The 57671-nt window shown below is 59.4% G+C and carries 50 protein-coding genes and 1 riboswitch; of the genes, 25 read left to right on the top strand and 25 right to left on the bottom strand.

Going from position 1 to position 57671, the window contains the following annotated elements:
- Positions 1-59 precede the first annotated feature (59 nt).
- The 3 genes from EKL29_RS17565 to hldE all read left to right on the top strand — a co-directional run bounded on the left by EKL29_RS17565 (position 60) and on the right by hldE (position 5739).
- On the top strand, positions 60-1370 hold the full coding sequence (locus tag EKL29_RS17565) for an inorganic triphosphatase (protein ID WP_126690329.1): 1311 nt from the start codon (positions 60-62) through the stop codon (positions 1368-1370).
- Positions 1371-1392: 22 nt separating this feature from the next.
- Positions 1393-4239: a bifunctional [glutamate--ammonia ligase]-adenylyl-L-tyrosine phosphorylase/[glutamate--ammonia-ligase] adenylyltransferase gene (gene glnE, locus EKL29_RS17560; RefSeq protein WP_126690328.1), complete on the top strand. Its 2847-nt coding sequence runs from the start codon at positions 1393-1395 to the stop codon at positions 4237-4239.
- A 75-nt stretch (positions 4240-4314) separates the two neighbouring features.
- Positions 4315-5739: a bifunctional D-glycero-beta-D-manno-heptose-7-phosphate kinase/D-glycero-beta-D-manno-heptose 1-phosphate adenylyltransferase HldE gene (hldE, locus tag EKL29_RS17555; RefSeq protein WP_120454799.1), complete on the top strand. Its 1425-nt coding sequence runs from the start codon at positions 4315-4317 to the stop codon at positions 5737-5739.
- A 37-nt stretch (positions 5740-5776) separates the two neighbouring features.
- Here the strand turns inward: hldE and ubiK are convergent, their stop codons facing one another.
- Positions 5777-6082 carry a ubiquinone biosynthesis accessory factor UbiK gene (gene ubiK / locus EKL29_RS17550; protein WP_033752486.1) on the bottom strand — a complete coding sequence of 102 codons (306 nt, stop codon included), beginning with the start codon at positions 6080-6082 and terminating at the stop codon, positions 5777-5779.
- Between the two features lie 331 nt (positions 6083-6413).
- A riboswitch (FMN riboswitch) is annotated at positions 6414-6561 on the top strand.
- A gap of 108 nt (positions 6562-6669) precedes the next feature.
- Here ubiK and ribB point away from each other — a divergent pair.
- Positions 6670-7326 carry a 3,4-dihydroxy-2-butanone-4-phosphate synthase gene (ribB, locus tag EKL29_RS17545; protein WP_120454797.1) on the top strand — a complete coding sequence of 219 codons (657 nt, stop codon included), beginning with the start codon at positions 6670-6672 and terminating at the stop codon, positions 7324-7326.
- Between the two features lie 62 nt (positions 7327-7388).
- On the opposite strand, the gene zupT is transcribed toward ribB, so the two are convergent.
- Positions 7389-8156 (bottom strand): zinc transporter ZupT, encoded by a 768-nt coding sequence (gene zupT / locus EKL29_RS17540; protein ID WP_126690327.1) that lies wholly within the window; start codon positions 8154-8156, stop codon positions 7389-7391.
- A gap of 188 nt (positions 8157-8344) precedes the next feature.
- Between zupT and ygiD the strand changes: the two genes are divergently transcribed.
- Positions 8345-9130, top strand: coding sequence for a 4,5-DOPA dioxygenase extradiol (gene ygiD / locus EKL29_RS17535; RefSeq protein ID WP_126690326.1), 786 nt, complete (start codon positions 8345-8347; stop codon positions 9128-9130).
- Between the two features lie 31 nt (positions 9131-9161).
- Here the strand turns inward: ygiD and EKL29_RS17530 are convergent, their stop codons facing one another.
- From EKL29_RS17530 to tolC, 3 genes are all read right to left on the bottom strand, one after another.
- On the bottom strand, positions 9162-10322 hold the full coding sequence (locus tag EKL29_RS17530) for a glutathionylspermidine synthase family protein (RefSeq protein ID WP_126690325.1): 1161 nt from the start codon (positions 10320-10322) through the stop codon (positions 9162-9164).
- Between the two features lie 7 nt (positions 10323-10329).
- Positions 10330-11001, bottom strand: a complete 672-nt coding sequence (locus EKL29_RS17525) for a DUF1190 family protein (RefSeq protein ID WP_120454789.1) — start codon at positions 10999-11001, stop codon at positions 10330-10332.
- 141 nt (positions 11002-11142) lie between these two features.
- Positions 11143-12609, bottom strand: coding sequence for an outer membrane channel protein TolC (tolC, locus tag EKL29_RS17520; RefSeq protein WP_120454787.1), 1467 nt, complete (start codon positions 12607-12609; stop codon positions 11143-11145).
- A 214-nt stretch (positions 12610-12823) separates the two neighbouring features.
- On the opposite strand from tolC, the gene nudF reads away from it, so the two are divergent.
- The 6 genes from nudF to EKL29_RS17485 all read left to right on the top strand — a co-directional run bounded on the left by nudF (position 12824) and on the right by EKL29_RS17485 (position 18258).
- Entirely contained in the window at positions 12824-13459 is a 636-nt protein-coding gene (gene nudF, locus EKL29_RS17510; RefSeq protein WP_120454785.1) for an ADP-ribose diphosphatase, read from the top strand.
- Positions 13456-13881, top strand: a complete 426-nt coding sequence (locus tag EKL29_RS17505) for a DUF1249 family protein (protein ID WP_126690324.1) — start codon at positions 13456-13458, stop codon at positions 13879-13881. Before nudF ends, EKL29_RS17505 begins: the two co-directional genes overlap by 4 nt.
- A 45-nt stretch (positions 13882-13926) precedes the next feature.
- Positions 13927-14754, top strand: coding sequence for a 3',5'-cyclic-AMP phosphodiesterase (gene cpdA, locus EKL29_RS17500; protein ID WP_120454781.1), 828 nt, complete (start codon positions 13927-13929; stop codon positions 14752-14754).
- 3 nt (positions 14755-14757) lie between these two features.
- A complete protein-coding gene (gene yqiA / locus EKL29_RS17495) occupies positions 14758-15339 on the top strand; it encodes an esterase YqiA (protein ID WP_126690323.1) in 582 nt (193 codons plus the stop codon).
- 47 nt (positions 15340-15386) lie between these two features.
- Entirely contained in the window at positions 15387-17282 is a 1896-nt protein-coding gene (gene parE, locus EKL29_RS17490; protein WP_120454778.1) for a DNA topoisomerase IV subunit B, read from the top strand.
- Between the two features lie 76 nt (positions 17283-17358).
- Positions 17359-18258, top strand: a complete 900-nt coding sequence (locus tag EKL29_RS17485) for a LysR substrate-binding domain-containing protein (RefSeq protein WP_126690334.1) — start codon at positions 17359-17361, stop codon at positions 18256-18258.
- 51 nt (positions 18259-18309) lie between these two features.
- Here the strand turns inward: EKL29_RS17485 and EKL29_RS17480 are convergent, their stop codons facing one another.
- The gene (locus EKL29_RS17480; protein WP_120454774.1) at positions 18310-18618 is read right to left on the bottom strand and encodes a putative quinol monooxygenase; all 309 of its coding nucleotides are present in this window, start codon (positions 18616-18618) and stop codon (positions 18310-18312) included.
- Positions 18619-18649: 31 nt separating this feature from the next.
- Positions 18650-19231, bottom strand: coding sequence for an NAD(P)H-dependent oxidoreductase (locus tag EKL29_RS17475; RefSeq protein WP_120454772.1), 582 nt, complete (start codon positions 19229-19231; stop codon positions 18650-18652).
- Positions 19232-19389: 158 nt separating this feature from the next.
- Between EKL29_RS17475 and EKL29_RS17470 the strand changes: the two genes are divergently transcribed.
- Positions 19390-20154 carry a transporter substrate-binding domain-containing protein gene (locus EKL29_RS17470; protein ID WP_126690322.1) on the top strand — a complete coding sequence of 255 codons (765 nt, stop codon included), beginning with the start codon at positions 19390-19392 and terminating at the stop codon, positions 20152-20154.
- A 75-nt stretch (positions 20155-20229) separates the two neighbouring features.
- Here EKL29_RS17470 and EKL29_RS17465 read toward each other — a convergent pair whose 3' ends face one another.
- The 6 genes from EKL29_RS17465 to EKL29_RS17440 form a co-directional block, all read right to left on the bottom strand.
- Positions 20230-21093 (bottom strand): ketose-bisphosphate aldolase, encoded by an 864-nt coding sequence (locus EKL29_RS17465; protein WP_120454770.1) that lies wholly within the window; start codon positions 21091-21093, stop codon positions 20230-20232.
- Positions 21094-21223: 130 nt separating this feature from the next.
- Positions 21224-22075: a class II fructose-bisphosphate aldolase gene (locus EKL29_RS17460; protein WP_126690321.1), complete on the bottom strand. Its 852-nt coding sequence runs from the start codon at positions 22073-22075 to the stop codon at positions 21224-21226.
- 9 nt (positions 22076-22084) lie between these two features.
- The gene (locus EKL29_RS17455) at positions 22085-23176 is read right to left on the bottom strand and encodes a PTS fructose transporter subunit IIC (RefSeq protein WP_126690320.1); all 1092 of its coding nucleotides are present in this window, start codon (positions 23174-23176) and stop codon (positions 22085-22087) included.
- An 11-nt stretch (positions 23177-23187) separates the two neighbouring features.
- Complete coding sequence (locus EKL29_RS17450) at positions 23188-23502, bottom strand: PTS fructose transporter subunit IIB (protein ID WP_120454767.1); 315 nt, start codon at positions 23500-23502, stop codon at positions 23188-23190.
- Between the two features lie 24 nt (positions 23503-23526).
- Complete coding sequence (locus EKL29_RS17445) at positions 23527-23997, bottom strand: PTS sugar transporter subunit IIA (RefSeq protein WP_120454766.1); 471 nt, start codon at positions 23995-23997, stop codon at positions 23527-23529.
- A 17-nt stretch (positions 23998-24014) separates the two neighbouring features.
- Positions 24015-25577 (bottom strand): transcription antiterminator, encoded by a 1563-nt coding sequence (locus EKL29_RS17440; RefSeq protein ID WP_126690319.1) that lies wholly within the window; start codon positions 25575-25577, stop codon positions 24015-24017.
- Between the two features lie 409 nt (positions 25578-25986).
- Here EKL29_RS17440 and parC point away from each other — a divergent pair, with 409 nt between their 5' ends.
- From parC to ftsP, 3 genes are all read left to right on the top strand, one after another.
- Positions 25987-28260, top strand: coding sequence for a DNA topoisomerase IV subunit A (gene parC, locus EKL29_RS17435; RefSeq protein ID WP_120454764.1), 2274 nt, complete (start codon positions 25987-25989; stop codon positions 28258-28260).
- A gap of 46 nt (positions 28261-28306) precedes the next feature.
- A complete protein-coding gene (locus EKL29_RS17430; RefSeq protein WP_120454763.1) occupies positions 28307-29044 on the top strand; it encodes a 1-acylglycerol-3-phosphate O-acyltransferase in 738 nt (245 codons plus the stop codon).
- A gap of 132 nt (positions 29045-29176) precedes the next feature.
- Positions 29177-30607 (top strand): cell division protein FtsP, encoded by a 1431-nt coding sequence (gene ftsP, locus EKL29_RS17425; RefSeq protein WP_126690318.1) that lies wholly within the window; start codon positions 29177-29179, stop codon positions 30605-30607.
- Between the two features lie 50 nt (positions 30608-30657).
- On the opposite strand, the gene dkgA is transcribed toward ftsP, so the two are convergent.
- Positions 30658-31485, bottom strand: a complete 828-nt coding sequence (gene dkgA / locus EKL29_RS17420) for a 2,5-didehydrogluconate reductase DkgA (RefSeq protein WP_120454761.1) — start codon at positions 31483-31485, stop codon at positions 30658-30660.
- 194 nt (positions 31486-31679) lie between these two features.
- Here dkgA and EKL29_RS17415 point away from each other — a divergent pair, with 194 nt between their 5' ends.
- Positions 31680-32588, top strand: a complete 909-nt coding sequence (locus EKL29_RS17415; RefSeq protein ID WP_120454758.1) for an AraC family transcriptional regulator — start codon at positions 31680-31682, stop codon at positions 32586-32588.
- 10 nt (positions 32589-32598) lie between these two features.
- Here the strand turns inward: EKL29_RS17415 and EKL29_RS17410 are convergent, their stop codons facing one another.
- The 5 genes from EKL29_RS17410 to EKL29_RS17390 form a co-directional block, all read right to left on the bottom strand.
- Positions 32599-33261 (bottom strand): DedA family protein, encoded by a 663-nt coding sequence (locus tag EKL29_RS17410; protein ID WP_120454756.1) that lies wholly within the window; start codon positions 33259-33261, stop codon positions 32599-32601.
- Between the two features lie 105 nt (positions 33262-33366).
- Positions 33367-34557, bottom strand: a complete 1191-nt coding sequence (metC, locus tag EKL29_RS17405; protein WP_120454754.1) for a cystathionine beta-lyase — start codon at positions 34555-34557, stop codon at positions 33367-33369.
- A 157-nt stretch (positions 34558-34714) separates the two neighbouring features.
- Positions 34715-36001 carry a TRAP transporter large permease gene (locus EKL29_RS17400; protein WP_120454753.1) on the bottom strand — a complete coding sequence of 429 codons (1287 nt, stop codon included), beginning with the start codon at positions 35999-36001 and terminating at the stop codon, positions 34715-34717.
- 9 nt (positions 36002-36010) lie between these two features.
- A complete protein-coding gene (locus tag EKL29_RS17395) occupies positions 36011-36517 on the bottom strand; it encodes a TRAP transporter small permease (RefSeq protein ID WP_126690317.1) in 507 nt (168 codons plus the stop codon).
- A gap of 46 nt (positions 36518-36563) precedes the next feature.
- A complete protein-coding gene (locus EKL29_RS17390) occupies positions 36564-37541 on the bottom strand; it encodes a TRAP transporter substrate-binding protein (protein WP_126690316.1) in 978 nt (325 codons plus the stop codon).
- Between the two features lie 350 nt (positions 37542-37891).
- Between EKL29_RS17390 and exbB the strand changes: the two genes are divergently transcribed.
- The 4 genes from exbB to EKL29_RS17375 all read left to right on the top strand — a co-directional run bounded on the left by exbB (position 37892) and on the right by EKL29_RS17375 (position 40658).
- Positions 37892-38617, top strand: a complete 726-nt coding sequence (gene exbB, locus EKL29_RS17385) for a tol-pal system-associated acyl-CoA thioesterase (protein WP_179256417.1) — start codon at positions 37892-37894, stop codon at positions 38615-38617.
- A 3-nt stretch (positions 38618-38620) separates the two neighbouring features.
- Positions 38621-39043, top strand: coding sequence for a TonB system transport protein ExbD (gene exbD, locus EKL29_RS17380; protein ID WP_126690315.1), 423 nt, complete (start codon positions 38621-38623; stop codon positions 39041-39043).
- 12 nt (positions 39044-39055) lie between these two features.
- Positions 39056-39217, top strand: a complete 162-nt coding sequence (locus EKL29_RS23135; RefSeq protein ID WP_158618939.1) for a hypothetical protein — start codon at positions 39056-39058, stop codon at positions 39215-39217.
- 118 nt (positions 39218-39335) lie between these two features.
- Positions 39336-40658 carry an MFS transporter gene (locus EKL29_RS17375; RefSeq protein ID WP_126690314.1) on the top strand — a complete coding sequence of 441 codons (1323 nt, stop codon included), beginning with the start codon at positions 39336-39338 and terminating at the stop codon, positions 40656-40658.
- Here the strand turns inward: EKL29_RS17375 and EKL29_RS17370 are convergent.
- The 5 genes from EKL29_RS17370 to EKL29_RS17350 are packed head-to-tail and all read right to left on the bottom strand — an operon-like array spanning position 40655 to position 45898.
- Positions 40655-41629, bottom strand: a complete 975-nt coding sequence (locus EKL29_RS17370; protein WP_126690313.1) for a spore coat U domain-containing protein — start codon at positions 41627-41629, stop codon at positions 40655-40657. The genes EKL29_RS17375 and EKL29_RS17370 overlap by 4 nt on opposite strands.
- Positions 41626-44076 carry a fimbria/pilus outer membrane usher protein gene (locus EKL29_RS17365; RefSeq protein ID WP_126690312.1) on the bottom strand — a complete coding sequence of 817 codons (2451 nt, stop codon included), beginning with the start codon at positions 44074-44076 and terminating at the stop codon, positions 41626-41628. Before EKL29_RS17365 ends, EKL29_RS17370 begins: the two co-directional genes overlap by 4 nt.
- A complete protein-coding gene (locus EKL29_RS17360) occupies positions 44077-44769 on the bottom strand; it encodes a molecular chaperone (protein WP_120454737.1) in 693 nt (230 codons plus the stop codon). It lies immediately after the preceding gene.
- A 21-nt stretch (positions 44770-44790) separates the two neighbouring features.
- Positions 44791-45279: a spore coat U domain-containing protein gene (locus tag EKL29_RS17355; RefSeq protein ID WP_240629459.1), complete on the bottom strand. Its 489-nt coding sequence runs from the start codon at positions 45277-45279 to the stop codon at positions 44791-44793.
- A 49-nt stretch (positions 45280-45328) separates the two neighbouring features.
- A complete protein-coding gene (locus EKL29_RS17350; protein WP_120454733.1) occupies positions 45329-45898 on the bottom strand; it encodes a spore coat protein U domain-containing protein in 570 nt (189 codons plus the stop codon).
- A 534-nt stretch (positions 45899-46432) separates the two neighbouring features.
- Between EKL29_RS17350 and EKL29_RS17345 the strand changes: the two genes are divergently transcribed.
- The 5 genes from EKL29_RS17345 to EKL29_RS17325 all read left to right on the top strand — a co-directional run bounded on the left by EKL29_RS17345 (position 46433) and on the right by EKL29_RS17325 (position 56522).
- Entirely contained in the window at positions 46433-48478 is a 2046-nt protein-coding gene (locus EKL29_RS17345) for a bifunctional diguanylate cyclase/phosphodiesterase (protein ID WP_126690311.1), read from the top strand.
- Between the two features lie 155 nt (positions 48479-48633).
- Positions 48634-50757, top strand: coding sequence for a bifunctional diguanylate cyclase/phosphodiesterase (locus tag EKL29_RS17340; protein ID WP_120454729.1), 2124 nt, complete (start codon positions 48634-48636; stop codon positions 50755-50757).
- A 148-nt stretch (positions 50758-50905) separates the two neighbouring features.
- The gene (locus EKL29_RS17335; protein ID WP_120454727.1) at positions 50906-51547 is read left to right on the top strand and encodes a cupin domain-containing protein; all 642 of its coding nucleotides are present in this window, start codon (positions 50906-50908) and stop codon (positions 51545-51547) included.
- Between the two features lie 73 nt (positions 51548-51620).
- Complete coding sequence (locus tag EKL29_RS17330; RefSeq protein WP_126690310.1) at positions 51621-53345, top strand: lysophospholipid acyltransferase family protein; 1725 nt, start codon at positions 51621-51623, stop codon at positions 53343-53345.
- A gap of 315 nt (positions 53346-53660) precedes the next feature.
- Positions 53661-56522, top strand: coding sequence for an EAL domain-containing protein (locus EKL29_RS17325; protein WP_126690309.1), 2862 nt, complete (start codon positions 53661-53663; stop codon positions 56520-56522).
- Here the strand turns inward: EKL29_RS17325 and EKL29_RS17320 are convergent.
- On the bottom strand, positions 56519-57583 hold the full coding sequence (locus EKL29_RS17320; RefSeq protein ID WP_120454721.1) for a LacI family DNA-binding transcriptional regulator: 1065 nt from the start codon (positions 57581-57583) through the stop codon (positions 56519-56521). The two genes, EKL29_RS17325 and EKL29_RS17320, sit on opposite strands and share 4 nt — an antisense overlap.
- Between the last annotated feature and the right edge of the window lie 88 nt (positions 57584-57671).

Raw genomic sequence — 57671 nt, 5'->3', positions numbered from 1 at the left:
TGCATTAATCTTCGCCAGATAACCCTCGTAAGTGCCAGCAGCGTATTGAATAAAAAATTATGACCATCGAAATCGAGCTAAAGTTCATTGCCACACCTGACGCCGCCAGCAAGCTGGCGCAAACCCTCGCCGGTTTTCCCCACCAGCATCAGGCCGCGCGCGCGTTAAGCAACGTCTATTTTGAGACGGATGACAACCAGCTGCGTCGCTGGGATATGGGCCTGCGTATTCGCGGCGTTGACGGTCATCACGAGATGACGCTGAAAACCGCCGGAAAAACCCTCGGCGGCCTGCATCAGCGCGCGGAATATAATATCGACCTGCCTGAAGCGAAACTGGATATCGCGCGACTGCCCGCCGAGGTCTGGCCGCAGGGCACCGACATCGCCGCGCTGCAGCAGCGGCTGCAGCCGCTCTTCAGCACCCATTTCCAGCGTGAAACCTGGCTGGTTCAGGTGGGCGAAAGCGAAGTGGAAGTGGCGTTCGATCGCGGCGCCGTCGCCACAGAGACGCTGAGCGAAGATCTCTTTGAGGTCGAGCTGGAGTTGAAAAGCGGTCAGCGCAACGACATGATGACCTTCGCCCGGCAGCTTATCGCAAACGGCGGCCTGCGTCTGGGGAGCCTGAGCAAGGCGGCGCGCGGCTATCAGCTGGCGCAGGGCAATCCGCCGCGTCCGCTGCGTCCGTTCCCGCTGTTAAAGGCCGCGCCGAAAGCGACGGTGGAAGAGGGGATGGTCACCGCCATGTCCAGCGCCCTCAGTCACTGGCAGTATCATGAAGAGGTCTGGCTGCGCGGTAATCCCGAGGCGCAGCACAGCGTCGTCGAGGCGCTGGAAGCGCTGCGTCAGGCCTTTTCTCTGTTCGGCGCGCTGGTGCCGCGTAAGGCGAGCAGCGAGCTGCGCCAGAAACTCACCACGCTGGAAGAGATCCTCGCCGAACCGGTAAAAGATGCGCAGGCGTTGAGCTTTTCAGCGCTCTCCGTCGAAACCCAGTTAGCGCTTACTCACTGGCTGGTTGAGTCGCAGTGGCAGCCCTGGATCGATGCAAAGAACCAGGCGAAGCTCGACGGCTCCTTTAAACGCTTCAGTGACATTATGCTGAGCCGTATCGCGGCCGATCTGAAAGAGACCTTCAGCGATGTGCAGCAGGCGAACGAATATCACGACAAAGCGACGCGTCTGACGCGCCAGCTGCTGGCGGTGCATTTGCTGGCGGGCGCCTACGCGCCGGAAGCCGTTGCCGTCTGGCTGTCGCCGTGGCAGCAACTGCAGCAGTCTATTGCGCAAAATCAGGATCGCTGGCTGAAATCACTGGCGGCTCAGGCGATTCGCCAGCCCGCCTTTTGGCTGAACAGCAGCGCGCCACGATGATCTAATCCATCAGGGAGAGAAGATGTTGCCGCAGTTACCCGCAGAGTTACAGGCGCAGGCGGCCAGCATGGCTGAGCGCCTCGGCCTCGCCGCTGATGCCCTGACCGACGCGCAGCGCGCCGCGCTGGCCTTTAGTGATTTCATTGCTGAAAACCTGCAGCGTCAGCCGGAGTGGTGGCTGGCGCTCCAGCAGCAACCGCCGCAGCCGGATGAATGGCAGCACTACGCGCGCTGGCTGGATGACGACATCGCCGCGGTCGACAGCGAGGCAGCGCTGATGCGCGCGCTGCGACTGTTCCGCCGCCGCATGCTGGTGCGCATCGCCTGGATGCAGTGCCTGCACGACGCGAGCACCGAACAGAGCCTGAAACAGCTTAGCGTGCTGGCGGAAGTGCTGATCGGCCGCGCGCGCGACTGGGTGTATCAGGCGTGCTGCCAGGATTTCGGCACGCCCTGCAACAGCGCGGGGGAGCCGCAGCCAATGCTTATCCTCGGCATGGGCAAGCTGGGCGGCGGCGAGCTTAACTTCTCTTCCGATATCGACCTCATCTTCGCCTGGCCGGAAAACGGCGCGACGCGTGGCGGCCGACGTGAGCTGGATAATGCGCAGTTTTTTACGCGCATGGGACAGCGGCTTATCAAGGTACTGGATCAGCCCACCATGGACGGCTTTGTCTACCGCGTCGATATGCGGCTGCGCCCTTTTGGCGACAGCGGCCCGCTGGTGCTGAGCTTCGCCGCGCTGGAGGATTATTATCAGGAGCAGGGCCGCGACTGGGAGCGTTATGCGATGGTTAAGGCGCGCCTGATGGGCGACGATCAGGATCGCTGGAGCCAGGAGCTGCAGCAGATGCTGCGCCCGTTTATCTATCGCCGCTATATCGACTTCAGCGTGATTCAGTCGCTGCGCAATATGAAGAGCATGATCACGCGGGAAGTGCGGCGGCGCGGTCTGACCAACAATATTAAGCTGGGCGCGGGCGGCATCCGCGAAACGGAATTTATCGTGCAGGTGTTTCAGCTGATACGTGGCGGACGTGAGCGCTCGCTACAGCTGCGCTCCCTGTTGCCGACGCTCTCAGCCATTGGCGAGCTGGCGCTGCTGACGGCAGAGCAGGTCGCCACGCTGCGCGAGGCTTATCTTTTTTTGCGTCGTCTGGAGAACCTGCTGCAAAGCATTGCCGACGAACAGACCCAGACGCTGCCGACCGCTTCGCTCGATCGCGCGCGGCTCGCCTGGGCGATGGGCGCAGAGAGCTGGCCCGCCCTGACGGCGCAGCTTGAAACCCATATGGCGGCGGTGCGCGCTATCTTCGACGAACTGATCGGCGAAGATATTCCGGAAATCAGCGATCAGCCTGAGCTGCAGGAGTTCAGCAGCATGTGGCAGGATTCGCTGGAGGATGCGGAGCTGGCGCCGCTGGTACCGCAGTTAGGCGATGACCAGCGACGTTCGCTGCATCGTGCACTGGAGGATTTTCGTCAGGACATTAGCCGTCGCACTATCGGTCCACGCGGGCGGCTGGCGATCGACCAGCTTATGCCGCGCCTGTTGAGCGAAGTGTGCCCGCGCGACGACGCCGCAGTAACCTTCAGCCGCCTTGTTCCGCTGCTGCTGGGCGTGCTGACGCGCAGCACCTATCTTGAACTCCTTACCGAATATCACGGCGCCCTGCGGCATCTGATCCGCCTTTGCGCGGCGTCGCCGATGATCGCCAGCCAGCTGGCGCGCTATCCGCTGCTGCTGGATGAGCTGCTCGATCCCGCTACGCTCTATCAGCCGACCGCTACCGACGCCTACCGCGACGAACTGCGCCAGTATCTGATGCGTATTCCCGTTGATGATGAAGAGCAGCAGCTTGAGGCGGTGCGCCAGTTTAAACAGGCGCAGCTGCTGCGCATTGCGGCGGCAGATATCGCAGGAACGCTGCCGGTGATGAAAGTGAGCGATCACTTAACATGGCTGGCGGAAGCGATTATCGAATCGGTGGTGCAACAGGCGTGGCTGATGATGGTGCAGCGCTACGGGCGGCCGGGACATCTGAAAAGCGAGAGCGAGCGCGGCTTCGCGGTGCTGGGCTACGGCAAGCTGGGCGGCTGGGAGCTGGGCTATAGCTCCGATCTCGATCTGGTGTTCCTCCATGACTGTCCGGCGGAGACGGTCACGGACGGGGAACGCAGCATTGATGGCCGCCAGTTCTATCTGCGTCTGGCGCAGCGCATTATGCATCTCTTTAGCACGCGCACCGCCTCGGGCATTCTCTACGAGGTGGACGCGCGGCTGCGGCCTTCCGGCGCCGCGGGCATGCTGGTCAGCACTTTTGACGCCTTTGACGACTATCAACGTCATGAGGCCTGGACCTGGGAGCATCAGGCGCTGGTGCGCGCCCGCGTGGTATTTGGCGATGACGCGCTGGCCGGACGCTTTAATGCGATTCGCCGCGCTATTCTCTGCCTGCCGCGCGCGCCTGAGGCGCTGCAAAAAGAGGTGCGGGAAATGCGTGAGAAAATGCGCGCTCACCTCAGCAACAAGCATAAAGGACGCTGGGAGATTAAAACCGATCAGGGCGGTATTACCGACATTGAATTCATCGCGCAATATCTGGTCTTAGCCTGGGCTGCCGAACAGCCCGAACTGACGCGCTGGTCCGACAATGTGCGTATCTTCGAGCTGGCGGCGCGCTATGACAAAATGCCGGAAGAGGAAGCGCAGGCGCTGACGCGTGCCTATGTCACGCTGCGCGACGCGCTGCATCATCTGGCGTTGCAGGAGCTGCCCGCCCATGTCGAGCCGGAAGCCTTCGCCGCCGAGCGGCAAACCGTAATGGCGAGCTGGCAGCGCTGGCTGGCGTCGTCGCTAACACCTTAAGCGCCTGTTGATAGCGCGGATCGCATCTGTGCTATCATCCGCGCACTATTTTTACTGCAGTCTGGAGTGTCTGGAATGAAAGTTACTTTGCCCGCGTTCGACCGTGCTTCGGTGCTGGTCGTAGGCGATGTGATGTTGGATCGCTACTGGTATGGCCCAACCAGCCGTATCTCTCCTGAAGCGCCGGTGCCGGTGGTGAAAGTGGACGCTATTGAAGAGCGTCCCGGCGGCGCGGCAAACGTGGCGATGAACATTGCAGCGCTGGGCGCCGCTTCGCAGCTGATCGGCTTAACTGGCGAAGATGATGCGGCGCGCGTGCTGAGCGAAACGCTGAAAAACGTCAATGTTCGCTGTGACTTCGTTGCGGTCAAAACCCATCCCACTATCACCAAACTGCGCGTATTGTCGCGCAATCAGCAGCTGCTCCGTCTCGATTTCGAAGAGGGTTTTGAGCAGGTCGATCCGGAACCTATCCATCAGCGGCTGCGTCAGTCGCTGGCGGCCGCTGGCGCGCTGGTGCTCTCCGACTATGCGAAAGGTGCGCTCTCCAGCGTGCAGACCATGATCCGGCTGGCGCGCGAAGCAAATGTGCCGGTGCTGATCGATCCTAAAGGCACCGACTTCGAGCGCTATCGCGGTGCGACGCTGCTTACGCCGAACCTGTCGGAGTTTGAAGCGGTGGTCGGCAAATGCAAAAACGAAGAAGAGATTGTCAGCCGTGGTATGCAGCTGGTGGCGGATTATGAACTCTCTGCGCTGCTGGTGACGCGCTCTGAAAACGGCATGACGCTGCTGCAGCCTGGCAAAGCGCCGCTGCATCTGCCGACGCAGGCGCAGGAAGTCTTTGACGTAACCGGCGCGGGCGATACCGTTATCGGCGTGCTGGCTGCGACGCTGGCGGCGGGCGATTCCCTTGAAGAGGCGTGCTTTATGGCGAACGCGGCGGCGGGCGTCGTGGTCGGCAAGCTGGGTACCTCTACGGTCAGCCCGGTCGAGCTGGAAAACGCCATTCATGCGCGTCCGGACGAAGGCTTCGGCATCATGAACGAAGCGCAGCTTAAAGTCGCGGTAGAGCAGGCGCGCAAGCGCGGCGAGAAAGTGGTGATGACTAACGGCGTGTTCGATATTCTGCACGCGGGCCACGTCTCTTATCTGGCCAATGCGCGCAAGCTGGGCGATCGCCTGATCGTGGCGGTCAACAGCGATGCCTCGACGAAACGTCTGAAAGGCGACAGCCGTCCGGTGAATCCGCTGGTCAATCGTATGATTGTGCTCGGCGCGCTGGAAGCGGTGGACTGGGTAGTGGCGTTTGAAGAAGATACGCCGCAGCGTCTGATCGCAGGCGTTTTGCCCGACCTGCTGGTAAAAGGCGGTGATTACAAACCTGAAGATATCGCAGGCAGCAAAGAGGTGTGGGCGAACGGCGGCGACGTGCGCGTGCTTAACTTCGAGGACGGCATCTCTACAACTAACATCATCAAAACCATTCGCGGCGAGTAATGATGCGGGCGGGCGCGTCGCGCCCGCCGTAACATGCTTACTGCGGCGTGTCGATTTTACCTGCCGGATCGGGCGTAACGACTGCCGGGGCTGGCGCGGAAGGCTGATGGCTTTCCAGCTGCGCCAGGCGCTGTTCCAGCGCGGCCAGCTTTTCACGCGTGCGCAGCAGCACCTGCGTCTGTACGTCGAACTCTTCACGATTAACCAAATCCATACGCGTCAGCTGCGCCTGCAGAACCTGGCGGATTTTCTTTTCGACATCGTCGCCAAATTCACGAATCCCTTTCGGCATCGCCTCGTGCACCTGACGCGCAAGTTGTTCAATTTTTTTCGTGTCGATCATGATGATTTCCTGGTTTCGTGTTGCTGGTGACAGCAGGGGTTGGATCCTGATAAGGGTTAAGTGTAATGCCTGAAACGAAAAGGTTAAACCCGAAATCGACACGGCGGGAAGGGCAAAACGCTCCCGGTGATGATTAACCTGTCTGCGCGCCAGAGAGCGTCCGATCGCAAAAGCGTAAAACCCGGCTTCCTTGCCTGCTCGCCCCGCCATTTTCCTGACGCGCGGCTTGCACTCTCTTTGCCGCTGATGAGCACCCTATACAGCCTGAAATGCAAAAGCATTTGCGGTTTTGTCGATTGCCCGGCCTGTGGATTGGCGCTATAGTAATTTTGCTTATTCTCAGGGCGGGGCGAAATTCCCCACCGGCGGTAAATCAGCAATAGCTGAAAGCCCGCGAGCGCTTCCCGGCAACGGGAAGGTCAGCAGATCCGGTGTAATTCCGGGGCCGACGGTTAAAGTCCGGATGGGAGAGGGTAACGACATCTGCCGGGCTACGCCCGCTTCGCGTTATTGCCATGTCTTAATGACATCACTCCTAAGCTCGCCCTGATTCTGGTAACTCATATATTTTATAAGGCTTTATTACCATGAATCAGACGCTTCTTTCTGAATTTGGCACGCCGGAACAGCGTGTAGAACGTGCAGTGGCTGCGCTCCGTGAAGGACGCGGCGTAATGGTGCTTGACGACGAAGACCGCGAGAACGAAGGCGATATGATCTTCGCAGCGGAAACCATGACCGTTGAGCAGATGGCGCTGACCATCCGCCACGGCAGCGGCATTGTTTGCCTTTGCCTGACCGAAGAGCGTCGTCAGCAGCTTGAGCTGCCGATGATGGTGGAGAACAACACCAGCTCTTACGGCACCGGTTTTACGGTTACCATTGAAGCTGCTGAAGGCGTAACCACCGGCGTCTCGGCTAAAGATCGCATTACGACTATTCGCGCGGCGATTGCTGATGACGCGAAGCCGAGTGACCTGAATCGTCCGGGCCATGTTTTCCCACTGCGCGCGCGCGATGGCGGCGTTCTTACACGCGGCGGCCATACCGAAGCGACCATCGATCTGGTGACGCTGGCGGGCTTTAAGCCAGCAGGCGTGCTGTGTGAACTGACCAATGACGACGGCACTATGGCGCACGCGCCGGAAGCCATTGTCTTCGCCAAAGCGAACAATATGCCGGTGGTCACCATTGAAGATCTGGTCGCTTATCGCCGCGCGCGCGAAACGCGCCAGGCCAGCTAAGCTGAGCAGCTAATCAAAAGAAAACGGGCCCGTTAGCGGCCCGTTTTTTTAGCCGCTGGCGCTTAGCTTAAGTCGCTTACCTGCAGCAGCGCGAGGCTTGCGCCCATCACCGTCATGCCACACAGCACGCCATAGCTCGGATTGTTATGGGGATCGATCTCGCGTGCCAGCGGCATTAACTCATCCACCGACAGCGCCACCATAATGCCCGCGACAGCCGCCATCACCGCAGCAATAACCACTGGCGACATCAGTGGGCCGAGCAGCAAAAACGCCAGCACTCCGCCGAGGATCTCCGCCATGCCGGAGACGCACGCCCAGAACAGCGCTTTGCTTTTCGAGCCGGTGGCGGCGTACATAGGCCCGGCTACCGCCAGACCTTCAGGAATATTGTGTATCGCCACCGCCAGCGCGATGCCCAGTCCCAGCTCCATATCACTGCTGGCGGTGACATAGGTTGCGACGCCTTCGGGAAAGTTATGCAGGCTGATGCCCAGCGTCAGCAGGATAGCCGTGCGGCGCAGTTTCGCCGGTTGACGTTGCGCCGCTATCAGATCCTGCGGATGCTGGTGCGGCAGCAGGCGGTCCAGCGCGAAATAACCGAGCAGGCCCAGCATAAACATGCCGTAACCGAGAATGGGCGATATTCCTTCAGTACGCAGCGCGGTCGGCAGCATCTCCATTAGCGAAATCAGCAGCATAATCCCCGCCGCAAAGCCGAGCGCAAACGCCAGCATGCGGTTGGACGGCTTCTGTCCCAGCACGCCGAATATCGCGCCGATAAAAGTGGCGCCGCCAGCCAGCACGGTGAGCAGCAGAGGTACCGACATCGCATTCTCCTTAATGATAATCATTCGCATAAAATTAGCGATAACCCTACGAAACGTCGAGTTAATTTTGGTAAAGATGTGTCGGTCTGCTGTTATTCAAAAACACTGATGGACTTCATCACGTTTATGCGCGTTTCCGCCGCAGTTAAAGGGCGTATCGTTATTCGACAGAGAATGTGTGAGGATTAATGATGCAAACACGTATGCCCGCGCTGTTCCTGGGACATGGCAGCCCAATGAACGTGCTGGAAGAGAACCGCTATACGCAGGCCTGGCGTCAGGCGGGCGATACGCTGCCGCGTCCGCGCGCCATTATCGCGGTATCGGCACACTGGTACACGCGCGGCACGGCGGTCACGGCGATGACAGATCCGCGCACGATCCACGACTTCGGCGGTTTCCCGCAGGCGCTGTTCGATACGCGCTATCCCGCGCCAGGTTCGCCGGCACTGGCTGAGGAGATTGCAGATACGCTCGCGCCGGTAGAAGTGCATCTCGACCATGAGTGGGGATTCGATCACGGCAGCTGGGGCGTGCTGATCAAGATGTATCCTGACGCCGATATTCCGGTGGTGCAGCTCAGCGTGGATGCGACGCAGCCGCCTGCCTGGCACTTTGAGCAGGGGAAAAAGCTGGCAGCGCTGCGCGATAGCGGTGTGATGATCGTCGCCAGCGGCAACGTGGTGCACAACCTGCGTAAGGCTCGCTGGGACGAAACGGCGGAGGCCTGGCCCTGGGCGCAGCGCTTTAATCAATTCGTACAGGATAATCTGACCTTTCAGGGCGACGCCGCCGCGCATCCGCTGGTGAACTTTATGCAGCATCAGGACGCAGCGCTGTCGAACCCAACGCCGGAACACTATCTACCGCTGCTCTATGTGCTGGGCGCGCGTCAGGCTGACGAGCCGGTGACCGTGCCGGTAAATGGCATTGAGATGGGGGCTATCAGCATGCTGTCGGTACAGGTGGGCTAAAAGAAAAGCGGGCCAGTGCGGCCCGCCTGGTTTACTCGATAAAGGCGTGAGGATAGAAGCGCGAAAGATCCTGAGTGATCAGGTCGCGATCCTCGCGCAGACCGATGCCAGCGGGCTGATCGTCAATCAGCCAGCTGCCGATCAGCGTATAGCTGTCGCCGAACTTCGGCAGAGGGCAGAACTGCTGCACGATCATACCCTCTTCGCCATAGGGCCCGTCGACGCGCGCGATCTCCTGACCGTTTTCTACGATGCGAATATTGGCACCTTCGCGTGAGAAGAGCGGCTTAACCACATATTTATCCATGTGCGGCACGTTGTCTTCGGCGAAATAAGCGGGCAGCAGGTTGGGGTGGTTGGGAAACATCTGCCACAGCATCGGCAGCAGCGCCTTGTTGGAGATGATGCTCTTCCAGGCGGGTTCCAGCCAGCGTACGCCCGCATCCGCCAGCTTGGTAGAGAAGATCTCGCGCAGCATAAACTCCCAGGGATAGAGCTTGAACAGGTTGCTGATTACCTGATCCTGCATGTCGGTGAACTGCCCTTTATCGCCGAGGCCGATGTCGTCAATGTAGAGAAACTCGTTCGGCAATCCGGCTTCAGTGGCGCAGTCCTGCAGATACTGCACCGTGCCGCGATCCTCTTCGGTATCGCGGCAGCAGGCGAAGTGCAGCCACTGGAAGCCGTGCTGCTGATGCAGCGCAGCGAAACGCTCGATAATCTTCTCCTGCAGACTGTTGAACTGATCGCTGCCCGCGGGCAGTTGCCCGGCGTTAAGCTGATCCTCCAGCCAGATCCACTGAAAAAAGGCCGCTTCATAAAGCGAGGTCGGCGTGTCCGCATTGTTCTCCAGCAGCTTTGCGTCGCCCTTGCCGTCCCAGGCGAGATCCAGGCGCGAGTAGAGCGACGGCTGGCGCAGCTTCCAGGAGTCGCGTACGAAATCCCAGGTGTGTTTCGGAATGCGGAATTTTTCCAGCAGCTGTTCGCTGCTGACCACTTTTTCCACCACCTGCAGACACATCTGGTGCAGTTCCGCCGTGGTCGCTTCCAGTTTATCTATTTGCGCCAGGGTGAACTGGTAGTAGGCATCTTCACACCAGTACGGCTCGCCGTGCATGGTGTGAAAATTAAAGCCATATTCCGTCGCTTTTGCGCGCCAGTCAGGACGCTCGTTAATCGCGATGCGTTGCATATCGGCCTTAGCCTCCCAGCGAGCGGCTGGAGGTGCCGCCGGCGCTGCTGCGCGCCATGCTGTTCTGCTTCGCGACCGTTTCGCCGAAGCCGCCGCGTGCGGTCGTCGTGGTGGTGGCCGGTTTCGGCGCCAGCGCGGTTTTCGGCACGTTCATGGTGCGGCCGGACGTGGCGGGGCCGTAGTTTTTACCCGACGCGTCAACAAACTGACCGTTTGCCGGGCTGTTCGGCGTACGCGGAGAAAAGAGCGGCTGCTGAGCGACGCCTGCGCCGCCGCCCATCAGGCGGCCCATCATGTAGCCCGCCATCAGCGGCATCCAGAAACTACCGCTCTGCTGCGCTTCAGCGTTCTGCGTCGTGCCCGTACCTGCCTGCGCTGGCGCCTGCTGGCACTGATTCTCGCCAAACTCCGCCACGCAGTCTTCGCGCGAGGCGTATTTCGGCGCGGTGCGTTCCGCTTCTTTCCGCGCGTTATTGTACGCCGTGGTGCACTGCGCGCTCTGGCCTGGATTGGCCTTGCTGCAGTCATCTGCGTTTTGATACATGGAGACCGTTTCATCGCTCTGCTCGCAGCCCGCCAGGGTAAATACCGCGGCAATGGCCAGTGCGACAGGCGTTACATGTCGGGCCTGCCAGCTTTTACGAAAAGCGGCATGGCGAATATTTTTTGTCCGTTTCATATTTATCATCCTGTGCCCAAAGGTGATGCTCAGGATAGGGGATCGCTGGTGGAAAATGAAGCTGAGGGCCTGATGAGGAAAGGATCTTTACGTTGTTATACGTTTAACGGGGAGACGGGCCGCAAAGCGGCCCGTAGAGGATTAATTGCGGAACGGATTCGCACTGCTGCGTCTGGCGGCAGGGCGCGCCGCAGGGGCCGCTGGCTCTGCTGACGGGCCGTTATCGACGCGTGCGGTCTGCTGCGGATTTTCGGGCGCAACGCTTTCCGGCGACGTAGAGATCTCTTTGCCGAGCTGGCTGTTAAGCTGCTGCAGATCCTGCTCGTTCAGCGTACCCAGTGCATATTTGATATTGAGCTGGTTAATCAAATAGCTGTAACGCGCGTCGGAGAGCTGCTGCTTGGCGTTATAGAGCGTAGTGGTCGCGTCCAACACGTCGACAATGGTGCGCGTACCGACCTGATAACCCGCTTCCATCGCATCCAGCGAGCTTTGCGCGGACACTACCGCCTGTTTGTAGGCGTCAATGCTGCTCACTGAGGCGTTCACGTTGTTATAAGAGGAACGCACGGTCTGTACGGCAGAGCGATGCGCGCTCTCAAGCTGCTCGCTGGCGCTGACGTAGTTATACTGCGCCTGTTTCACCTGCGAGGTGACCGCGCCGCCGCTGTAGAGCGGCAGAGAGAAGCTCAGGCCCACCTGGTTGGTGCCGCTGATAGAGTCGGTGCTGCCTGCGCTCTGGTTAGCGCGGCTGCCGCCATATTTGCTGTTCGACAGGCCGGTTGACGCCGTCAGATCCAGCGTCGGCATATGGCCGGTTTCAGCGGAGCGGATCTGCTCGCGCGCCAGATCCTGGTTCAGACGCGCCGACAGCAGGTTCAGGTTACGGCTCTCCGCCTGCTTCAGCAGCGCGCTGACCGCATCGGGTTTGGTGGTTTTAAAGCGATCGATATTCAGCGAAGCCAGCGAAAGGTACTCATTGCCGGTAATCTGACGCAGCGACTCGATCATATTGTCGAGGTTGTTGCGCGCGGTCACTTCGTTCGCCAGCACGCTGTCATACTGCGCGCGGGCGTTCTGAACATCGGTAATCGCTACCAGGCCAACGTTAAAGCGCTGGGTGGTCTGATCCAGCTCGCGATAGATCGACTGTTTTTGCGCTTCGGTGTATGACAGGGTGTCGATCGCCTTTAATACGTTGAAGTAGGCGGTAGCGGTATTCAGGATTAAATCCTGTTGCGCGACCTGATAGGTCACATCCTGAATGCCGGCGGCTTTTTCCTGCAGCGTCAACGCGCGCCATTTTGACATATCAAAAATGGTCTGGGTTAATTGCAGCGATCCGCTGGTCGTGTTGGAATGAAGACCACTACTGTCGCGATAACCATTGCTGTAGGTGTAATCCGCGCCTAAACCTAACTGAGGCAACAAAGGACTGCGCGCTTCATTGATCTTTTCAAAGGCAGCGTCACGGGTGGCTGCGGAGCTACGTAAATCCGGGTTGCTCAGACGCGCTTGTTGATAGACCTGCAGCAGGTCCTCTGCCTGGCTAGCGAGGCTGAAACCGGCCAGGCTCAGCCCAATGAGAAGTGGGAGCAGTTTTTTCATTTGCATTCCTTTTGTTGCAGCAAATAACAGGGGTAGCGCTGCCGGATAAGCCAAAAAATAATCGCAGATTCTAGCAGAGTGCGACTGTGAGATAAGTTGGCTGAACGTGCCTTCTCTCCCTAATTTACGTAAATAATTCAGAAAGAACCACTCGGATGGAGCCTGTGGGTTGGCTTTTTGCCGCTCCGTCCCAATCTGCATAAGGAGTCCGACGATGAGCGGCGAAAAAAAATCCCCAGTGACTTTTACAAAAAACGATGTAGAAATTATTGCACGCGAAACCGCCTGGAAAGGTTTTTTTTCCATTGTTCGTTACCGGTTTCGTCATCGCCGTTTTAATGGCGAAATGAGCAACGAAGTGGTGCGCGAAGTTTTCGAGCGTGGACACGCTGCCGTGCTGCTACCCTATGATCCCTTACGTGACGAAGTGGTGCTGATCGAACAGATCCGCATTCCCGCCTTTGACGTCAGCAAAACGCCCTGGCTGCTGGAAATGGTGGCGGGCATTATCGAGCCCAACGAAAGCGCCGAAGATGTGGTGCGACGTGAAGCCGTAGAAGAAGCGGGGCTGACCGTCGGTCGCGTTAAACCCGTGTTAAACTACCTCGCCAGCCCTGGCGGCACCAGTGAGCGTTTATCGATCCTGGTGGGAGAAGTGGATGCCAGCCTGGCAAAAGGATGCCACGGCCTGGAGGAAGAGAATGAGGATATTCTTGTGCATGTGGTGAGCCGCGAACAGGCTTACCGCTGGGTGGAAGAGGGGATTATTGATAACGCGGCGTCCGTCATCGCCCTGCAATGGCTGGCGTTGCACTATGAAAAACTACGAGAAGAGTGGAAGCTAAAATGAAACAGCGCTATATCCCTGATTTCCCTGAAATGATGCGGCTCTGCGAAACCAATTTCGCCCAGCTGCGTCGTTTGCTGCCGCGCAGCGACGAGGCTGGCGCGTCGGTGGTCTATCAGGTAAACAGCGCCCGCTATCAGTTGACCATAGAAGAGTCCACGCGCTATACCACGCTGGTGGAGATCCGCCAGGTGGCGCCTACCGTCAGTTACTGGAGTTTGCCGTCGATGTCGGTGCGGCTCTATCATGATGCGCTGGTCGCCGAAGTGTGTTCAACACAGCAGATCTATCGCTTTAAAGCGCGCTATGATTATCCCAATAAAAAATTGCATCAGCGCGACGAAAAACATCAGATTAACCAGTTTCTGGCAGACTGGTTGCGCTACTGCCTGGCGCAGGGCGCGATGGCAGCGCCGGTCTGCTGATCGCACAGATAATGCATTATGCGGCGTGGAGACGAAGGAAACGCTTTGGATAGCCTGCTAACACTTCCTGCGGCGAATGGGGCCGGGATCAGGATTTTGCAAATCACGGACACCCACCTTTTCGCTGGAAAAAATGAATCGCTGCTGGGAGTCAATACCTGGGCGAGTTATGACGCGGTGCTGGACGCCATAGCGGCGCAGCAGCGCGAGTACGACCTGATTATCGCCACCGGCGATCTCGCTCAGGATCACTCCGTCGAAGCCTATCAGCACTTCGCTGAGGGTATCACACGTCTGCCGAAACCCTGCGTCTGGCTGCCGGGCAATCACGATTTCCAGCCGGCAATGGTCGATACCCTGGCCGAGGCGAAGATCGCCGCGTATAAGCACGTTCTGCTTGGCGAGCACTGGCAGCTGGTGATGCTCGACAGCCAGGTATTCGGCGTGCCGCACGGCATGTTGAGCGACTACCAGCTGGAGTGGCTGGAGAAGACGCTGGCGGCCAGGCCGCAGCGCCATACGCTGGTGGTGCTGCATCATCATCCGCTGGCCAGCGGCTGCACCTGGCTCGATCAGCACAGCCTGCGCAATTCCCATCAGCTGGACGCGGTGCTGCAAAACTATCCTTTAGCACGCACCCTGGTGTGCGGCCATATTCATCAGGAGCTGGATCTTATCTGGCGCGATCGCCGCGTGCTGGCGACGCCCTCTACCTGTGTGCAGTTCAAACCGCACTGCACCAGCTTCACTATTGATACCGTCGCGCCCGGCTGGCGCTGGTTTACGCTCTACCCGGACGGCTCTTTTGATACCGAAGTGGAGCGGTTGCAAACCGACGCTTTTCGGCCGGACCTGGATTCGGACGGATACTGACGCATGGCGGCGCTGCTCTATCTGCACGGGTTTAACAGCTCGCCGCGCTCCGCCAAGGCGACGCAGCTGCAGCAGTGGCTGGCGGCGACGCATCCGCATATCGACGTTATTGTGCCGCAGCTGCCCGCTTTTCCCGCCGACGCCGCCGCGCTGCTGGAAGAGAAAGTGATGGCTCTGAGCGGCCAGCCGCTCGGCTTAATCGGCTCTTCGCTGGGCGGCTATTTCGCCACCTGGCTATCCCAGTGCTTTATGCTGCCGGCCGTGGTGGTCAATCCGGCGGTGCGCCCCTTTGAGCTGCTGACCGATTATCTGGGGGTGAACCGGAATCCCTACACGGGCCAGCAATATGTGTTAGAGTCACGCCACATTTACGATCTGAAAGTCATGCAGATTGACCCGCTGGAAGCGCCCGATTTACTCTGGCTGCTGCAGCAAACGGGCGACGAAGTGCTGGATTACCGCCAGGCGCTCGACTACTACAGCGCGTGCCGACAAACGGTGGAGCAGGGCGGTAATCATGCGTTTACCGGATTCGAGCGCTATTTCCCGCAGATTCTGGACTTTCTGGGTCTGAATCACGACTAACTCGCGGAAATTGCACATAATTTCACGCTTCTGATTAGAAATTTATCATGAGTCAATCAAGCTATAACGCGGATGCTATTGAGGTTCTGACCGGCCTTGAGCCTGTTCGCCGTCGTCCCGGCATGTACACCGATACGACGCGTCCTAACCATCTCGGTCAGGAAGTCATTGATAACAGCGTCGATGAGGCGCTGGCGGGCCATGCGAAACGGGTCGAAGTGATTCTGCACGCCGATCAGTCGCTGGAAGTAATCGACGACGGACGCGGCATGCCGGTGGACATCCATCCGGAAGAGGGCGTTCCCGCCGTTGAGCTGATCCTGTGTCGCCTGCATGCGGGCGGCAAGTTCTCCAGCAAAAACTACCAGTTCTCGGGCGGCCTGCACGGTGTCGGCATCTCCGTGGTCAACGCCCTGTCGAAGCGGGTGGAAGTCACGGTACGCCGCAACGGCGAAGTGTATGACATCGCGTTCGAAAATGGCGAAAAGGTGCAGGAGCTGACCAAAACCGGCACGGTAGCGAAGCGCAACACCGGTACCAGCGTTCACTTCTGGCCTGATGAAAGCTTCTTCGATAGCCCACGCTTCTCTGTGTCTCGTCTGACCCATCTGCTGAAGGCAAAAGCGGTGCTCTGTCCCGGCGTTGAGATTGTCTTTAAAGACAAGGTCAACAATACCGAACAGCGCTGGTGCTACGAAGATGGCCTGACCGACTACCTGTGTGAAGCGGTTAACGGGTTGCCGACGCTGCCGGAAAACCCCTTCGTTGGCAGCTTCTCCGGCGAGACGGAAGCGGTGGACTGGGCGCTGTTATGGCTGCCGGAAGGCGGCGAGCTGCTGACCGAAAGCTACGTCAACCTGATCCCGACCATGCAGGGCGGCACGCACGTCAACGGCCTGCGTCAGGGCCTGCTCGACGCCATGCGCGAGTTTTGTGAATACCGCAATATTCTGCCGCGCGGCGTGAAGCTGTCGGCGGAAGATATCTGGGATCGCTGCGCTTACGTGCTTTCAGTGAAGATGCAGGATCCGCAGTTCGCCGGCCAGACCAAAGAGCGTCTGTCGTCGCGCCAGTGCGCCGCCTTCGTTTCGGCGGTGGTGAAAGACGCCTTCAGCCTGTGGCTCAATCAGAACGTGCAGGCGGCAGAACAGCTGGCGGAGCTGGCGATCTCCAGCGCGCAGCGCCGTATGCGCGCGGCGAAAAAAGTGGTGCGTAAAAAGCTCACCAGCGGACCGGCGCTGCCGGGCAAGCTGGCCGACTGCACCGCGCAGGACCTGAATAAAACCGAACTGTTCCTGGTGGAAGGTGACTCCGCAGGCGGATCTGCCAAGCAGGCGCGCGATCGCGAATATCAGGCGATCATGCCGCTGAAGGGCAAGATCCTTAACACCTGGGAGGTCTCCTCCGACGAAGTGCTGGCGTCGCAGGAGGTACATGACATCTCCGTGGCGATCGGCATCGATCCCGACAGCGAAGATCTCAGCCAGCTGCGCTACGGCAAGATCTGCATCCTTGCCGATGCGGACTCGGACGGCCTGCATATCGCCACGCTGCTGTGCGCGCTGTTTGTGAAACATTTCCGTTCGCTGGTGAAAGGCGGCCACGTTTACGTCGCGATGCCGCCGCTCTACCGTATCGATCTCGGCAAAGAGGTCTATTACGCCCTCGACGAAGATGAGAAGGAAGGCGTGCTGGAGCAGCTCAAGCGCAAGAAGGGCAAGCCGAACGTGCAGCGCTTTAAAGGGCTGGGCGAGATGAACCCGCTGCAGCTGCGCGAAACCACGCTCGACCCCAACACGCGCCGCCTGGTGCAGTTAACGGTGGATGAGAGCGACGTCGAGCAGACGCTGCGGGTAATGGATATGCTGCTGGCCAAGAAGCGCTCGGAAGATCGTCGCAACTGGCTGCAGGAAAAAGGCGATATGGCCGATATCGAAGTGTAATCATCGCGCTGCGGCGTCGTGCATCACTCAGGGCTACGGCCCTGTTTAGCGCGTCCGCCGCGCAACGGAGTAGATGATGAAAGTCACGCTGGAAGAGCTGCGCGTGCTGGTAGCGGTGGCGGACTGCGGTTCAATCACCTCGGCGGCGGAGCTGCTGGATCAAACCAGTTCAGGCGTGAGCCGCGCCCTGAGCCGCCTCGAAGCTAAACTCAACAGTACCCTGCTGCACCGCACCACGCGGCGGCTGGCCTTAACCGAAGAGGGCCAGCTTTTCCTTACCCACGCGCGCCAGATACTGCTTTCCGTCGAGCAGGCGGAAGAGCAGATCGCCCGACGGCGAGAAACGCCGTCAGGCCGCCTGCGTATCAACGCCGCGGCCCCTTTCATGCAGCACGTTATCGTGCCGCTGATCGGCGCGTTCCGGCAGCGCTATCCGCTGATCCAGCTGGAACTCAATACCGACGATATCGTTATCGATCTGCTGGAGCAGCAGACCGATATCGCCATTCGCATTGGCGAGCTGCGGGATTCGACCATGCGCGCCCGGATGCTCGGCAGCAGTAAGGTGCGGCTGCTGGCCAGCCCGGACTATTTGCAGAAATATGGCGAGCCGCAGAGCGTCGAGGCGCTGGCGCAGCATCAGCTTATCGGCTTCAGCCAGCTGGAGATGCACAACGTCTGGCCCGTCTGGCAGCGCGAAGGCGAGCTGTTGCGCATTCAGCCGACTATCGCCGCATCCAGCGGTGAAATCACTCGTCAGCTCACCCTGGCGGGACAGGGCATTGCGCGCATATCTGACTTCGTCAGCCATCAGGATCTCGCCGAGGGCCGGTTAAAAGAGGTGCTGGTGCAGCAGACGCACGACATCAGGCTGCCGGTGCATGCCGTTTACTACCGCAACGCGGAGCTGGCGTCGCGCATCACCTGCTTTCTTGACTTTCTCCATGAGGAGATCGCTTTGCAGGCGCGTTTCTGACAAAAAAAAGCCGCGAGCCAGCAGGCGCGCGGCGCGTGTCAGCGCGTTAAATCAGGCCGTAGGCTCCAGCACCAGAATCTTCACGTCCAGCACGTCATCTTTGATCTTTTCGCGATGCGCTTCCATATGCGGCATCTGCTGATGCTGCTCCAGATGGCGCAGCGACTCCCACTGCTCCAGCATAAAGATGGAGTCGGGCGAATTATGCTTCCATGGCACCTGCGCCTGGTGATCGACCAGCGCGTCATACTGATGGCAGCCCTCTTCGGCCAGCACCATCGGGATAAGCGAAGAGATCGCCTCCAGCACCTTATTGCGATGTCCTGGTTTAATACAAATCTCAGCAACTACCGTTAGCATTTACGTCTCCTGTTTGCGGGCACGCTTTCAGTTAAGCAAAGATCTCGCTGAGATGTGTCCGATAACGTGCAATATCGCGCGGCACGTCCGGCATCTTGATGACGTCGTTACAGATAAAGGTCGGCAGCGCCTCCATTCCCAGGAACTGGTTCGCTTTATGGAAGTGCAGATAGAGGCCGTCGACGCCGACGCCTTCAAAGAACTGATCCGGATCGGTAAAGGCTTCCAGCGGCGCGTTCCAGGTCAGCGACAGCATATATTTTTTGCCCTGCAGCAGACCGCCCGAACCATATTTTTTGCTGGCGTCGGCGCGTGAGCGGCCATCGCTGGCGTAGAGCACGCCGTGACCTTCGGTAAAGATCTCGTCGATATAGCGTTTCACCGTCCAGGGCTCGCCCATCCACCAGCCCGGCATCTGATAAATAACCACGTCGCTGTCGCGATACTTTTGCACTTCTTCCGCGATTACGTAGTCGCTGTCGGCAACAGTGACGCTGACCTGATGCCCCAGGTCGCGCAGCTGGCTGGCCGCTACTTCGGTCAGGGTGTGGTTCAGTTCGCCTTTGGAGTGGGCGAAGGTTTTACCGCCGTCGATAATAAGAATGTTGCTCATTGATAATCTCATGTGTGTTGCAATAGACGGCTACTTTACGCGCTCAGCGGCGGCGGAAAAATGGGATTCGGATCACAAGACTTTTGCGCTGGAAGCAATAATCGGGCGGGTTATGACACACTCTGTCCACACTCATCACGCCATACAGAAGAACAACAATGCGTAAATATCTTTTCAGCGCGCTGCTGCTGGCCAGCGGCATTGCGCAGGCGGACGCCCGTCTGGATCAAATTCTCTCCAGCAAAACCCTCAAGGTCTGCACCACCGGCGACTACAAGCCCTACACTTATCTGCGCCCGGATGGCCAGTATGAGGGGCTGGATATCACCATGGCGCAGTCGCTGGCCGCCAGCCTTGACGCGAAAATCAGCTGGGTGCCGACCACCTGGAAAACCCTGTCGCAGGATTTCAAAGAGAAGCAGTGCGATATCGCGCTGGGCGGCGTGTCGGTGACGCTAAAGCGCCAGCAGATCGCCTGGTTCGCCCAGCCGCTCGGCGTTGATGGCAAAATCCCGCTGGTGCGCTGCGCCGATAAAGCGAAGTATCAGCGGGTTGAGCAAATCAACAAGCCGGAGGTACGGGTGATCGAACCGGCCGGCGGCACCAACGAAGCCTTTGTACACAGGCTTCTGCCGCAGGCCAGTCTGCAGCTGGCGGAAAATCCCACCATTTTCCAGCAGCTGGTGGATAAGAAAGCTGACGTAATGATCACTGACGCCTCCGAAGCGCTGTTCCAGCAGCAGCACTATCCGTCGCTGTGCGCCATTAATCCGCAGCAGCCGATGCAGTATGGCGAGAAGGCTTACATGATCCCGCGTGATGATATGAGCTGGAAGCTGTATGTCGATCAGTGGCTGCATCTCAGCACCGCTACCGGCGAATATGCGCAGATCGCGCAGCAGTGGCTGGGCGTGATGAAGTAACAGCGCGCACGACATACCCCTACCGTAGCAGCGTGTTGTATTGCGGCGCCGCTACGGATGGGGCCCGTGCGGCGTTTAACGATATAACCCCGCTTTACCCAGCCCGCCAAACAGATTCATTTTGTAGCGGATCACCGCTTTGGCGGCGGCGATGGCGTCCGGATAAATCACGTTGGGATCCCACCAGCTTTCACGTGCCAGAATCTCGCGCAGCTTAGCGAAATAGGCGTACTTCATGTCGCTGGAAATATTGATTTTGCCGACGCCAAGCGTCACCGCTTCGGCAATCTCAGCGTCCGGGTTGGCCGAGCCGCCGTGCAGCACCAGGGGAATATCCACGCGCTGGGAAATCTCCTTCAGGATGTGCATCTGCAGCTCTGGCTTCATATCTTTCGGGTAGATGCCATGCGCCGTACCAATTGCCACGGCCAGCGTATCAACGCCGGTGCGCTGCACGAAATCTTCTGCCTGCGCCGGTTCGGTGTAAATCACCTTGCTCACCCCACCTTCCACCGTGGTGCCGGTATCGCCGATGGTGCCAAGCTCGCCCTCTACCGACACGCCGACCGCATGCGCCAGCGTTACCACCTCTCTGGTCAGCGCCACGTTCTCTTCATACGGCAACAGCGAGCCGTCAATCATCACTGACGTAAAACCGCACTGAATAGCGCGCAGCACCTGAGCGATGGACGCACCGTGATCGAGATGCAGGGTAAACGGCACTTTGCTTTTCAGCGTGCGTTCGCGAACGTAGCCAAAGAACGCGTCGGTAACGAACTCCAGCTCGCTCGGGTGGATGGAGATAATGGCCGGCGTGCTGGTGGCTTCCGCTTCCTCGACCACCGCGCGAATAAAGCAGCTGTCAGCGACGTTAAATGCGCCGATGGCAAAGCGATGTTCACGGGTAGGTGCTAACATTTCTTTCATTGAAATCAACATGTTAATTTTTCCTTAACGTGAGTTTAACCAGAGCCGACGCGCGCGCCGACCCGATGATGGATAAAGTGGGAAATCTTCTGCATTCCGTAGCGGCGCAATAAACCACGCCGCTACGATAAGGTGTAAAACGTCAAGCCCGGTTCGCCGACCCCGACCAGCCCAGATACTCAGCCACCACTTCGCGACAGGCGGACTCCATCAGCCCGAGCAGATCGGCCAGCTCGGCGTGGGGATGCTGCTGCAGCGCCTGCTGCACTGCGCGCTTACCGGCGTCAAATACCGCGGCGCCCAGGTTGATTTTGGCGACGCCATACTCGCTGACGCGACAAATATCCTCTGCCGGGGTGCCGGAACCGCCGTGCAGCGCCAGCGGGCGTGTCGATACGGCGTGCAGTTCCTGCAGCCGCTGAAAATCGATCTTCGGCTTCACACCCGGCGGATAGAGCCCGTGCGCGGTACCGACCGAAATAGCCAGCAGATCGATATCGGTCTGCTCAATGAACGGCAGCACATCCTGGACCTGGGTCATCTTCACCGAGGCATCGGCCAGCTCGTAGGTAGGTGCATCGGCGATATGCCCCAGTTCGCCCTCGACGCACACGCCGGCGGTGTGCGCCATCCTCACCACCGCCGCGGTCTGACGAATGTTATCTGCCAGCGGGTCGGCTGAGGCGTCAATCATCAGCCCTGTAAAGCCGGCGCGAAACGCCTGACCAAGCAGTGAAAAGGCTTTGCCGTGGTCAAGCGCCAGCGCCACCGGCATCGTAGCGTTACTGGCCAGCGCCTGCACCAGCGGCACCGCCACCGTCGGCGGAAAATGCGCACTGTGGCCCTGATAGACATTCAGGATCAGCGGTGCGCGCTGCTGTTCGGCCGCCTGAATCGCCGCGCGGGCGGTTTCCAGGTTGAAGCAGTTGATCGCCAGCACTGCATATCTGTGCTGAAAGGCGGCCTGAATCAGATCGTTCATCATGGCAAACATGGCGGTTCCTTATTCCAGAGTGAATTTAATCTCTTCATCGCGGACGCCCGGCGCTTCCACATCATCAAACTCTTCATCCTGCTGGGTGACCGGTTTCTTTATCACCGAGAGCATCACGCCGCACACCAGAGTGCCGATGCCCAGCGCCAGGCAGAACAGCCAGGGTTTGGTAAACAGCGGCACCACAAACATGCCGCCGTGCGGTACCGGCGCTTCCACGCCCCACGCTATAATCAGCCCACCGGCCAGTGCTGAGGCCACCACACAGCTGGCCACTACGCGCAGCAAATCGCGTGCGGCAATCGGGATTACCCCTTCGGTAATCATGCAAATGCCCATTGGGAAGGCGGCTTTCAGCGCCTCTTTCTCCGCTTTGGTGTACTTATGGCGCGTCAGCAGGTAAGAGAGCGTGATACCGAACGGCGGAATGATCGAGCCGACAAACTTCACCGCTTCCGGCCCGTAAATGCCGTCCACCAGCATGCCGTCGGCGAACAGCGACATGGTTTTATTGATCGGTCCGCCGAAGTCGAAGGTGGCCATCGCGCCGAGAACCGCGCCCATCACGAACTTTGAGCCGCCCTGCATCGATTCCAGCAGATGAATCAGCGCTTTCTGCAGCCAGACGATCGGCTGGCCGATAAAGGTCATCATCAACAGCCCGGCAATAATGGTGCTTAACAGCGGCAGCACCATAATCGGCATCAGTCCCTGCATCGACTGTGGCAGTTTGATCGCCCGGCGCAGCAGCAGGACGGTATAGCCGACAAGGAAACCGCCCAGGATGCCGCCGATAAAGCCCGTGCCGATCTGGCCGCAGATAAAGCCGACGATCAGACCGGGGGCGAAGCCGGGACGATCGGCAATCGAGTAAGCAATGGCCGCGCCGATCAGCGGCACAATCAGCCCCATGCCCCAGCCGCCGATCTGGTTCAGCATCCATGCGACGCTGCCGTCCTGCTTGCCGACGTCCGGCCCGCCAATCACCTGGCCGAGCGCGATACAGATCCCGGCGGCGACGATCAGCGGAATCATCCATGAGATCCCGGTAAGCAAATGGCCTTTAATCTCCTGGCCGTACTGACGTTTGTGATCGTTCATGATCGATCTCCTCAGGCGCGCGCCAGTGAATCCGCCACTTTTTCGAGGAATTTCACCGGTGACTTGATCACCACTTCGGTTTTCACTCGCACGATGGGCTTGCCCTGAAAGCGCTCTTCGCCCTTGATCTTGACGTCAACGGCGAGGATCACCACATCAGCAGCGTCGATCTGCTCGCGCGTCAGCGGTGTTTCGGTACCGATGGTGCCCTGCGTTTCGACGTGGATGGTATGGCCCAGTGCGTGAGCCCCTTTAATCAGTTTTTCGCGCGCAATATAGGTATGCGCGATGCCTGCGGTGCAGGCCGCTACACAGACGATATTCATGTGGCACCTCAGAGTAGTAGGGTGTTAACAGAGGTCGGTTTCGGCGTACTGACTAAACAGCCGGATAATATTGCCGGGGTCATTTTCCGCCAGCAGTTGGGCTATCACCTCATCATCGGCCAGCGCGCTGGCCACCTGCGACAACAGGCGAATATGGGTGGTGTTCTGATCCTCCAGCCGCACGGCGAACAGGATGATGCAGCGCACCTGGCTGCCATCAAGCGTTTCCCACGGAATATCCTGTTGGGTGCGGCCAATGGCGAGCGTGGTTTGTTTGACCGCCGACGACTTGCCGTGCGGGATAGCGATATGGTTTTCGAAGCCGGTCGAGCCTTCGGCTTCACGCAGCCAGACATCCCTGATAAAGGCCGCGCGATCGCTGATGGTGCCGTCGCTCACCAGCAGGTCGGTGAGTTCGTTAATCGCCTCCTCTTTACTGGTGGCGGTCAGCGCCAGGTTAACGCGGCGCGGCGTCAGAATGCGGGAAATATCCATCGTTGTTCCTCATTCAATCAATGTGTGGTCAACGCGCAGGGCGCGCCGTTGGGCAGCTGGCTGCCAATCATGGCGTCGGTGACCCGCCGGATATCGTCATCATTAAAAAAGGCACTGACATACACCGCCGGAATGGTGCCGGCGTCGAGATGGATGGTGGTGATGACCAAATCCACCCTGTGGTGCTGGCAAAACGCGGCCTGATTGCTGGCTGAGACCACGCCAGCAATTTCCCAGTCAGGGAAGGCGCGCAATATGCGGCTCTTCAGCAGGTGTGAAGTGCCGACGCCGCTGGAGCACACCACCAGAATGCGTTTGTGAGCAATTTGCCGCTCCAGCGCCGCCTGGAAATGTACGCACAAATAACCAATTTCATCGTCGGCCACCGGCGAAAGGGCAAATGTCTGCGCGGTTTGCTGCATTGCCTGCTGCGTCAGGAAAAATATCCTTTCCATCTCCTGCTTAATATCGTCCAGCAGCGGGTTACGAATATGAATATGGTATTTGAGCCGGTTTAATAAAGGCTTTATATGTACGAGTAAGCCTTCAAATAATAAGCGGTCGTGCGCTAAGTCCTGCTGAATAAAATCTGAGAAGCGAACGATTAATTCGCAGGTTATTTTAACCGACTCAGCGGTGGAAAATTGATTATGTAGCAACACCTGATCGCCACGCTCTTCCACCACAATGCCGGAGGAAACGATATATTGATAAATAAAGCCGACCTCATCCGCCGGTAATGTACAGCCGATACGCTGTTCAATACGCGTCACCATCTGCCGGGCGATAGCGAGAATGGGCTTATCCAGATCCTGTACAGAGGTCAGCGCTTCCAGCGCCAGCGCGTTGCCCTGCGCCATACGGTGCATCATGATCAGGATGTGCGTGCACAAATTGAGATACCAGGCGTCGCCAAGCGGGTAGCTGAGTTGCTGCTCCATCTGCAGCAGCAGCGCCTGCACAAAGGCGACATCTTCCTCGCCGAAGTAGTGCACCAGCGCCTGCTGGCTGCCGGGATCGAGTCTGGGCAGCAGCGGCGCGCCCGCGACGTTTTGCTGCATCACATCGTTGATCAGCGACACCATCGCCTGGCGCAGCGTCTGCTCATTACCCTCAATATGGGTGCCGCCGGGCCCGCGCTGCAGCGTTAACCCCAGCGGCTGCAGCCACTCCTCAATTACTTTCAGGTCGTTCACAATCGAGGCGTGGCTGATAAAGTAGCGCTCGGACAACTTGCTAATCGAGGTGGCGCGCGGGGCTTCGCTCAGCAGCTGCGAGGCGATTTTTACCCGCCGGCTGTTGTGGCTGAGCGCGTCAGCAGCCGCATCGCCGCCGTTCAGCTGCTGTTCCAGCTGCAAACGCTGCTGGATATCATCTACCCGTAACCGCACGCCGCGGCCGGGCGATTTCTCCAGCGTCAGCGCCCAGTTGCTGAGCCAGCTCTCCAGCCCCTGCAGGTCACGCTGAATAGTTTTTCCAGAGACGCCAAGCTGTAACGCTAACTGCCCAATCGGCTGCGGCGCCGCCTGGTGCAACAGTAATTTCATTAACCGGTGTTGTCGCGAAGTCAGTATTTGCATTCGGTCACCCTTTATTTTGGTGAAACGTCTCGGGATTATTCCTCGTTCTGTTTATTCTGGTGCCAGCAAGCCGTCGCAAAAAAAGGTGTCTCTTATGAAGTATCAATTTAGAAAAGGAGGGCGGCAGCAACAATACTAAATGTTGTCTCCGGGCGCGGACAGAATTAATACGCCAGCGCTGAGGCGGATTAAATGCGAGTTTGCTCACATAAAATCTCGGAAAATAATTGTGATGGCGCTCCCAATCCGTTTTATTTTTCCAGCCAGCGTCACGTTATTTATTGCCAGACAATTCTCATCCTCCTCAACGGCTTCCCTGTGACTAAATCCTGCGAATAAGGTACTATTCTCGCCAAATGACCGCCGGATGACTCGCCGTTGCGGGCCACGAAGTGAGGATGCCAGCTTAATGAGCGAAATGACACAGGATGGGGCAGAGCGTCTTGCCCTGCACAAATTTACCGAAAACGCGTATCTGAACTACTCGATGTACGTGATTATGGACCGCGCCTTGCCTTATATCGGCGACGGTCTTAAGCCGGTACAGCGCCGTATCGTTTACGCCATGTCGGAACTCGGTCTGAGCGCCAGCGCTAAATTCAAGAAATCAGCGCGTACCGTGGGCGATGTGCTGGGTAAATATCATCCGCACGGCGACAGCGCCTGTTATGAAGCGATGGTGCTGATGGCGCAGCCGTTCTCCTATCGCTATCCGCTGGTGGATGGCCAGGGTAACTGGGGCGCGCCTGACGATCCGAAATCCTTTGCGGCGATGCGTTACACCGAGTCACGCCTTTCAAAATATGCGGAAGTGCTGCTCGGCGAGCTGGGCCAGGGCACCGTGGATTTCGTGCCGAATTTCGACGGCACGATGCAGGAACCGAAAATGCTGCCCGCGCGGCTGCCGAATATCCTGCTGAACGGCACCACCGGCATCGCCGTCGGCATGGCGACCGACATTCCGCCGCACAACCTGCGCGAAGTGGCGCAGGCGGCGATCGCCCTGATTGATAAGCCGAACACCAGCCTCGACGCGCTGCTGGATATCGTACAGGGTCCGGATTACCCCACCGAAGCGGAGATCATTACGCCGCGCGACGAAATCCGTAAAATTTACCAGAACGGTCGCGGCTCCATCCGCCAGCGCGCCGTCTGGAAAAAAGAGGACGGCGAAGTCGTGATCACCGCGCTGCCGCATCAGGTTTCCGGCGCGCGCGTGCTGGAGCAGATTGCTGCGCAGATGCGCAATAAAAAGCTGCCGATGGTAGAGGATCTGCGCGATGAATCGGATCACGAAAACCCGACGCGGCTGGTGATTGTGCCGCGTTCAAATCGCGTGGATCTCGATCAGGTCATGCATCACCTGTTCGCCACCACCGATCTTGAGAAGAGCTATCGCGTTAACCTCAATATGATCGGCCTCGACAACCGTCCGTCGGTGAAAAACCTGCTGGAAATCCTGTCGGAATGGCTGGTATTCCGTCGCGATACCGTCAAGCGCCGTCTTAACCACCGCCTTGAACGCGTGCTGCGTCGTCTGCATATCCTTGAGGGCTTGCTGGTCGCTTTCCTCAATATCGACGAGGTGATCCATATCATCCGCAGCGAGGATGAGCCTAAGCCGGTGCTGATGTCGCGCTTCGGCATCAGCGAAACCCAGGCGGAAGCGATCCTTGAGCTCAAGCTGCGCCACCTGGCGAAGCTGGAAGAGATGAAGATCCGCGGCGAGCAGAGCGAGCTGGAAAAAGAGCGCGATCAGATTCAGGCGATCCTCGCCTCTGAGCGCAAGATGAATACCCTGCTGAAAAAAGAGCTGCAGGCCGACGCCGCCGCCTACGGCGACGATCGCCGTTCGCCGCTGAATGAACGCGAAGAGGCCAAAGCGCTGAGCGAGAACGAGCTGGTGCCGTCCGAGCCGGTCACCATCGTGCTGTCGCAGATGGGCTGGGTGCGCAGCGCCAAAGGCCATGATATCGACCCGTCAGGCCTGAGCTATAAAGCGGGCGACAGCTATCTGGCTTCGGCGCGCGGCAAGAGTAACCAGCCGGTCGCCTTTATCGACTCGACCGGACGCAGCTATACGCTCGATCCTACCTCGCTGCCGTCGGCGCGCGGGCAGGGCGAGCCGCTGACCGGCAAGCTGACGCCGCCGCCGGGCGCGGTGGTAGAGCAGGTGTTGATGGAAGCGGAAGAGCAGAAACTGCTGATGGCGTCCGATGCGGGCTACGGCTTTATCTGCACCTTCGCCGATCTGGTCTCGCGCAATCGCGCCGGTAAAGCGCTGCTGACGCTGCCGGATAACGCGCGCGTGATGACGCCGATGGCGGTGCATCATGAAGATGACATGCTGCTGGCGATTACCCAGGCGGGCCGTATGCTGATGTTCCCGGTCGGCGAGCTGCCGCAGATGTCGAAAGGCAAGGGCAACAAGATTATCTCTATTCCTGCGGCGGACGCCGCGGCGGGCAACGATAAACTGGCATGGCTGCTGATTCTGCCGCCGGGCAGCGCCGTCACGCTCTATGTTGGCAAGCGTAAGCTGGTGCTGCGCAGCGAAGAGCTGCAAAAATTCCGCGCCGACCGCGGACGCCGCGGCACGCTGCTGCCGCGCGGCCTGCAGCGTATCGACAAGGTAGAGCTGGATACCCCAGCGCGTGCCGTCAGCGAAGACGGCGAAGCCTGAGCAACGCGGCGGACCCTTTGCTCCGCCGCGCCATAATGAGGGATTTATGTTACTCGTACTACGTACTATTTTTGTGGTGATCTACTCGATTCTGGTCTGTGTTTTCGGCTGCATCTGGTGCCTGTTTTCGCCGCGTAACCCGCGCCACGTCGCCACCTTTGGCCACCTGTTTGGTCGTCTTTCCGGCGTGTTCGGCGTTAAGGTAGAGCTGCGTAAACCCGCCGGCGCGGAAAACTACGGCAATGCCATCTATATTGCCAACCACCAGAACAACTTTGACATGATCACGGCGGCGAAGATTGTGCAGCCGACGACGGTCACGGTCGGGAAAAAAAGCCTGCTGTGGGTGCCGTTCTTCGGCCTGCTCTACTGGCTGACCGGCAACCTGCTGATCGACCGCGATAACCGCACTAAGGCGCACAGCACCATTGGCCAGCTGGTCGATCAGTTTAAAAAGAAGCGCATCTCGTTCTGGATGTTTCCGGAGGGCACGCGCAGTCGGGGTCGCGGTCTGCTACCTTTTAAAACCGGCGCGTTCCATGCGGCTGTGGCGGCAGGCGTGCCGGTGATCCCGGTGGTGGTTTCCAACACTCACGGCAAGATCAAGCTTAACCGCCTGAATAACGGTCTGGTGATCGTCGAGATGCTGCCGCCTATCGATACCAGCGGCTACACCACGCAATCGGTGCGCAAGCTGGCCACCCATTGTCGTGAAGTGATGATGGAAAAACTGGAAGCGCTCAACGCCGAAGTCGAGGCGCGCGAAAAAAGCGGTAAACTCTGACCGGCCTGCGTCTCGCCGGCACCCGCATGGATGCACGCGGCGCGCTCTGGCCGCCGCGACGCAACACAGCAATAAATCAAGAATAACAATCGACTGGCGCGCAAGCGCCACGCGTAAAGGGTTTGACGTTCTATGTCTTTCAGCAGACGACAGTTTATCCAGCTTTCTGCTGGCGCGGCGCTTAGCGCAGGTCTCTTGCCTTCAGCGGCGCGCGCCGCCTCCGCTCCCGGCGGCGATACGCCGCTGCCGGTTCCTCCGCTTATCGAGTCGCGCCGCGGCCAGCCGCTCTTTCTGACGCTGATGCGCAGCCACTGGTCCTTCCGCGGCGACAATAACAAAGTGCCGGTATGGGGCGTAAACGGCCTCTACCTCGGCCCGACGGTGCGCGTTTACAACGGCGACGACGTCAAGCTGATTTACAGCAACCGTCTTAACGAACCGGTGGCGATGACCGTCAGCGGCCTGCAGGTGCCGGGCGCGCTAATGGGCGGCGCGCCGCGCATGATGTCCGCTGGCGTCGACTGGGCGCCGGTGCTGCCGATCCGCCAGAACGCCGCTACCTGCTGGTACCACGCCAGCACGCCGAACCGCATGGCGCCGCACATCTATAACGGGCTGGCGGGCATGTGGCTGATTGAAGATGAGGTGAGCAAGCAGCTACCGCTGCCGCGTCACTACGGCGTAGATGACTTCCCGCTGATTATTCAGGACAAGCGTCTCGATAACTTCGGCACGCCTACCTACGATCCGCCGCATGACGGCGGCTTTCTTGGCGACGTCCTGCTGGTCAACGGCGTGCAGAACCCTTTCGTCGAGGTATCGCGCGGCTGGGTGCGCCTGCGTCTGCTTAACGCCTCGAACTCGCGCCGCTATCAGATGGCGTTGAGCGATAACCGTCCCTTTACCGTTATTGCCAGCGATCAGGGCTTTCTGCCCGCGCCGGTGGCGGTACAGCAGCTTTCGCTGGCGCCGGGCGAGCGTCGTGAAGTGCTGGTGGATATGTCGCAGGGCGATGAGGTATCGATTACCGCAGGCACGGCAGCAGGCATCATGGACCGGCTGCGCGGCCTGTTCGAACCCTCTTCCATTCTGACCAATACGCTGGTGCTGACGCTGCGTCCGACCGGCCTGTTGCCCCTGGTGACCGATAATCTGCCGATGCGTCTGCTGGCGGATCAGATCCTCGATGGCATGGCGACGCGCACGCGCGAATTCCGCATCGGCGACGATATACCGGGCATCAACGGCGCGCGGTGGGATATGAACCGCATCGATACCACCGTGCAGCAGGGAACCTTTGAGCGCTGGATCCTGCGCGCCGATCGGCCGCAGGCGATGCATATTCAGGGCGCGATGTTCCTGATTAAGAGCGTTAACGGCGCGCAGCCGATGGGCGAAGATCGCGGCTGGAAAGATACCGTCTGGGTAGATGGCGAGGTCGAACTGCTGGTGAGTTTCCCGCAAAGTTCGTCCGACCATTTCCCCTTTGTCTACTACAGTCAGACGCTGGAGCTGGCCGATCTCGGCACCGCCGGGCAGATGCTGGTGCAGCCAACGGCGTAAAGCGGTAGCAGGGAAGGGCGCGCTGCCCGTCAGGACAGCGCGCGTAGTGGTTAGCCGTTGAAGGTCTCTGGATCCGGCCCCAGACGATTGCCGCGGTCCAGCTTCGCGATTTCGCTCAGTTCGGTCTTCTCCAGGCGGAAATCGAATACCGCGAAGTTTTCGGCGATACGCTCAGGCGTTACCGATTTCGGGATCACCACCAGGCCGCTGTCGAGATGCCAGCGGATCACGATCTGCGCCGGGGTTTTGCCATATTTTTTCGCCAGCTGACGAATAATGTCCTGATCGAAGACGCCTTCGCCGCCCTGCGCCAGCGGACTCCAGGACTCAGTCTGGATCTGATGCATGGCGTTCCAGGCGTGCAGCGTGCGCTGCTGCAGCATCGGGTGCAGCTCGATCTGGTTCACTACCGGCGAAACGCCGGTTTCGTCCAGCAGGCGTTTCAGGTGCGCTTCATGGAAGTTGCAGACGCCGATGCTTTTGGCCAGCCCCTGCTGCTGCAGTTCAATCATCGCTTTCCAGGCGTCAACGTAGTGATCTTTCTCCGGGCACGGCCAGTGCATCAGATAGAGATCAACCTGCTCCAGCTGCAGTTTTTTCAGGCTGGTTTCCATCGCTTGCTGCACATTCTGCTGATCGTCATTCCACAGCTTGGTGGTAACGAAAATATCTTCGCGCGGCACATCGGTATCCTGTAACGCCCGGCCGATCGCCTCTTCGTTTTTGTAGGCGGCGGCGGTGTCGATCGAGCGGTAGCCGACCTCCAGCGCCTTAAGCACGGCGCGGTGGGCGTCTTCATTGCTCGCCTGCCACACGCCAAGCCCCAGCTGTGGCATCATATTGCCGTCGTGCAGTTTGATAATCGGTTGATCTGCCATAAGTGCTCCTTTCTGTTGCAGTGAACCTGTGAGGCTTAAGTCTAGTCAACAAACCTGACCCTGTTTTCATTGTGGTCGGCAATTCCGTTTCCCGCCCTGCCTGATCCTGCGGAAGTCTTGCCTGTTTCTCCATTTCAGTGGCGAATTTCGCAGCAGCCTGGCAGACTGGTTTCTTTACCCTGCGAGAGAAATGCATGGCGCACGAAGCTCTGTGTCAGCACCTGGCAAACCAGGTTGTGACCCTAATGACCCATGGACGCAACCGCCTTTGCCCGGTGGAAAACGTCAATCTGATTTACCTTAATCAATATCAGCCGCGCACGCCGGTGATGTATCAGCCCGGTATCGTTATTCTGTTTCAGGGCAGCAAAACCGGTTATCTCGGCAGCACCGTTTTTACCTACGACGCCACCAAATATCTAATGCTGACGGTGCCGCTGCCGGTGGAGTGCGAAACCTGGGCGTCGCCGGAAGAGCCGGTCGCGGGCATGTGTCTGACGGTCGATACCGCCAGCCTGCAGGATCTGCTGATAGAGATTGGCGACGATGAGGATTTTCAGCCACAGCCGCAGACCTCGGGCATTCACTCAGCCTGGCTGACCGAACCGATGCTGTGCGCGGCGGAGCGCCTGCTGGACGTGATGGCGAATCCACGCGACGCGCGCGTGCTGGGGCCGCAAATCGTGCGCGAGATTATCTATTACGTGCTGACCGGACCGACGGGCGGCGCGCTGCTGTCGCTGGTGAGCCGCCACACCCAGTTCAGCCAGATCGCCCGCGCGCTGCGCCGTATTGAAAACCACTATGCGGATAACCTCAGCGTCGATGCGCTGGCGGCGGAAGTGAATATGAGCGTCTCGGCGTTTCACCATAACTTCAAGGCGGTAACGCAAACCTCGCCGCTGCAGTATCTGAAGCGCTACCGGCTTCATCAGGCGCGGCTGCTGATGTTGCATGACGGATTAAAAGCGAGTGCGGCGGCAGTACGCGTGGGCTACGAGAGCCCATCGCAGTTTTCACGGGAGTTTAAGCGCTATTTCGGCGTGACGCCGGGCGAGGAAGTTAGCCGCGTGCGTCAGACAGTGGCGGAGCCGCAGGCCTGACGCAGCGCGATCAGGCCTGTTTTTGCCGACGTTTTTTCCAGATCACCACAATGCTGCCTGCCAGGCCAACAAACAGCAGAACGACCGGCAGCACCATCAGGATCGCCATGACCTGATCTTCATGGCGTTTGATAAAGGGCACCTGGCTGATGCCGTAGCCAAACGCCACGACAATCGCCACCCACAGCAGCCCGCTGAGCCAGTTAAAGAGCTGAAACCGGCCGTTCTGCAGGCCGGAGATGCCCGCCATGGTAGGCAGAATGGTACGGACGAACGCCAGAAAGCGTCCCACCAGCAGCGCCATCAGGCCGTGACGGTTAAAGAGCTGCCACGCGCGCTGATGATATTGCGCTGGCAGGTGCATCAGCCAGCCCTTCACCAGACGCGTATTGCCGAGCCAGCGTCCCTGCAGGTAACTGAGCCAGCAGCCGAGACTGGCGGCGGTGGTCAGGATCACCATGGTCGGGAAAAAATCCATCACCCCTTTGGCGACCATCGCGCCCGCCAGCAGCAGCAAACTGTCGCCTGGCAAAAAAGAGGCGGGAAGCAGGCCATTTTCCAGAAACAGCGTCAGAAACATGACGCCATAAACTACCCAAACCACATTAGGATCGGCCAGCGCGGCAAAATCCTGATGCCAGAGCGCGTGAACAATCTCGTGTAAAACACTCATCTGCTATCCCATCGAGTCACAAGGAATCTATTTTAGCGGCAATCCGGTACAGAGATTTGATCTGCGGCCGGTCGCCATTCTGTGGTTGAGGTTCTGTTTAAGTTATTACTGCGTCAGGCGGTTAAAGCCTGCCGTTAAATCGTCAATCAGGTCGTCAACGTGTTCCAGACCAATATGCAGACGCACCAGGGTTCCGTCAAAGTCGACGCCCCCCGCCGGTCGGATTGCTGCCAGCTCTTCCGGCTGGTTCGCCAGAATAAGCGACTCGTAACCGCCCCACGAATAGGCCATGCTGAAATGGTGGAAGCGATCAAGATAATGTGCCAGTTTTTCGTCGCTGAGTTTTTCATGCAGCACAAATGAAAACAAGCCACTGCTGCCGCTGAAGTCACGTTTCCAGAAGGTGTGGCCTTTGCTCTGCGGCAGCGCCGGATGGTTGACGCGCGCCACTTCCGGACGCGTCGTCAGCCACTCCGCCACCTGCAGCGCGCTCGCCTCATGCTGACGCAGGCGCGTAGCGAGGGTACGCAGGCCGCGGCTCGCCATATAGGCGCTGTCGGCGTCCACCGTCTGGCCCATCAGGTAGGAGTTCTCGCGCAGCTGCTCCCAGCAGCGCGCGTTCGCCACCGCGGTGCCGATCATCGCGTCGCTGTGGCCAATCAGATATTTGGTACCTGCCTGAATTGAAATATCCACGCCGTGCGCCAGTGCATTGAAGAAAAAGCCCGCCGCCCAGGTATTATCCATCATGATCACCGCGTCAGGCGCCTTTGCGCGCACCGCTGCGACAATTGCCGGAATATCCTGTACCTCCATGGTGACAGAGGCGGGGGACTCCAGAAACACCACGCGCGTTTCCGCACGCACCAGCGCGCCAATTTCGCTGCCGATAGTGTGGTCGTAGAAGGTAGTGGCGACGCCGAGCTTGCTGAGGATTTTGGTGCAGAAGTCTTGCGTCGGCTCATAGACCGCGCCGCACATCAGCACATGATCGCCCGCGTCGACAAAAGAGAGAATGGCGTTCGCAACTGCCGCCGCGCCGCAGGGGTAGAGCACGCAGCCCGCGCCGCCTTCCAGCTCGGTCATCGCATCCTGCAGCGAGAAGTGAGTCAGGGTGCCGCGACGGCCATAAAAGAGTTCCCCGGTAGCGCGTCCCGCCGTGGCGCGTTTTTTATCGGCGACGGTGTCAAAAACCAGGGAGGAGGCGCGCTGAATTACGCTGTTGACCGCGCCCTGAGTGTAACGTTTGCTGCGTCCCGCGCTGACTAAGGTGGTATCTATTTTTTTGGTCGTCATTCGTGTCTGCTCTGCCGCCTGCTACAAAGCCTTCACGTTACCACGAATTACCGTTCAGGGTTGACCCCAAATCCTGATATTCAGAACCTGTCCGACAGCGGACAGGGCGCGGCGGCGCGGTGCGCGAGAAGGCCACGCCGCCGCGCCTTTCAGCGCGTTACATCACTCCCATCAGATGCGGCAGCCACAGCGAGAGGGCGGGTATATACGTGATCAGCATCAGCACCAGAAACAACATGACGTAGAAAGGCATCATCGCGCCTACCACCTGCTCAATCTTCTGCTTGCTTACCGCGCTGGCGACAAACAGCACTGTCCCCACCGGCGGGGTAATCAGCCCGATGCCGAGATTGGTCATCATGATCATGCCGAAGTGCACCGGATCGATGCCCAGCGTGGTCGCCACTGGCAGCAGCACCGGCGTCAGGATAAGGATAATCGGCGCCATATCCATCAGCGTGCCGATCACCAGCAGCAGCAGGTTGATGCACATCAGAATGACGTACTTGTTATCCGACAGGCTGGTAAAGGCGTCGGTGATAATGGTCGGCAGCTGCATAAAGGTCATCACCGCGCCGAAGCCCGCCGCAAAGGCGATCAGCACCATCACGATAGTCACCGTCTTGATGGTGCGGAACAGCAGAATATGCAGCTGGTTCCACTTAAAGTCGCGGTAAATAAACATGGTGACGAAGAAGGCCCAGAGGCAGGCGATGGCGGCTGATTCCGACGCGGTAAAGATGCCCGACAGGATGCCGCCCAGAATGATCACGATGGTAAAGAGACCCCAGAAGGCGTCAAAGAAGATTTTCACCGCCTGGCGAAACGGAATGCGTTCCCCTTTGGGGTAACCCCGCTTGCGTGCGAAAGCGAGACACATCACCATCAGGCAGAAACCCAGCAGCAAGCCGGGAAAGATGCCAGCGACGAACAGCGAGGAGATGGTCACCACGCCGCCGGTCGCCAGCGAATAGATCACCGAGTTATGACTGGGCGGCGTCAGCACCGCCTGCACCGAGCCGCTGGCGGTGACCGCCGCGGCAAAGTCGCGCGGATAACCCTTCTGCTCCATTTGCGGAATCATCACCGAACCAATCGAGGCGGTATCCGCCACCGACGAGCCGGAAATCGCGCCGAAAAAGGTTGAGGCGACAATATTCACCAGCGACAGCCCGCCACGAATAAAGCCGACAAAGATATAGGCGAAATTAACCAGCCGTCGCGCAATGCCGCCTTCCGCCATAATCGCGCCTGCCAGAATAAAGAAGGGAATGGTGAGCAGCGAAAACTTATTAACGCCGTTGGTGATCTGAATCACCACCGCCTCCAGCGGCAGATCGATCCACCATGCGCCGATAAAGGCGCTGAGGCCCACAGCGAAGGCGACGGGAAAGCCCAACAGCAGCAGCACAACCAGGCTGCCGATTAACATCAATGCGTCCATGGTCGCTCCTTAATGGGTGCCGCCTAAAACCACCACTGGCCGCTGGCTTTGATCGCCATTCAGCAGCCGCTCAATCACGAACAACAGGGTAAACAGCGCGCCGATGGGGATCGGCAAATACATCTCGCCGTAGGTCACCGCAGGCAGCGAGGCGAGCGGCTGGATCCACATCGCCAGGCAGAGGTTGTAGCTCGCCTGGAAGATCACCAGACAGGTTGCCACCATCAGCAGATCGCACAGGCGCAGCATCAGCCGCTGCGCGGTGGGCGGCAGGCGATCCGTCACCATCGAGACGCAGATATGCGTACCGGCGCGGAAACCCACCGGCGCGCCGATAAAGGTAAAAATGATCATGCAGACAATGGCGACCGGCTCGGGCCACGCCAGCGCGCCGTTTAATACATAGCGGGCGAAAATGCCGATGGGGATCACCGTCACCATCACCAACAGCGCGACGGCAGCGATGCCCATGCACAGCAGATAGAGCCCATCCATCAGACGAGAGTATCGGGTCATATGCGTTACCTGAATAACGCCGCGTCGAATGCGCGGCGGCGGTGGGTTATTTAACGTCGGCTATTTGCGTCATCAGTTCGCTGTATGCGCCGCCAAACCGATCGCGAACCGGCTGCGTGGCTTTCATAAAGTAGTCTCTGTCGGTCTCCTGAAAGGTGACGCCGCCCGCTTTCATCTTCTCAATCGACTGTTGGGTGTAGGTTGCCCACAGCTGACGCTCTTCATCCTGCGCCTCTTTACCGAGCTTCTTCAGCAGCGTCTGATCCTCCGGCGACAGACGCGCCCACGAGGTTTTTGAGAAGAGGATCATCTCCGGCTGGATAAAGTGGCCGGTCAGGGTGTAGAACTTCGCTACCGGCAGGTAGTTATGCGCGACGAAGGTTGGCGGATTGTTCTCCGTACCGTCCACCACGCCGGTCTGCATGGCGCTAAATACTTCGCTGACCCCCATTGCCACCGGGTTCGCTCCCATCGCTTTCAGGGTCGCCAGCGAAATGGCGCTGTTCTGCACGCGGATCTTCATGCCTTTAAGATCCTCTGGTTTGCTGAGCGGCTTTTTGGTGATCATGTTGCGCTCGCCCGCGTCGGTCCAGCCGAGAAACACCATGCGCGCGTTGGCATCGGCGTCGAACTTGTCGACGATCTGTTTGCCGACTTCGCCGTCCAGCACCTTATGCATATGGTCCACGTCGCGAAAGATATAGGGCAGCGTCAGCACGCTGGTTTCGGGCGCGATGGTGGTGACCGGCGCCAGCGAGACGCGGATCATATCGATCGCGCCGAGCTGTACCTGCTGCAGCGTTTGATCTTCATCGCCCAGCACCCCGCCTGCATAGACTTTCATCTCCAGGCGTCCGCTGGTGGCCTGTTTCAGCTTGTCGCCCATATGCTGCAGAGCCACGACGGTGGGGTAGCCGGCGGGCTGAACCTCCGCCACTTTTAATACCTTCGCCGACGCCGATGTCGCGTTCAGGGCGAGCGCCGCAGAGACGGAAGCGGCAAGGATCCATTTATTCATTCTCATTATTTTTCTCCAGGCAGGTAGAGGAGGGCACAGGTATTGCGCGGCAGAGGAGGCGGCCCGCGTGTTGCCAGAATAGGCAAAACGCGCTGGCTGAAAATGCGGCAATGTGAATTGAATGAACAAGCTCACATTTTGAAACGATGTTTTAATAAATTTATACAGGAAATCACATTTCTGAAATCGACCCGAAAAGTGTCATAAAATGTCAGTAACGATCGGGTATACCGTCCCTGTACTTTGTAAATAGTAATGAGAACTACTATCAATTCGCTCGTTTTTTGCTATTATTCGCGCTTATCCATTATTCCTGCATATGAAGTTGGAGACGCAGCGTGGTAGCCAGTGACTTGATGCAAACGGATCTCTCTGTTTGGGGCATGTATCAACATGCTGATATCGTGGTAAAAGTGGTAATGATCGGCCTGTTGCTGGCGTCGGTCGTGACCTGGGCGATTTTTTTTGGAAAGTATGCCGAGCTTAGCGCGGCAAAACGCCGATTAAAAAGCGAGCAGATGGCGCTGGGCGAAGCCCGTAACTTAGGCGACGCCGCCCGTGCCGCCGCGCAGTTCAAAAGCCACAGCCACAGCGCAGTCCTGCTTAATGACGCGCAAAACGAGATTGAACTCTCCGCGGGCGCAGAGGATACCGACGGTATTAAAGAGCGCACCAGCTTCCGCCTTGAGCGCCGCGTCGCCGCCTTCAGCCGCCACGCCGGACGCGGTAACGGCTTCCTCGCCACTATCGGTTCCGTCTCACCCTTTATCGGCCTGTTCGGCACGGTATGGGGCATCATGAACAGCTTTATTGGCATCGCGCAGACGCAGACCACCAACCTGGCCGTTGTCGCCCCCGGCATTGCCGAAGCGCTGCTGGCAACCGCCATCGGTCTGGTCGCAGCGATCCCTGCGGTAGTGATCTACAACGTCTTTGCACGCATGATTGCGGGCTATAAAGCGTCGCTGGGCGACGTGGCCGCGCAAATCCTGCTGCTGCAGAGCCGCGATATCGACCTGGGCAACCTTAACGCGAAAAGCGCTGACGCTCGCCCGACCGCTCAGAAATTACGCGTAGGTTAAGTCATGGCGATGCGATTAAACGACGACCTGGAAAGCGATGGCGAAATGCATGAAATCAACGTAACGCCGTTTATCGACGTTATGCTGGTTCTGCTGATCATCTTTATGGTGGCCGCGCCGCTGGCAACCGTGGATGTTCGCGTTAATCTGCCCGCCTCGACCAGCGCGCCGCAGCCGCGGCCGGAGAAGCCAGTCTATCTGTCGATTAAGGCCGACAAGCAGCTCTTTATCGGCAACGATCCGGTCACGCCGGAGACGCTGGTCAACGTGCTGAACAGCCAGACCGCAGGCAATAAAGAGACGACGATCTTCTTCCAGGCCGACAAGTCGGTGGATTATGAAACCCTGATGAACGTGATGGATAAGCTGCGCGCCGCGGGCTATCTCAAGATCGGCCTGATGGGCATGGAAACCGCCGCAAAATAAGCGGGCAAGCAGATGCAAATTGAAAAGGGCAGCCAGACGGCTGCCCTTTTTGTTTTTGGCGGCGAGGGCGCTGTTTATGGTTTTGCGGCTGCGCAGGCGAGCGGCCTCTGGAGGCTGCCCGTCAGAGAGGAGAAAGGGGGAGTGCGGCATTTAATGGTGAATTATGCTGCATAATTGCGGGGTTAATTATTTGTTACTTTTGGTTTCGTGATTGTAAAGTGCAATGGTGAGGTATGTCACATTATTCCCGGCTCAGGCAGGCTAAAAGGGGAAAAAAACGCAGGAAGCCACTATGAGTCACACTTCACCTTTACAAAAGCCTCAGGGCAGCGCTCGAACCATCTTTAACGTTACCAGCGGTAACTTCCTTGAAATGTATGACTTTATGGTGTTTGGCTATTATGCCACCGCCATATCGAAAACCTTTTTCCCAGGCGACGACCCATTCGCCTCTCTGATGTTAACCCTGATGACCTTCGGCGCTGGCTTTTTAATGCGGCCGCTGGGCGCCATCGTGCTTGGTGCCTATATCGACCATCATGGCCGTCGTAAAGGGCTGCTGTTAACGCTGGGGCTGATGGCGATAGGCACGCTCACCATCGCGGTAGTGCCGGGCTACGCCACGCTGGGCGCCGCCGCGCCGATCCTCATCCTGCTGGGCCGTCTGCTGCAGGGCTTCTCTGCTGGGGTGGAGCTGGGCGGCGTCTCGGTCTATCTGGCGGAGGTTGCGCCGAAAGGACGTAAAGGCTTTTTCGTCAGCTGGCAGTCGGGCAGTCAGCAGATCGCGGTGATCTTCGCTGCGCTGCTCGGCTTGCTGATCAACCATCTGCTGGCAAAAGAGGCGGTGACGGACTGGGGCTGGCGTATTCCTTTCTTCATCGGCTGTATGATCGTGCCGTTTCTGTTCTGGATCCGCCGTATGCTGGAAGAGACCGAAGCCTTTAGCCAGCGCAAACACCATCCCAGCATGCGGGATATTATGCGCTCGCTGGCGAGCAACTGGGCACTGGTGCTGGCGGGAATGCTGATGGTGGTCACCACCACCGTTATGTTCTATATGATCACTGCCTTTACGCCCACCTTCGGCAAAACCGTGCTGATGATGAGTGACAAAGAGAGCTTTCTGGTCACGCTGTGCATCGGCATCTCCAACCTGTTCTGGCTGCCGGTAATGGGCGCGCTGTCGGACCGTATCGGCCGCCGCCCGCTGTTGATTACCTTTACACTGCTGATGATCGTCACCACCTGGCCGGTGCTGCACTGGCTGGTAGGATCGCCGAGCTTCGCCCATCTGATGGAAGCTGAGCTCTGGCTCTCGTTCCTCTACGCCAGCTACAACGGCGCAATGGTGGTCTATCTGGCGGAGATTATGCCTGCCGAAGTGCGCGCCTCAGGTTTCTCGCTCGCCTATAGTCTGGCGACCGCGCTGTTTGGCGGCTTTACGCCCGCTATCTCCAGCTATCTGATCCACGCCACCGGCGATAAAGCGATGCCCGGCGTATGGCTCACTTTTGCCGCCGTTTGCGGTCTGATCGGCACGCTGCTGATTGGACGCATGGTCAAACAGTATCGCGCGCGACGCAGCAGCACCGCCGCCGCTGGCGCCTCCGTTTAAAACGACACATCCACCACCACGCTGTCCGTGTAGTTTCCTGCGGGCGGCGTGGTCTGCGTGGTGAGTATGCGCGCGGTGTAGTTATAGCCGCGCGTCAGTCCATCCGTACTGACGCTGGTGGCGCTGGCGCTGCTGTAGCGATCGGTGCCGCTCGGCCCCCAGCGGTTGCTGCTGGTCCCCTTGTAAATCTCATAGCTCAACCGGTTCGCGCCGCTCGCCATCTGGCGCTGCGTGCCGTTGACATAGCTGCCGTTGCTTAATCCCACCGTGTAGGTGCTGCCTTTGCTGCATACCACGTTAATCGTCTGCGAGACGGCGGAAAAACTGCCGACCAGCGGCGCGCTGCCAAAGCTGATATTGGGCGCGGTAATGGTGGTGCAGTCATTGGTGACGACCAGGGTGACGGCGATGGGGATCACGCCGCTGCCGCTCTGCGGCGTCAGGCAGAGATTGCCGACGCCGATGCTGGTGCAGACGTTATAGGTTACCGCCAGGTTAAGCGTGGTGGTATAAGTGCCGGCGGCGACCGTCTGACCCGGTACGGTGCGCAGATAGACCGGAATGGCGAAGTTGAGGCTGCCCAGCAGTCCGGCGAGATTAACCAGCACCGACTGGCTGAAGACATGGGCGGCACCGCCGATAGTCAGCTCCGTTGCGCAGGCGCTGTCGACGCAGAGCTGGACGGGAATATTGTCCGTGCCGGTATCGCCGCTGCGCTTAAGGATGCCGCGCGTACCGCTGACGTTGGTGGCGCCGGTAAGCTGAAAGGTGATCTGGTTATTGCCCAGCAGCGAGAGTGACGAGCCGGCCCCACAGTTGACGTTGGCATTGGTCGAGGTCGCCTCTGCCGTGCTGTTCACCACGAAGGTCGTGACCGAGCCAAAGCTGGCGGTCGAGCTGGGCAGGGTGCAGGCGGCGCGCGACAGCGTCGGGAAAAGCATCAGCAGCATCAGCAGCAGCATTTTTTTCATGGTGTGATCCCTGAGGTGGCATTATCGGGGTTGGGAGTCGGCGCGCCCGCCGGTCGCGGCGGCAGCGGACAGGTAATCGGGCCATAGGTTTTCAGCGCCTGCGGCTGGCCGCTGGCGATAGTCAGCTCGGTGCTGCAGGTTCGGCCGTCCGGCGTGGCGACGCGAAGGGGGTTGCTGGCGCGCAGGTTTTCCAGCCAGGCGATGCCGTCCCAGCCGACATACTCAGTCGCCTGGCCCTCGCGCAGCACCTGGCTGGAGACCGGCAGCGGCTGACCCTCGGCGTCCTGCAGGATCACGCTGGCGGAGCGCAGCTTCTCTACCGGAAAATGGAGCAGGTAGCCGCTCTGGCGTTTCACCGCAAAGCGCTGTTCAACCTTCGGCGTCGTCATATCGGCGGGCAGATCGAGCGTATCGATATCATACTTCGCCGGATAATAGCTGCTGACCGAGGGCACCAGCAGGTAGCCGCTGCGGTCAGTGCGCCCCATCGACTGGTTTTCATAGCGCACATTGACGTCGGGGTAGCTGGTTTTCACTACCACAAAGGCGTCGTTGATACCGTTGGCGGCAAATACCTGGCTGTCCATTAACACCAGCGAACCCGTGAGATCCGCCCACTGGGTGTTGTAGTCGTCGTCGCCGTAAAAGCCCGCGGAGGTGTCGATTTTATTATTGCGCCAGCGCAGGCTTGCCTGGCGATAATCGCCGCTGTCGCCGCCCTGATTAGCCCAGGAGGCGTCCCAGGCGAAGCCGCCGTCGCTTGGCATCGAGCGCGACAGGTAGAGGCGCTGATTGTTTTCGCCCTGCTGGTCGCGCTCCATGCTGACCGAAGCGCTGCCGTGTTCGCCGAACGGGATCACCAGCGACATCGCGCCGCTCCATGCGCCCTGTTGCTGGTCGCGACTGGCGGAGAGGTAGAGGCTGGCGTTGCCCCACAGCGTTTTGCTCCACGAAAGGTTAAGCAGCCGCGTATGCTGGCCGTCGCCGCCGCTGATATCGATGTAGGCCGCACCGAGGCTGCCGTACTGGCTCAGCGACACGCTGGCGTTGTACTGGGCGCTGCGGCGCGCCAGGCTGTAAGTGGTATTGCTGGCGTTGCTGTTGCCGGCACGACTGTTGAGCAGCGCCAGGTTGCCGAATTCGCGGCTGCGCAGCGTATGCTGTGTGCCGATGCTGAACCAGCTGTTGTTGTACTGGTAGCCCCAGCTGTACTGCGTTCCGGCTGCGCCGCTCATCTGGCTCTGCGCCAGCGCGCCGTTCAGCACACCCAGGCTGCCGATGCGAAACATCGCTCCCGCACCACCCATCGCCAGTGAGTCGCTGCCTTCGGCATGGGTCTCCAGCGTTAGCCAGTCGGTCGCGCCGTAGCGCAGCGAGCCGCTGGCCGCCGCGTTGCCGTAATCGACGTTCTTAATGCCGTAGTTGTTGCGGAACGCGCCGGTGGAAAACGAGTAGTCGCTCAGGCCCGCTTTCAGCAGCGTGCTGGAGACATAAAACGGCAGCGTCGTCGTCACCCGGCGTCCCACCGCGTCGGTGGTGGTAATGACCGCATCGCCTGCGCCGTTGACAAAGGGCACGTTAGTCAGCGACCAGGGACCCGGCTGCACGTTCGCCTGGCTGGACTGGTAGCCGTTGATAAAGAGATCGACGGTGGAGGGCACCGCGGCCTGACCGGAAAAGGCCGGTAGCGGGTAGGTCACGAGATCGGGCCGCACGCTAAAATCGCGGCCGATCTGTATCCCGCCGAGACGCACGCTGTTGCTCCAGCTGAGCGCATCGGTGGTGAGATCGCCGACGCGCCAGCTGATCACCTTGTTCTCATCCTCATTGCTCCACCAGGTGTCGTAGCGGATATAGCCGTCGTCCTGCGCGGGAGCGCGGCCTTCCATCTGCTGCTGCCAGACGCCGTTGCTGGAAAACTGGCCTGCGGAGCCGAAGAGGCGCAGCTCGTTCCAGGCCGACAGCCGCGTGCCAGCGTTGGCGGTGCGGGTGGCGTAGAGGTCGTAATTGAACAGCGCCCCGGTGGAGGTGCGGCCAGGGTAGCGCGGCCCGTTTTGCGCTGCGCCGATTACCTGGCCTGGCAGCCACGCGGGCGGCACCGTTAACAGCAGGCGCTGACGCCGATCGTCATAGTCCGCTTTTACTTCGTTCCAGCGGGTAACGTCGACCTGCTGCGGGTCCGGCAGCTTCTCGGCCGGGATGCCGGCGCGCTGCAGATCGCCCGCGCGCACCAGCAAGCGGCCATCGCGTCTTTCTACCGGTACGATAGCGCCGTTTTCACGCTGGTTAATCACCAGTTCCAGCATATAACGCTGCTGTTCGCCGCTGCTCTCCAGCGACGGCGGCGGCGGCAGCGACGAAAAGGTCTCCGCCAGCGCGGCGGCCGGCGTCAGAGAAGCGCAGACGCTGGCCACCGCCAGCGCGCAGGGATGGAGAGAGCCTGGCATTTAGCGGCTGGGCGCGCTGCGCCATTCACCGGCGTTGGTATCCGCCCTCATCTGGCCGCTAACCGCATTTTTCAGCGGCCAGCGATTTTCGCTGTGCGCCAGCACGTAGCCGAACAAGCCGTCGCCCAGTTTGCGTCCGCCGAGGGTGACGTTGCTAAGGCGCGCGTGGCCGCTGCCCCGGTTGGTGAGCAGCAGCCAGGACTTTCCACCCTCGCTGACCTGTCGCCAGCTCAGCTCTGGCTTCGCTGCGTCGCGCGTCAGCCCGTCGCCATAGACAAACAGCGGCACTGAGTAGCGCATCTGAAAATTAAGGCCCGCCTGGTTTTCGCCCGGCGTGCGCGGCGTCGGGATCTCGTCGAGCACGACGCGGTACGCCAGCTCCTGGCCCGCGCCAGGCGGCGTCTGCTTAATCAGGCGTACCAGCTGCTTTTGCCCAGGCTCAATACGCACCAGCGGCGGACTGGCGACGACGCTCTGCTGCGTGGCGTACTGCTCTTTGCCACCGACCTGCTGCCAGCTGAAGATGCGTACCTGCATCAGCGTAGTGGCGTTGCCGCGATTCTCCAGCCACAGCTCGCTGGCTTTTTCATCGGGGTTGATGCTGGGATCGATAGGCCAGATCATCAGCGAATTCGCTGCCTGGGCGCTGGTCGCCAGCAGGGAAACAAGGAACAACAGGGCGCGCATCATCATCTTTCTCCTTTAAGCATGCGGCTACCAGCTCAGCGTCACGGTCAGCGTGTCGGTGTAGACGCCAGCGCGCGTCGGGCCGGGCAGCCGCAGCAGGCCATAAATCGGCAACGTAATGTTGCTGGCGTTGCTGTAGCTCAGCGCGACGGCGCTGTTTACCGGAATGGCGGTGGTATGGCTGGCGTTGGTATAGAGGGCATAGGCCACGGTGTTGGTATTGCTGGTGTGTTTCAGGTTGCGCGTCGTGGTGTAGTTGCTGCCGCCGTTAATGCTCATGCTCAGCGTCGTGCCGGGGGTACAGGCGAGCGTAATGGCGGTGCTTTGCACGAAGCTGGCGCTGACGCTGCTGCTGGCGACGCCTGACTGCGAGCCGAAATCAAGCGTGCCGAAAACGCCGGTATTCGTACCGGAGACGACGCAGCCCGCCACAATGGAAGCAGAGACTTGAAACGTGCTGGTAGGCAGGCTCCAGGCGCTAAGACTTCCTGTCAGCAGGGGCAGCGTGCAGATCAGCCTGCGCAAAGCGCGCAGCGCAGCCACCCGAATGCTCCTGAACGCGCGATCAGTAGTTCACGGCGACGTTAATGGTGTCGGTATAGGTACCTGCCGGAATAAGCGGGTTGAAGCCGCCGCCCACGACGCGCCCGTAGATGGCGTAGTTGGTGCCAAGCGTAGGGTCAGTGGTATCGGTGGCGGGGATATTGGTGTTGTTGGCGATAGCGGTGGTAAAGGCCGCGTCGCTGTACAGCGTGTAGGCGATCCCTTGCGTATTGTTGGAGCCGAGGATCAGGTAGCGCGGCTGGCCGGAAACCGTCCCAAAGACAGTGGCAGGTGCTGCGTTACTGCTGGTCACCTGCACGTTGTAGGTCTGACCGGTGGTGCAGCGCACGTAAATACCGTTGCCGGCCGCACCGACCAGCGTGGCGTTCAGGGTGTCGAAGGTCGCCGCGCTGCTGCCGAAGTTCAGGGTACCGAAGTTAACGCCGCTGGTGGCGGACTGGCCGTTCACCAGGCAGCCCGTGGTCAGCGTCAGGGTAGCGTTAATTGTCCCTGTCGTGGTGGCGGCAAAAGTAACAGAGGATAATGCCGAGGTCAGGCCCGCAGCGGCAAACAGAAAAAGCTTGAATTTCATAATTAATCCTTACCGATTATGTAGAGTCAGTGCTTTTTCGCCCGGTGATTAATTAGTAACACAAGCAAGATCTGGCGTAGCGGCCCCGGCCAGGCCAGAGATTACGCCTCATCCTGAGGAAAATCTTAGCTTTAAGCTAAGTGCTTTTTATAAATTTTACTTAATATAGAACAGCGCACAAGCTCCGGTGAAGCGATACCGCAACTTTTCATTAATCAATTAATTTATCCGGTCGATAAACCTGTAATACCAAGGCGTTGGGCGAGCCAAAAAAAAAGCAAAGCGGGGGACATTTTGCCCTCTACCGTCGCTTCGCTAACAGTGATATGTTCATACATTAATCAGAACCAGTTACGCTTTAACAGGCTATGCCAGGAAAAACCTTAATCGCATGTCGACCTGACCGGTACAGCGTTATACGGCCCTGAAAATAATAAACTGCACGGCTGACCGCTATTTATCCGTCTGTTTTTTTGAAATCTTTGTTGATTACAACACAGCGCCTGCTCATGGGCGGGGTGTGAGGAGTTGCACATGCTGCTGGTCACCTGGGATAGCGTTCTGGTCGGCGTTTCGCTGATCGTCGCTTTTATTGCCGCGTTTACCGCGCTGGACACGGCAGGGCGCGTCGCGGTGTCTCACGGCTGGATGGCGCGCGTGTGGCTGATGGCTGGCGGCATGGCGATGGGCATCGGCATCTGGGCGATGCACTTTATCGGTATGCTGGCGATGGTGATGCCGATGCGCTACGACATTGGCCTGACGGTGTTCTCCCTGCTGGCGGCCTGCGTCGCCTGTATGCTGGCGTTTGCCCAGACTCAGGGCGGGCAGTTTAGCCGTCACCGCTGGCTTATCGGCAGCGCCATGCTCGGCAGCGGCGTGGTGGCGATGCACTATACCGGCATGCTCGCGCTGCTTATCACGCCTGCGCCACACTGGCGCCTTCCGCTGGTTGCACTCTCCGTCGCCATCGCTTACTGCGCCTCCGCCGCCGCGCTCTGGCTGGCTTTTCACCTGCGTCAGGGCGAAAAAAATCTGCTGACGATGCGCGCGCTCGGCGCGCTGGTAATGGGCGTCGCCATCGCGGGCATGCACTACACCGGCATGGCGGCGGCACAGTTCGATCGCCACAGCATGATGCTGGCGCAGGGCGTCAGCGGGCAGGGGCTGGCGGTATGGGTCGCGCTGGTGACGCTCTCTATCCTCGGCTTTACGCTGCTCGCCTCAATGCTGGATGCTCAGTTGCGCGCCGCGCGTCTGGCGCAGCGTCTGAAACAGGCGAATCAGGAGCTGCATCAACTGGCGATGCACGACAATCTCACCGCGCTGCCTAATCGCGTGATGCTGGAGCAGCGGCTGGAAGCCGCCCTTAGCCAGGCATTGGACGACGATAGCGGCTTTACCCTGATGTATATGGATCTCGACGGCTTTAAGGCTGTCAACGACACCTGGGGTCACTACGTCGGCGATCGCTTGCTGATTGCCGTCGCCGAGCGCCTGCGTGGCCAGCTTAGCGACGACGGGATGCTGCTGGCGCGGCTCGGCGGCGATGAGTTCGTACTGCTGACCCAGGGCAATGAAAGTCGACACGCCGTGGCGCTGGCGCAGCGGCTGGTCAGGGCGATCGATGCGGCGTTTGAGCTGGATCGCTACCTGTTGCGCGTCTCGCTCAGCGTGGGCATCGCTTTTTATCCGCAGCATGGGCGCAACAAGCAGGAGCTGATGTTCAACGCCGATTCGGCGATGTACCACACCAAACACAGCGGGCGTAACGGCTACTGTCTGTTCGAACCGGCGATGAGCGCCAGCGCGCAGCATCAGCTGGCGCTGGCCAACGATCTGTGGCTGGCGCTGGAGCGTCAGGAGATGCGGCTGTTCTATCAGCCGAAGTTTCGTTCCAGCAGCAGCGAGCTGATCGGCTTTGAAGCCCTGCTGCGCTGGCAGCACCCGACGCGCGGTCTGCTGATGCCCGACATTTTTTTGCCGCGCGCGGAGAAGACCGGGCAGATCGTCGCGCTGGGTAACTGGGTGATCAACGAAGCCTGCCGCCAGCTTAAACAGTGGCACAGCGACGGACACGCGCGCTGGACGGTTTCCGTTAACCTGTCAGCGCTGCAGTTTCACCAGCGCGATCTGCTGGATACGGTGCGTCAGGCGCTGCTGCGCCATCAACTGCCGGGCGGGTCGCTGACGCTGGAGATCACAGAGAGTATCGCCATGCGCGATCCGCAATTTAGCCAGCAGCGCATCAGCGAGCTGCAAAAAATTCAGGTCAGGGTGGCGATCGATAAGTTCGGTATCGGCTACGCTAATCTGCTGCATCTGAAAAACCTTGACGCCAGCGAGCTGAAGATTGACCGCAGCTTTATCAACAGCCTGCGCGCCGACAGCCAGGATGCCACCGTGGTAAGCGCAATGCTGGCGCTGGCACAGACGCTCAACCTGCAAATGGTGGCGGAAGGAGTCGAAACCGAAGAGCAGCAGACGCTGCTGACCCGGCTCGGCTTTGACGCGCTGCAGGGTTATCTTCTGGGTAAACCGACGCCTGCCGAGCGCATTGCCGACTTCGCCACCGTTTGACGATAGATTTTAACGCTCACAGGCATCGGAAGCTTTCATCGATGTGAGCTAATTACCTTTTGCCTTTTGCCGATAACCTGAGCAAATAATTCATCCGCGTGACTTTTTCATTACAACTCCATGGCTGCGTTTTTGCGCTTTAACGGGACTTCACTATGTTAGTGACCTCATACGATTCGTTTACCGTCATCGTCTCCATTCTTGTTGCGATGCTGGCGTCCTTTACCGCGCTGGATATGGCGGGCCGCGTGGCCACTTCAACAGGAAAAGTCGCGTTGATATGGCTGTTTGGCGGCGGCTTCGCCATGGGCGTCGGCATCTGGGCAATGCACTTTATCGGCATGCTCTCTATGACCATGGAGATGGTGATGAGCTACGACGCGTCGCTCACCGGCATCTCGATGGCGATTGCCGTGATCGCCTCGATCTTCGCGCTCTGGCTGGTCTGCCAGGGCGAATTACCGATAAAAAAACTGCTGGGCGGCGCGCTGGTGCTGGGCAGCGGCGTGGTGGCGATGCACTACACCGGGATGGCGGCGCTGATGCTTTCGCCCGGCATCAGCTGGAACTGGAACTGGATTGCGCTCTCGGTGGTTATCGCGCTGGTGGCGTCTGGCGCGGCGCTGTGGCTGGCGTTTAACCTGCGTGACGGCACCACGGGCCGTACGACGCTGCTGCGTCTCGGCGCTTCGGTGGTGATGGGCCTCGCTATCGCGGGCATGCACTATACCGGCATGGCGGCAGCCAACTTTCCGGCGCACAGCCATACGATCAAGATGGGCGTCAACAGCAACTGGCTGGCGATCCTGGTGACGGTGGTCACGCTGGCGATCCTCGGCATTACGCTGCTGGTGTCGATGCTCGACGCGCGCATGCAGGCGCGTACCGCGATTCTGGCGCGCTCGCTGGCGGAGGCGAACCGCGAACTGGCGCAGCTGGCGCTGCACGACAACCTGACGCGCCTGCCGAACCGCATTCTGCTGGAGGATCGTCTGGAGCAGGCGATCAATAAAGCCAACCGCGAACGCACCCAGTTTGCGCTGATGTTTATGGATCTCGACGGCTTTAAGGCGGTAAACGACGCCTTCGGCCATCACGTCGGAGATAATCTGCTGATCGCCGTCACCGAACGCATGAGCGATCAGATGAAAGGGTATTACACGCTGGCGCGCATGGGCGGCGATGAGTTTGTGCTACTGATTGAAATTAACGATCCCAACGACGCCGCCACGGTGGCGGATACGCTGGTCAAAGCCATTGAGCGCCCGTTTGCCATCTCTCGCTATGAGCTGATGGTGTCGCTGAGCATCGGCATTGCGGTCTACCCCGGCGACGGCAAAGATGAGCGCGAGCTGATGTTCAACGCCGACGCCGCGATGTACCACACCAAAAATAACGGGCGCAACGGACATAACTTCTTCCAGCCCTCAATGAATACGCTGGCCCAGACCCAGCTGCAGCTTAATAACGATCTGTGGCACGCCCAGGAAAACGGGGAGCTGCGCCTGTTCTACCAGCCGAAATATTGTGCGCCGCGCGGCCCGATTATCGGTTTTGAAGCGCTGCTGCGCTGGCAGCATCCGACGCGCGGCCTGCTGACGCCCGATATCTTCCTGCCGCTGGCGGAAAAGACCGGCATGATCGTCAATATCGGCAGCTGGGTCATCAACGAAGCGTGCCGCCAGCTGCACGAATGGCGTCAGCAGGGGCACAGCAACTGGTCGGTGGCGGTGAACCTCTCGGCGCTGCAGTTTGAGCAGAGCAGTCTGGTGGAAACGGTGATGGCGGCGCTGGCGACGCATGACATTCCGCCCGAGCTGCTGACGCTGGAGGTGACGGAAACCACCGCGATGCGCGATCCGGACGAGAGCGTGCGTATTCTTACCGAACTGACGCGGCTGGGGGTCAAAGCCTCGATTGACGACTTCGGTACCGGCTATTCGAGCCTGCTCTATCTCAAGCGCCTGCCGGCCAGCGAACTCAAGATCGACCGGGCGTTCGTCAATGAGCTACAGCATCACTCCGAGGATGCCACCATCGTCTCCGCCATCGTCGCGCTGGCGCAGTCGCTGGATCTGAAAGTGGTGGCGGAAGGGGTGGAAACGGCTGAACAGCAGGCGTTTTTAACCGGTTTAGGCTGCAATACGCTGCAGGGATATTTACTGGGTAAGCCTGTGCCGCCGGAGAAAGTCGCTGAACTGCCTGATTTCGCGCCGCTGTCGGAGCAGAAAAACAGCGTCACGTCGCCTCATACCCTTTGCGAAGCGCTGCCGGGATAAACCGGCAGCACAAAGTGACAGGATTGTTGCGTTGTTATTTGTGTTTGGTTAGCAAATACCTGCTTTTATGGTGTTTTTGCTGGCGCGCGCACATTGCAACGGTCATGAGGTTTGCCACACTTAGCTGAAAGCTAACCGGAGAACCTGTATGACTGCCCCCTCTTCCAGTCTGTTGTTACTGATGTCCTTCGCGGCGGGCACCTTTGCCGCCGGTTCGTCAAATAACCCGCAGCATCTGATGCTCGCCAGCCCATCGGGCGGCGTGCCGAACAATCCGCTGCCGCTTATCATCTGGCCGAGCATCGCGCTGGATGAGATGCAGGATGAAATGCAGAATGATGCGCAAAATGAAACGCAGGAGGAAGAACCCGACTTTGCCGGCTGGTTTGAACAGACCTTCGCGCGTAACGGCTGGCCGCCCTCATGGCGCTACGACATCTTTCCCTATACGCATTTCCATCCCAATACGCATGAGCTGCTGGGCGTGGCGCAGGGCTGGGCGGAAGTGCTGTTCGGCGGCGAAACGGGCCGTATGGTAACGCTGCGCGCGGGCGATGCGGTGCTGATCCCGGCGGGCGTCGGCCATAAGCAGGTCTATGCCAGCGAAGACTTTATGGTGGTCGGTGCTTACCCGGAGGGCTTTGCGCCAGAGACGCAGCGCGATGAGCCGGACAAGCTGCACGTGGCCCAGCAGCAGGTGAAGGAGGTGCCGCTGCCAACGCGCGATCCCTTTACCGGCAAAGAGGGCGCGATGACCGATATCTGGATGCCGATCGCCGACCGTTTCTGAGCCGCGCCGCGTCATAAATTTGAAAACATCTCGTCTTATTTTTGGCGTCACCATCGTCGAAAAAAGGCGCGTTATGTTCTCTGTCGATCAGGTTGTCGAACGCTTCTGGCCACAGGCTCACCCCACTGGCTGGCAGCGTCGGGTATTGCGCTGGGCCCTGCATGAAGAGGAGTTCCAGCGCTTCGCCGCGCGCTATCCCCATCTGAAAGGGCTCGATATGATCGAGCAGGTGCTGGAGCACCTCGACGTGCGCTGCGAGCTGAGCGAACGCGATCTGGAGCAGATCCCGCCGCGCGGGCCGGTCGTTATCGTCGCCAACCATCCCCTCGGCGCGCTCGACGGTCTGGCGCTGCTGTCAGCGGTGGCGCAGGTGCGGCGCGACGTGAAAATCGTCGCCAACCGCATGCTGATGATGGTGGAGCCGCTTAATACGCTGATGCTGCCGGTAGACAATATGGGCAACCGTACCAGCCGTGACCAGCTTCAGCGCATGCAGCAGCACCTCAGCAATGATGGCGTGCTGATTATCTTCCCGGCGGGCGAAGTGTCGCGCCTCAGCAGCCGCGGCGTGCGCGACGGCCGCTGGCACCACACCTTTCTGCGTCTTGCCGCCCGCGCCCGCGCCCCGCTGGTGCCGGTATTTATCGACGGGCGCAACAGCGGACTCTTCTACGCGGCGGCCAAAATCGCCCAGCCGCTGGCGCTGCTGATGCTGGTGCGCGAGATGTTCCGCCAGCGCGGCACCCGCATCAAGCTGCATATCGGCGCGCAAATTCCGTTTGCGCACTGGCATGACGGCCATACGCCGGGCAAAGCGCTGGCAAAACGGCTGCGCAAACACCTCTACCGTATCGGCCAGCAGCGTCCCGGCCTGTTCCAGACTGAAAAAGCGATCGCCCGCGCCGAGGATCGCGCGGAGCTGAAGCGGGCGCTGCGCGAGAGCGAGCATCTCGGCACCACCGGCGACGGCAAACAGATCTATCTGTGGCGGCGCAACGGCGCGACCTGGGTACCGCTGCTGCGCGAGCTGGGGCGACTCCGTGAAATCGCCTTTCGCGCGGTGGGCGAGGGCAGCGGCCGCCGTCGCGATCTGGATAACTACGACGACGACTATTACCACCTTATCCTGTGGGATGATGCGCAGCTGGAGATCGTCGGCGCCTACCGCTTTATTCCCGGTGACGAACAGCTCTCCAGACGCGGTCTGGAAGGGTTTTACAGCCACAGCCTGTTCCACTACGACGAGCGCATGATGCCAATTTTGCAGCAGAGCATTGAACTGGGGCGCAGCTTTATTCAGCCTGCATACTGGGGCAAGCGCGGGCTCGATTATCTCTGGCTCGGCATCGGCGCTTATCTGGCGCGCTATCCTCAGACGCGCTATCTGTTTGGACCGGTTTCCATCTCGGGTGGCATGCCGCTGGCGGCGCGCGATCTGCTGGTGGCTTTCTACCGGCTCTATTTCCCCACCGAACTGCCGCTGGCGACGTCGCGTCGGCCTTATCCCGCTTCGCTGCCGGACGTGCTGGCGCAGTTTAGCGGCGACGACTATCAGGAAGATTTGCGCAGGCTCAAGCTGCTGCTGAGCAACCTCGGCTGCGCTATTCCGACGCTCTATAAGCAGTATTCGGAGCTGTGCGAGCCTGGCGGCGTGCAGTTTATCGATTTCGGCAGCGATCCCGAGTTCAATCACTGCATCGACGGACTGGTACTGGTGGATTTAACGCGGCTGAAGGCGTCGCGCTACGAACGGTATATTGCCGTGCATCAGGTAGCGGCGGAGGAGACGGAAGGGTAAGCCTCCAGGCGTTTTGCCCACGCCGCGGCACAGGTGACTGATTTTATTGAGCGTTAAGCCCGACCCCCGGCGTCGGGCTTTTCGTGCATTTTCGCTTTTACCTGCTTATTCTTTACCGTCTTAAACCCGCCATTACACACGTTTATTTACAGTTGAACATTTTCTCGCCACTGCCGATAAAACACCTACTAACTTTCGTCATCCGCTTATTAGTGCTTGTCAAAACAGGGCATTTCGGATGTAGTCGGGGCCTCATTAAGAGCTTTCTTAATTTTTGGGGACAACCTCAGACAGCGCAGCAACAGGCTAATAACAATGGATAAAAATGCAGATGTCATGTATCGGTTACTGGTACAAAGCGTGATCGATTACGCCATCTATATGCTTAAACCAGACGGCACTGTCGCTAACTGGAATGCAGGGGCGCAACGGGCGAAAGGCTACACGCCAGATGAGATCGTCGGTAAGCATTTCTCGCTGTTTTACAGCGAAAGCGATCGGCAGAAGGGTGTGCCGCAGCGCGGCCTGGATACCGCCGCGCGCACCGGCAGCTTCGAAACCGAAGGCTGGCGCTACCGTAAAGATGGCAGCGCCTTTTGGGCGCATGTGGTTATCGACGCCATTCGCGATCCCCACGGCGAGCTGATCGGCTTCGCCAAGATTACGCGCGACTGCACTGAACAGCAGGCGCAGCAGCGCAAAGAGCGTGAACAGGAGGCGCGTTTCCGCCTGCTGGTGGAGGGCGTAACCGACTACGCCATTTATATGCTGGATCACGACGGGCTGGTCGTAAACTGGAACGCCGGGGCGCAGCGCGCCAAAGGCTATGTTGCCGAAGAGATTGTCGGCCAGCACTTCTCCCGCTTCTATAGCGCCCAGGATCGCAAGGCGCTTATTCCGCAAAAAAACCTCCAGACAGCCTATCGCACCGGTCGTTTCGAAGATGAGGGCTGGCGCTACCGCAAAGACGGCAGCGCGTTCTGGGCGCACGTCATTATCGACGCCGTGCGCGACGACGGCGGCAAGCTTATCGGCTACGCCAAAATCACCCGTGACTGCACCGAGCAACAGGCGATGCTGCGCGCGCAGCGCGAACAGGAGCAGCGCTTTCGCCTGCTGGTGGAAGGGGTCACCGATTACGCCATCTATATGCTGGATATCAGCGGCTGCGTAGTGAACTGGAACGCCGGGGCGCAGCGCGCCAAAGGCTATGTCGCCGAAGAGATTGTCGGCCAGCACTTTTCGGTGTTTTACAGCGCGCAGGAGCGTTTGCAGCGCGCCCCGGAGACAAATCTGGCGACCGCGCTGAAGAACGGCCGCTTCGAGGATGAGGGCTGGCGCTACCGCAAGGACGGCAGCGCCTTCTGGGCGCATGTGGTCATCGACGCCATCCATAACGACGAAGGAAAGCTGATCGGCTTCGCCAAGATCACCCGCGACATTACCGAGCGCCGCGAGCAGGAGCAGCAGCTGCTGCGCGCCAAAGACCTGGCCGAAGCGCAGAGCGCAAAAATGTGGGCGCTGTCGAAATTCCTCGATAACATCATCACCAATATTCCCTCCTGCGTGGTGGTCGAAGACGCCATTACGCGCGAGATCCTGCTGGTCAACGATCGGTCGGAAAAGCTGTTCGGCCTGTCTAAAGCGCTGCTGGTCAACAAAAAGCCGCACGAGTGCATGTCGGCTGAACTCAGCGACTACTTCAACAGCCTGGCGGATATCGCGCTGCGCAACGAGGGCATTCACCAGCGCGAGCAGCTATTGCTCACCGCCAGCGGCGAACGCATCCTGCATACCCGCGCCACCACCATCGCCGGACAGGATGCGCGCCAGAACTACATTATGCTGATCGTCGAGGATGTCACCGACCAGCGCGCCGCCGATGCGCGCATCCACCATATGGCGCATCACGATAACCTCACCAGCCTGCCGAACCGCATTCTGTTCCGGCAGCGGCTAAGCGAGGCGCTGCGGCATGATGCGCAGGGCAGCCGACAGACCGCCACGCTCTGTCTGGATCTCGATAATTTCAAGAACGTAAACGATGCGCTTGGCCACCAGATCGGCGACGAGTTGCTGCGCGCGGTCGCCAAACGGCTGCGCGCCGCGCTGCGCGATCGCGACACGCTGGCACGTATCGGCGGCGACGAGTTCGCTATCGTCCTGCCGTCCGTGGGGAATGCGGAGGAGGCGGCGCTCGTCGCCCAGCGCCTGATCGAAGCGATACGCCCGCCGGTTAACGTCGAAGGCCATAACCTGAGCGTCGGCCTCAGCGTCGGCATCGCCCTGAGCGGGACTATCACCAATACGCCGGAGCAGATGCTGCGCTGCGCCGATATGGCGCTTTATGAGGCCAAGCGTAACGGGCGCAATCGCTATGAGCATTTTACGCTGGCGATGGATGACGTGGCGCGCAGCCGCCGGGTGATAGAGAACGATCTGCGCGAGGCGATCGGCGGCCATCAGCTTAAGCTCTACTACCAGCCGATTACTGACGGCGAGGCGGTACAGTCGATTATCGGCTACGAGGCGTTGATGCGCTGGCACCATCCGGTGAAAGGGCTGATTATGCCGAACGACTTTATTCCCATTGCAGAGGAGAGCGGCCTGATTCATATGCTCGGCGCTTATGCGCTCTACGAAGCCTGCCGCGAGGCGACAAGCTGGGAAGGCAAGCAGACGGTGTCAGTAAACCTCTCGCCGCTGCAGTTTAAAAACAGCTCGCTGGTATCGGTCGTGGAGGCTGCGCTGCGTGACTCCGGGCTGGAGCCGAACCGGCTGGAAGTGGAAATCACCGAGTCGGTGCTGCTCGACGACTCGCTCGGCAATATCCGCACGCTGGAGAGCCTGAAAAAACTCGGCGTGCAGATTGCGCTGGATGACTTTGGCACCGGCTATTCGTCGCTCAGCTATCTGCGATCCTTCCCGTTCGATAAGATCAAAATCGACAAATCCTTTATCAGCGATATGGGCGACAGTCGCGAGGCGCTGGCGATTATCCGTGCCATTACCGGCATGAGCCGCAGCCTCGATATTCAAATCACTGCCGAAGGGGTGGAGAGCAGCGAACAGTTCGCGAAGCTGCGCGAAGAGGGCTGTACGCTGTTCCAGGGCTACTATTTTGGCCGCCCGCAGCCGTCGGAGCTGCGGCTGAAAGCGCTACACACCCCGGCCTAATCATAGAGGCCGTGCTGCTGCACCGGCGCGTGGCTGGGGTTGTCGCGAATGCGGCGTACCGACTCGCGCACCACCAGCTTGCCGTGCAGCAGCAGCGTGCCGGGCAGCGCCTGCGCGTTCAGGCGCATGCTCTGCACTATGCGTACCGCCTCTGCGCCCAGCTCGTCGCGCGGCACCTGCACGGAGGTCAGCGGAATATCGTGGATGGCGGCAAGGTTAAAGCCATCCATGCTCATTACCGAGACATCCTGCGGCACGCGCAGTCCCGCCTGCTGCAACGCCTCCACCGCGCCAGCGGCGATATAGTCGCCGCTCGCCAGAATCGCCGTCGGCCGCTGGGCGAGCGGGCAATGCTTCAGGTATTCGCCCAACCTTTCCGCCGCCTCAAGACGGCTGAAGCTGGTCAGCGTCAGCAGATGCTGACGGCTGTCGAAGCGCAGATTCATGGCGTGCCAGGCGTCGCGCACCCCCTGTAAGCGCTGCTCCATGGTGTAGCGGCGCAGGCAGTGCAGCGACAAAATCTGGCGGTGTCCCTGTTCAAACAGATAGCGCGCGGCGCTTTCGCCAATCAGCTGATGATGCGGAGAGACCGAAGAGAGCCGCATACGGCGGTCCATCGCATTGATCAACACGCACGGCTTGTTTATCTCCGCCGCGAGCTGGTGGATATGATCGTCGTCGATACCCACCAGCAGCGCGGCGTCGGTCTGCTGCATCTTCTCCAGAAACAGCGACGTGTCGCTCTCATTCTCTTCCAGCGCGCAGTAGCGTAAACGCACCTCGTGCGGCGCGATCGCCTGCGCGATGCCCTGAATAACCTTGTAATAAAAGATATCGCTGCGCACGTCGAAGGCGCGCGGCGGCGCAAATACCATCAAATTATTCAGCAGCAGGCGCCCGCTGTGCAGGTTATCCAGCACCCCCTGCTGTTGCGCCACTGCCAGTACCTTGTCGCGCGTGCTGGCGCGGGTATTGGCTTTACCCGCCAGCACGCGCGAAACGGTGCTGATCGACACGCCGCTGAGCGCCGCAATTTCGCTGATTTTCAGCCTTTGTTTCATTTTGTGATCGTCCTCAAATCTGCCAATGAAAAATTTTTCATTGCATGCTGAATCGCGTCAGATAAGGCAAAGAAGCAGCTTTAAACGC

Origin of the sequence: Pantoea sp. YU22, from assembly GCF_003970755.1 — a bacterium.
In the GTDB taxonomy this organism is placed as follows: domain Bacteria; phylum Pseudomonadota; class Gammaproteobacteria; order Enterobacterales; family Enterobacteriaceae; genus Pantoea; species Pantoea piersonii.
The sequence above is the reverse complement of the archived record's forward strand: the minus strand, read 5'-3'. Positions and strand labels throughout refer to the sequence as shown.

Coding starts and splice junctions, on each gene's coding strand:
- EKL29_RS17410 (WP_120454756.1), bottom strand. CDS start 33,261: ATGAGTGTTTTACACGAGATTGTTCACGCGCTCTGGCATCAGGATTTT.
- EKL29_RS17530 (WP_126690325.1), bottom strand. CDS start 10,322: ATGCAACGCATCGCGATTAACGAGCGTCCTGACTGGCGCGCAAAAGCG.
- EKL29_RS17525 (WP_120454789.1), bottom strand. CDS start 11,001: ATGAAACGGACAAAAAATATTCGCCATGCCGCTTTTCGTAAAAGCTGG.
- EKL29_RS17390 (WP_126690316.1), bottom strand. CDS start 37,541: ATGAGAATGAATAAATGGATCCTTGCCGCTTCCGTCTCTGCGGCGCTC.
- zupT (WP_126690327.1), bottom strand. CDS start 8,156: ATGTCGGTACCTCTGCTGCTCACCGTGCTGGCTGGCGGCGCCACTTTT.
- EKL29_RS17430 (WP_120454763.1), top strand. CDS start 28,307: ATGTTACTCGTACTACGTACTATTTTTGTGGTGATCTACTCGATTCTG.
- tolC (WP_120454787.1), bottom strand. CDS start 12,609: ATGAAAAAACTGCTCCCACTTCTCATTGGGCTGAGCCTGGCCGGTTTC.
- EKL29_RS17445 (WP_120454766.1), bottom strand. CDS start 23,997: ATGGATATTTCCCGCATTCTGACGCCGCGCCGCGTTAACCTGGCGCTG.
- EKL29_RS17345 (WP_126690311.1), top strand. CDS start 46,433: ATGCTGCTGGTCACCTGGGATAGCGTTCTGGTCGGCGTTTCGCTGATC.
- EKL29_RS17350 (WP_120454733.1), bottom strand. CDS start 45,898: ATGAAATTCAAGCTTTTTCTGTTTGCCGCTGCGGGCCTGACCTCGGCA.
- EKL29_RS17460 (WP_126690321.1), bottom strand. CDS start 22,075: ATGTTTGCCATGATGAACGATCTGATTCAGGCCGCCTTTCAGCACAGA.
- EKL29_RS17415 (WP_120454758.1), top strand. CDS start 31,680: ATGGCGCACGAAGCTCTGTGTCAGCACCTGGCAAACCAGGTTGTGACC.
- EKL29_RS17375 (WP_126690314.1), top strand. CDS start 39,336: ATGAGTCACACTTCACCTTTACAAAAGCCTCAGGGCAGCGCTCGAACC.
- EKL29_RS17395 (WP_126690317.1), bottom strand. CDS start 36,517: ATGACCCGATACTCTCGTCTGATGGATGGGCTCTATCTGCTGTGCATG.
- EKL29_RS17440 (WP_126690319.1), bottom strand. CDS start 25,577: ATGCAAATACTGACTTCGCGACAACACCGGTTAATGAAATTACTGTTG.
- dkgA (WP_120454761.1), bottom strand. CDS start 31,485: ATGGCAGATCAACCGATTATCAAACTGCACGACGGCAATATGATGCCA.
- EKL29_RS17480 (WP_120454774.1), bottom strand. CDS start 18,618: ATGCTAACGGTAGTTGCTGAGATTTGTATTAAACCAGGACATCGCAAT.
- EKL29_RS17320 (WP_120454721.1), bottom strand. CDS start 57,583: ATGAAACAAAGGCTGAAAATCAGCGAAATTGCGGCGCTCAGCGGCGTG.
- hldE (WP_120454799.1), top strand. CDS start 4,315: ATGAAAGTTACTTTGCCCGCGTTCGACCGTGCTTCGGTGCTGGTCGTA.
- EKL29_RS23135 (WP_158618939.1), top strand. CDS start 39,056: ATGCAAATTGAAAAGGGCAGCCAGACGGCTGCCCTTTTTGTTTTTGGC.
- parC (WP_120454764.1), top strand. CDS start 25,987: ATGAGCGAAATGACACAGGATGGGGCAGAGCGTCTTGCCCTGCACAAA.
- EKL29_RS17475 (WP_120454772.1), bottom strand. CDS start 19,231: ATGAGCAACATTCTTATTATCGACGGCGGTAAAACCTTCGCCCACTCC.
- exbB (WP_179256417.1), top strand. CDS start 37,892: ATGCAAACGGATCTCTCTGTTTGGGGCATGTATCAACATGCTGATATC.
- EKL29_RS17360 (WP_120454737.1), bottom strand. CDS start 44,769: ATGATGATGCGCGCCCTGTTGTTCCTTGTTTCCCTGCTGGCGACCAGC.
- ubiK (WP_033752486.1), bottom strand. CDS start 6,082: ATGATCGACACGAAAAAAATTGAACAACTTGCGCGTCAGGTGCACGAG.
- EKL29_RS17465 (WP_120454770.1), bottom strand. CDS start 21,093: ATGTTGATTTCAATGAAAGAAATGTTAGCACCTACCCGTGAACATCGC.
- EKL29_RS17365 (WP_126690312.1), bottom strand. CDS start 44,076: ATGCCAGGCTCTCTCCATCCCTGCGCGCTGGCGGTGGCCAGCGTCTGC.
- exbD (WP_126690315.1), top strand. CDS start 38,621: ATGGCGATGCGATTAAACGACGACCTGGAAAGCGATGGCGAAATGCAT.
- EKL29_RS17450 (WP_120454767.1), bottom strand. CDS start 23,502: ATGAATATCGTCTGTGTAGCGGCCTGCACCGCAGGCATCGCGCATACC.
- EKL29_RS17330 (WP_126690310.1), top strand. CDS start 51,621: ATGTTCTCTGTCGATCAGGTTGTCGAACGCTTCTGGCCACAGGCTCAC.
- metC (WP_120454754.1), bottom strand. CDS start 34,557: ATGACGACCAAAAAAATAGATACCACCTTAGTCAGCGCGGGACGCAGC.
- EKL29_RS17485 (WP_126690334.1), top strand. CDS start 17,359: ATGAAAGTCACGCTGGAAGAGCTGCGCGTGCTGGTAGCGGTGGCGGAC.
- parE (WP_120454778.1), top strand. CDS start 15,387: ATGAGTCAATCAAGCTATAACGCGGATGCTATTGAGGTTCTGACCGGC.
- ftsP (WP_126690318.1), top strand. CDS start 29,177: ATGTCTTTCAGCAGACGACAGTTTATCCAGCTTTCTGCTGGCGCGGCG.
- ribB (WP_120454797.1), top strand. CDS start 6,670: ATGAATCAGACGCTTCTTTCTGAATTTGGCACGCCGGAACAGCGTGTA.
- EKL29_RS17335 (WP_120454727.1), top strand. CDS start 50,906: ATGACTGCCCCCTCTTCCAGTCTGTTGTTACTGATGTCCTTCGCGGCG.
- EKL29_RS17340 (WP_120454729.1), top strand. CDS start 48,634: ATGTTAGTGACCTCATACGATTCGTTTACCGTCATCGTCTCCATTCTT.
- EKL29_RS17470 (WP_126690322.1), top strand. CDS start 19,390: ATGCGTAAATATCTTTTCAGCGCGCTGCTGCTGGCCAGCGGCATTGCG.
- EKL29_RS17455 (WP_126690320.1), bottom strand. CDS start 23,176: ATGAACGATCACAAACGTCAGTACGGCCAGGAGATTAAAGGCCATTTG.
- EKL29_RS17505 (WP_126690324.1), top strand. CDS start 13,456: ATGAAACAGCGCTATATCCCTGATTTCCCTGAAATGATGCGGCTCTGC.
- ygiD (WP_126690326.1), top strand. CDS start 8,345: ATGATGCAAACACGTATGCCCGCGCTGTTCCTGGGACATGGCAGCCCA.
- yqiA (WP_126690323.1), top strand. CDS start 14,758: ATGGCGGCGCTGCTCTATCTGCACGGGTTTAACAGCTCGCCGCGCTCC.
- EKL29_RS17325 (WP_126690309.1), top strand. CDS start 53,661: ATGGATAAAAATGCAGATGTCATGTATCGGTTACTGGTACAAAGCGTG.
- nudF (WP_120454785.1), top strand. CDS start 12,824: ATGAGCGGCGAAAAAAAATCCCCAGTGACTTTTACAAAAAACGATGTA.
- EKL29_RS17565 (WP_126690329.1), top strand. CDS start 60: ATGACCATCGAAATCGAGCTAAAGTTCATTGCCACACCTGACGCCGCC.
- glnE (WP_126690328.1), top strand. CDS start 1,393: ATGTTGCCGCAGTTACCCGCAGAGTTACAGGCGCAGGCGGCCAGCATG.
- EKL29_RS17370 (WP_126690313.1), bottom strand. CDS start 41,629: ATGAAAAAAATGCTGCTGCTGATGCTGCTGATGCTTTTCCCGACGCTG.
- EKL29_RS17400 (WP_120454753.1), bottom strand. CDS start 36,001: ATGGACGCATTGATGTTAATCGGCAGCCTGGTTGTGCTGCTGCTGTTG.